We start from the raw sequence: 57,671 nt of genomic DNA, 5'->3' as shown, positions 1-57,671 counted from the left end.
GGCCTTCGTAGCGCACGATCACCACGTCACCGGCCTTGACCTTGTCGGCCAGGATGTGCTCCACCGCTTCGTCTTGCGACTCCACCACGTGGGCGGGGCCTTCAAATACCAGCAGGCTGTCGTCCACGCCGGCCGTCTTGACGACGCAACCATTCAGGGCGATGTTGCCCACCAACACGGCCAGGCCGCCTTCCTTGCTGAAGGCATGCTCAAACGAGCGAATGCAGCCTTCGGCGCGGTCGGCGTCCAGACTGGGCCAACGGGCGTTCTGGCTGAAGGCCACCTGCGTAGGAACGCCACCGGGGCCAGCCATGTAGAAGGTCTTGACCACATCCGACGGATTGCGGGCAATGTCCCACTGGTCCAGCGCGTCCTTCATGGTCTTGGCGTGTACGGTGGGCACGTCGGTGTGCAAGCGGCCAGCGCGGTCGAGTTCGCCCAAAATGCCCATGATGCCGCCGGCGCGGTGCACATCTTCAATGTGGTACTTGTTGGTGTTGGGCGCGACCTTGCACAGCTGCGGCACGATCTTGGACATGCGATCGATGTCGGCCATGGTGAAGTTGATTTCCGCTTCTTGCGCTATCGCCAGAATGTGCAGGATGGTGTTGGTGGAACCGCCCATGGCGATGTCCAGCGCAATCGCGTTCTCGAACGCCTTGAAGCCCATGGAGCGCGGCAGGATGCTGCTGTCGTCCTCTTCGTAATAACGCTTGCACAACTCCACGGCCAGATGCCCAGCGCGTTTGAACAGTTGTTCGCGGTCGGCATGGGTGGCCACCACGGTGCCGTTGCCGGGCAAGGACAAGCCCAGCGCTTCGGTCAGGCAATTCATGGAGTTGGCGGTGAACATGCCCGAGCAAGAGCCGCAGGTGGGGCAGGCCGAGCGCTCCACTTCGGCCACGTCGGCATCACTCACCTTGTCATCGGCGGCCATCACCATGGCGTCGATCAGGTCAAGTTTCTTGAACTCCATCTTGTGGGTGGTCGGGTTGGCCAACTGCACCTTGCCGGCTTCCATCGGGCCGCCGGACACAAACACCACGGGAATGTTCAACCGCATGGCAGCCATCAGCATGCCGGGGGTGATCTTGTCGCAATTGGAAATGCAGACCATGGCATCCGCGCAGTGGGCGTTGACCATGTACTCCACCGAGTCGGCAATGATGTCGCGGCTGGGCAGCGAATACAGCATGCCGTCGTGGCCCATGGCGATACCGTCGTCCACGGCGATGGTGTTGAACTCCTTGGCCACACCCCCCGCCGCCTCAATCTCGCGTGCCACCAGCTGACCCAGATCCTTCAGGTGCACGTGACCCGGCACAAACTGCGTGAAGGAATTGACCACCGCAATGATGGGCTTGCTGAAATCGCCATCCTTCATACCAGTGGCACGCCACAGTGAACGGGCACCTGCCATGTTGCGGCCGGCGGTGGAAGTTTTGGAACGGTAAGCGGGCATGGTGATTCTTGGGGATACGGGGTTAGGGGACTGGAAAAAGCAGCTGCAATTATGTCCCAGCGCCTGTTAGCGGCGCTTCTTGCTGCCCAGAGTACCTATGGCTTTGCGGTTTTTGTCGATACGTTCTTGTTTGCGTGCGTTTTCACGCTCCATGGCCTTGCGTTTGGTGTAGCCAGTGGAGTCTGCCCAAGCCCACCACGCCACGGCCAAACCAAATGGCGCAAGCACCACCAACCACGACCAAGCGGCAACAGGGCCCACCTCCAGGTACTTCAGCAACAAGAGCACCAAACCGATTCCCAAAAAATACATGACCGTCTCCTACTGGATTGCGACAACGCAAGGGTGGCGTCAACCTCTGTTACTACAATGGCGTTGAAGCACTGTAAACCAACCCACGAGGCCTTCATGAAAAAATCCCTGATCACCTTGGCACTGGGCGCAAGCGCCCTTTTGTCCACTGCGCCCGCCTTTGCAGACCTGGCACTGGCCACATCCAAGAACTGCATGGCTTGCCATGCAGTGGATAAGAAGCTGGTGGGCCCCGCCTACAAGGACGTGGCCGCCAAGTACAAAGGCGACAAGACCGCCGTGGACAAGCTGGCTACCAAAATCATGAAGGGTGGCAGTGGTGTGTGGGGCGCCGTACCCATGCCCGCGAACGCGCAGGTCAACGAAGCCGATGCCAAAAAATTGGCAGCCTGGGTTCTGTCCACCAAGTAAGCCAGCGGCGGCCCGCACCACAAGGCCGGCCGCCCCAACAAAAAAGCCGCAACACGCAAGTGCTGCGGCTTTTTTGTTGGAGGCGACACCTGTCGCCCCCAAACCTTTTAGTAGGCCTGACCGAGTTGGTCAAGAATCGCCGGATTCTCCAGCGTGGAGGTGTCTTGGGTAACGGCCTCTCCCTTGGCCAGCGAACGCAGCAGGCGGCGCATGATTTTGCCGCTGCGGGTCTTGGGCAGGTTTTCGCCAAAACGGATGTCCTTGGGCTTGGCGATCGGGCCAATCTCCTTGGCCACCCAGTCGCGCAATTCCTTGGCAATCGCCTTGGCTTCGTCGCCCTTGGGCATGGGGCGTTTGAGCACCACAAAGGCGCAAATCGCCTCGCCGGTCAGATCGTCCGGACGACCCACCACGGCAGCTTCCGCCACCAGGTCCGTCTTGGACACCAACGCCGATTCGATTTCCATGGTGCCCATGCGGTGACCCGACACGTTGAGCACATCGTCAATACGACCCGTGATGCGGAAGTAGCCGCGGTCGGCACTGCGCACGGCGCCGTCACCGGCGAGGTAGAGCTTGCCGCCCATTTCTTCGGGGAAGTAACTCTTCTTGAAACGCTCGGGGTCGTTCCAGATGGTGCGGATCATGGACGGCCAAGGGCGTTTGACGACCAGGATGCCGCCGGTGCCGTTAGGGATGTCATTGCCCACCTCGTCCACGATAGCCGCCAGGATGCCGGGCAGCGGTAGCGTGCAGCTACCGGGTACCAGCGGTGTGGCTCCGGGCAGCGGGGTCATCATGTGGCCACCGGTTTCGGTTTGCCAGAAGGTATCGACGATGGGGCACTTCTCGTGGCCCACGTTCTTGTAGTACCACATCCAGGCTTCGGGGTTGATAGGCTCGCCCACCGAGCCCAGGATGCGCAGGCTGCTGAGGTCAGAGCGGTCGGGGTGCACCGCGGCATCGCCTTCTGCCGCCTTGATCAGCGAGCGGATGGCCGTGGGTGCCGTGTAGAAGATGGAGCACTTGTGGCGCTCAATCATTTGCCAGAAGCGGCCCGCGTTCGGGAAGGTGGGGATGCCTTCAAAAATGATTTGCGTGGCGCCTGCAGCCAGCGGGCCGTAGGCCACGTAGGTGTGGCCAGTGATCCAGCCAATGTCGGCCGTGCACCAGAACACATCGGCAGGCTTCAGATCAAACGTCCAGTCCATCGTCAGCTTGGCCCACAGCAGGTAGCCGCCAGTGGAGTGCTGCACGCCCTTGGGCTTGCCGGTGGAGCCGGAGGTGTAAAGGATAAACAGAGGGTGCTCTGCGCCCACGGGCACGGGTGCGCATTCGGTGCTCTGGCCAGCCAGGGCTTCGTCAAACGTCTTGTCGCGGCCCGCCTCCATGTTGCAGGCAGTCTTGGTGCGCTGGAACACGTACACGGTCTTGATGGTGTCGCAGCCACCCATGCCCAAGCCTTCGTCCACAATGGCTTTGAGCGGCAACTCTTTGCCGCCACGCATCTGGTAGTTGCTGGTGATCACTGCCACGGCGCCCGCGTCGATGATGCGCTCTTGCAAGGCTTTCGCCGAGAAGCCGCCAAACACCACACTGTGCGTGGCGCCAATACGCGCGCAGGCCTGCATCGCAATCACGCCTTCCAGCGTCATGGGCATATAGACCAGCACGCGGTCACCCTTTTTCACGCCATCGGCCTTGAGCGCGTTGGCAAACTGGCTCACGCGGGCCAGCAGTTCCTTGTAGGTGGTCTTGGTGACCGTGCCGTCGTCGGCTTCAAAGATCACGGCGACTTTGTTCTCCGTCGGCGTGCCCATGTGTTTGTCCAGGCAGTTGGCGGAGGCGTTCAGCTCGCCATCGTCAAACCACTGGTAGAACGGCGCGTTGGATTCATCCAGCGTGCGGGTAAAGGGCTTGTTCCAGACCACGTTTTCACGCGCCAGGCGGGCCCAAAAGCCCTCAAAGTCTTTGTCCGCTTCGGCGCACAGGGCGTTGTAGCCCTCCATGCCGGACACACGGGCGGCCTTGACCATGGCTTCGCTGGGGGGAAACACGCGGTTTTCAACCAGCAGAGATTCCATGGCCGATGTTGATGTACTCATATTTTTGTCTCCTCGAACGTATCAAAACTGCCCGGACTGTCGTAGCCTGCACTTACAAGCCACTGACTGGCGGCAAGCTTACAAATTTGCGCAAAACCCGGGGTAACTGCCTTTAGCCGCCAAATACAAGCCGAATCGACCCCTAGCCCCCGTAGATACTGCGCTAACAGCTATTAATTCAATAGCAATTTACCCACCCCCACTCAACGCCCCGTCATGTTCGCGGGCACCACCCACTGGTCAAACTGCGCCGCCGTCAGGTACCCGCTGGCCACTGCCGCGTCACGCAGGCTGCTGCCTTCCTGGTGGGCCTTTTTGGCAATGGCGGCCGCCTTGTCGTAGCCGATGTGCGGGTTCAGCGCGGTGACCAGCATCAGCGAACGGCCTACCAGCTCGGCAATACGCTCGCGGTTCGGTGTGATGCCCACGGCGCAATGGTCGTTGAAGCTGACCATGCCGTCCGCCAGCAGGCGCACGCTTTGCAAAAAGTTGTGCGCCACCAGGGGGCGGAACACATTGAGCTCGAAGTTGCCCGACGCGCCGCCAATGTTGATCGCGACATCGTTGCCCATCACCTGCGCCGCCAGCATGGTCAGCGCCTCGCTCTGGGTGGGGTTGACCTTGCCCGGCATGATGCTGGAGCCGGGCTCGTTCTCGGGAATGCTCAACTCGCCGATGCCGCTGCGCGGGCCGCTGGCCAGCCAGCGCACGTCGTTGGCGATTTTCATGAGACTGGCCGCCAGCGTCTTGAGTGCGCCATGCGCATGCACCAGCGCATCCATGCTGGCCAGCGCCTCAAACTTGTTGGGTGCAGTGACAAACGGCAAGCCGGTGAGTGTGGCCAACTCCACAGCCACCTGCTCCGCATAGCCCTGGGGAGCATTCAAGCCCGTCCCCACAGCCGTGCCACCCAGCGCCAGCTCGCACAGGTGCGGCAGCGCGGCGCGCACGTGGGCCTCGCCATGGGTGAGCTGGGCCACATAGCCCGAGAATTCCTGGCCCAAGGTCAGCGGCGTGGCGTCCTGCAAGTGGGTGCGGCCAATCTTGACGATGCCATCGAACTCGGCCGACTTCTGCGCCAGCGTGGCACGCAGCGTGGCGATGGCGGGCAGCAGCTGGTGCGTGATGGCCTCCACCGCCGCCACATGCATGGCCGTGGGGTACACATCGTTGCTGGACTGGCTGCGGTTCACATCGTCATTCGGGTGCACCAGCCGCCCGTCCCCACGCGCGCCGCCCAGCAGCTCACTGGCGCGGTTGGCCAACACCTCGTTCACATTCATATTGGTTTGCGTACCGGAGCCGGTTTGCCAGACCACCAACGGAAATTCATCCGGGTGCTGACCGGCAATCACCTCATCCGCCGCGGCCACGATGGCCTGGGTCTTTTTGGCGTCCTGCAGACCCAGCGCATGGTTGACCCGCGCCGCACTGCGTTTGGTCTGCGCCAGCGCGCGGATGATCTCGACAGGCTGGTGCTCGCCCGAAATGTCGAAGTTCTGCAACGAGCGCTGGGTTTGCGCGCCCCACAGCCGGTCGGCGGGCACTTCAATCGGCCCAAAGGTGTCCCGCTCGGTGCGGGTGGTGCTTGTAAGGCGCATGGAAGGCTCGGCAGGGGCTGACCTGTCAAAATAGCGGTTGGAAGATTTTCAGCATAGCCCTCAATCAAAGCAATACCCCGCCCAAGGGGATTGCCCTCACCGCCCAACGCCATGACGACCTCCATCCGCCAAGCCGACCTGATCGAATCCATCTCTGCCGCGCTGCAGTACATCAGCTACTACCACCCCGCCGACTACATCGCCCACCTGGCCCGCGCCTACGAGCGTGAGCAAAGCGCTGCCGCCAAGGACGCCATCGCGCAGATCCTGACCAACAGCAAGATGAGCGCCACCGGCCATCGCCCGATCTGCCAGGACACCGGCATCGTCAACGTGTTCCTGAAGGTGGGCATGGACGTGCGCTGGGAAGGCTTCACCGGCAGCCTGGACGACGCCATCAACGAAGGTGTGCGCCAGGGCTACAACCACCCCGACAACACGCTGCGCGCCTCGGTCGTCGCTGACCCCGAATTCCTGCGCAAGAACACCAAGGACAACACGCCCGCGGTCATCTTCACCGAAATCGTGCCCGGCAACACCGTGGAGGTGACCGTGGCTGCCAAGGGCGGCGGTTCCGAGAACAAGAGCAAGATGTACATGCTCAACCCCGGCGACTCGGTGGTGGACTGGGTGCTGAAAACAGTGCCCACCATGGGCGCGGGCTGGTGCCCGCCCGGCATGCTGGGCATCGGCATTGGCGGCACGGCCGAGAAAGCCGTGCTGATGGCCAAGGAAAGCCTGATGGACGACCTGGACATGTACGAGCTACAGGCCAAGCAAGCGTCTGGCGCCGCGCTGGACAAGGTCGAAGAATTGCGCCTGGAACTGTTTGAAAAGGTCAACGCCCTGGGCATTGGTGCCCAAGGCCTGGGCGGCCTGACCACGGTACTGGACGTGAAGATCAAGATGTACCCCACCCATGCAGCCAGCAAACCCATTGCCATGATCCCCAACTGCGCGGCCACCCGCCACGCCCACTTTGTGATGGACGGCAGCGGCCCGGTTTACCTGACCCCACCGTCGCTGGACCTGTGGCCCAACGTCAACTGGACCCCCAACACCGAACTGAGCAAACGCGTGGACCTGAACACGCTGACCAAGGACGAAGTGGCGAGCTGGAAACCCGGCCAGACCCTGCTCTTGAACGGCAAGATGCTGACCGGCCGCGATGCGGCGCACAAGCGCATCCAGCAAATGCTGGCCAAGGGCGAGAAGCTGCCGGTAGACTTCACCAACCGTGTCATCTACTACGTGGGCCCGGTCGACCCGATCAAGGGCGAGGCAGTAGGCCCCGCCGGCCCCACCACGGCCACCCGCATGGACGGCTTTACCGAAATGATGTTGGCCCAGACCGGCCTGATTTCCATGGTCGGCAAGGCCGAGCGCGGCCCGGTGGCCATCGAAGCCATCAAGAAACACAAGAGTGCTTACCTGATGGCCGTGGGCGGAGCCGCCTACCTCGTCTCCAAAGCCATCAAGGCCGCCAAGGTCGTAGGCTTTGAAGACCTGGGCATGGAAGCAATCTACGAATTCGATGTGGTCGACATGCCCGTCACCGTGGCCGTGGATTCGGGCGGCACCAGCGCCCACATCACCGGCCCGGCCGAATGGCAAAAGAAGATCGCCACGGGCGAATTCAAGAGCATTCCCGTTACTTCGCGCTAAGCCCTTGGTGCCAACTACGGCAATGCCCGCTGCCTCGCGCCCCATTGGGGTGTTTGACAGCGGCGTGGGCGGCTTGAGCGTGCTGCGCGCACTGCGCGCCGAGCTGCCGCACGAGCGCTTTGTTTATGTGGCCGATAGCGGCCACGCCCCCTATGGCGAGCGGGATGACGACCACGTCACCACCCGCTCACACGCCATCACCAACTACCTGCTGAGTGAGCACCGTATCAAGGCGCTGGTAGTGGCCTGCAACACGGCCACAGCCGCCGCTATCAAAAGCCTGCGCGCCGCCTACCCGGCCATTCCCCTGGTGGGCATCGAACCCGCGCTCAAGCCCGCGGCAGCGGCCAGCCTGAGCAAGACCGTAGGCGTGATGGCCACACGTGGCACCTTGCAGAGCGAGAAATTTCAGGCCCTGCTGGCCTCCCTGCACGGACAAGCCACCTTTGTGCTGCAGCCCTGCGACGGCCTGGCGATTGCCATCGAACGCAACGACGCTACAAAAATAGAAGCACTCTGCGCAGAGTACACGGGGGCTATGGGCCAATTTGGCTTAAATTCCGAGGCCATAGATACATTGGTACTGGGCTGCACACACTACCCCTTTGTGGAAGGCGTGTTGCGTAACTCCATTGGCGGGCAGGTCACCCTGCTGGAGGGTGGCACCCCGGTGGCCCGCCAAACCCGGCGCCTGCTGGAAGCCGCCAGTCTGCTGGCGCCCGCAACAGCAGACCAGCCAGCCACCCAATTCCTCAGCACCGGCCAGCCAGACGACCTGCGCAACGCCGCCCTGCGCTGGCTGCAGTTAGACGCCTCCGTCAGCGCACTGACAACGCCCTAGTGACGCCGGGATGTGTTCGGGCCCCCAATGGGGGCGAGGCGCAAATTGCGGGGGGGGGGGGGGTGAGTGTCGCTGGAACCATATCCGTGCCGCTTAGGGCAGCATAACTGTGCCGCGTAGAGTACAGCGCTAGGTATTCAATGCTTGCGAGTAGCTCCAATGAGCGAATCGAAGGTGAGATTTTTAGCCGCTTACGAAATATGTTGAAGCCTATAAAACTTCAACAAGGGGACAAAATCCCTGATCAGCTGTAAATCGAGCTTGAGAAATCAAGTTCTTTTTCATTTCAACCCGCTGGGGACCATTGTCCCCTCGGGGCAATGCCGTCTCCAAATACCTCAAATTCTTGGAGATGACATGCAAATTGAAATAGATGGAACCACGAGACAGTTGCTGTTGAACTTGTTGGCAATGCGAATTGCTCAACAACTTGATGGAACAGAAGCAAAAATTAGCAACTGCTTTGGTAAAGATGCGGCCGAAGATCTTTTTCGACGGCTACAGCCCGATGGAGTTCCAACCGGAGCAGATGTCGGCGATTTCGTTGAACTGCAGGCCAATGGCCAACAGTTTGAATTGGTACTTCCGATTGACGACGGACTTTTGGACATAGTGCCTGCATTCCCACCAAACGGGAATCCAAGCAACGATGAGTACGAAGGTCCCTGGCCAAGGAGTGCCGATGAACTTCGTTGGCCAAAGCCAATCACGGTGGAGGAGGCAATTGCAGCCCCCTTCTGGCGAGTAAATCCAGCTTATGAGTGCCCTCAACTACGTTCATAGATTTTTGACACTTCCCTTTTGGTCTCGGCCAAGGGGAGTTCTTGAAAATAAAAAGTAGTGGTATTTTATTTTCTTGGATCGATGCTGATCGATGTCCGCATCTGAAAAGTACTTCCTAGTCATTTGTGAACAGCACATGCCCTCGCGTACCTAGCGGTCGCGGGGGTTTTGTGTTTTTGGTGCACATTCCGTGCCTTGTGTTGATTTCCGCCGAAATCTGACCCACGGGGGTTCAGCGCAATTCAACAGTATCGCTATTGGAGTGAGACCACGCGACATAACTCCGAAGCGCGATAGGGGCAGATGGTGGGGCAGCGTCCGGCCCCAAACCAATCAACCACCGCGAGCGGGCATCAAATACGCATGAGCAACAGAATCGCAGCCGTTCCTCGTCTGTCTCAAGATTGGACAATAGCGCCCCCATCCGGATAGACACTTTTTCTGACGCAGACAAGCAAAGCCAGCGATGGGCGCTGCTACTGGATAAATCCGACTCCAATTTGTCTCGCTGCGCCCACAATGGATCATCCGCAGGCAAAAGACGTCCAGGATCCATTGCAGCAGGAAACTGCGGTTGCGAACTGGCTTTCAGTGCTGCCTTTTCTCGCAGCGCATAGGCCTCTTCGGAGGTGTGCTCGCCATGCACCAAGGCTTCTACGACATCAATTGGAACGTGTACAGAAACGCCAAATAGTTGGTTGGACTGAGATACCAAATCAGCTAGATCAATCGTACTTTTCAAATACGCTCCAGCCAGATCGCGCCACATGGCAGTCGTCGTCCCGTCAATCTTGCTCAAACTGGAATTGTGCAAAACATTCAGTTGTGACTTACCGAGAGGTGTCAATCGGAATTGATCACCTTCCAATCTTGCCCAGCCAGCTATAACAAGTTCATCCAATAGATCTGCGACTCGTCCAGTAGACGCAACTTCCAGCTTGTCAATCCATTCGATCAACGCAGCCGCATCTGTATTGCACCCAGGAGCTGATACAAACGACGGAGTGGCCGACGCGACCACAAGGTCCCCAGCAGGGACCTCGACGACCGAGCCTATCGGTAAGGGAGATTTTGCGACGCGTCGCGCGTCGAGTTCTTTGAGTTGCGTGGACAGGACAGGATCGGTTGTAGACAACCACCTCACGCTAATGGAGTGACTCCCCAACTGATAGTTGTTGAGCCCTTCAATTGCACTCTGAGGCATACGCAAGTGACCCAGCGTGTTGGTCCAAATCAGCGCGTATGCCGCCGCCGCGTCCGTCGGATAGCCCTGAGTAACCATAGCCGGTGGTTGCAAAGGCAACAGCGGCGTGATCATCGGATGTGCATGCATGGTCATACTTGTTAGTCCAGCGCCCGTTCCAACATAAACTCAACCATAGCCTCTGCACTCCCAAAACTCTCCCATTCAGCCAGTCCGTTGAGCTCAAGCGCTAAAAACCGTCCGGTCGAAAGCTCCATCACAAACGCAGAATCATCCCGCAAACCGAAATAAAGAAAATCCTCTGATACGTTTTCGCGCAATTCACGGTTTGCAGATACCACTGACTCACTGAACTTCCAATGGGGTGAGCATGGCCAAATCGTAAGACCGTTTTCCATCAAGCCGTCAGTGAGCCGCAATAGGACTTGGTAAGCATCAGGCAAGGGCTGTTCAAACTCACGTTCAAAATCCTGGGCACCCCGTTCTACCGCTTGAGTGGAGGCTGGTGCGGGATTGAACAAATCGTACTTGTTTCGATTTTTTTGAATTTCCTGCACTAACGTTTCAATGCTCATCGAACATCTCCATGAAACTTGAAAATCCAACAGAATTTGACACATACCCCTTGGACGGGTCGGGGTAAACGATGGTGTCTTTGGGGGGGACAGCTAGGGCCACGGTAGCCGTGTCGCCTGGTGCAAGTTGCCGAATCCGCAGCTCTGCAGGGTTGTAGTAGCCATGCAGTGCACGATGCTCAACGTCATCCTTGATCAAGATGAAGTTGTCCGGACTATTGCCTCCCCCATCATCAAGCGGCAGGCGATGGTGTACCTGATATCCATCTGGAGGTTTGCCGCTTTCAACCATCCTGTCAATTTCATGTTGAGCGATCCCTACGGAACGCAATGCATTCGCGTGCGTCACGCCGATGTCTCTTAACCAAAGAGCACGCTCCTTTCTGTCGAAGTCGTATCGTTCGCGCTTATAAAGTGTTCGATCCAGTTTTTTGGTGTAAGGCACTGCCTGGTAGCTAAACCCGTTGAGAATCCGAGCACCACTGTGGTGATAAACCGTTACGGTGGCAGGCTTCCCATCCGCAGTAGCTGCAACTTGTTTTTGCAAAATGCCAGCGTTGATCTTGTCTAAAAATGCCACGTCCGCGCGGCGGTCTTTGAGTAGAACCTGAACGACTTCCTTGATCAACTCCCGACCAGAGTCGACTGTCTCCGAGAGAGATTCGTTGTAGCCTTGAACGTCTTCCTCAGAAATATAGCCCTGTGCCAGAAGTGCCCGAATGACTTCTGGCGATACATAGGTGCCACGAGTACGTGGGTAGCTGGAAACCCCGCTCATGGCTGTTCACCTTCGGCGGCTTTTTTGGTATTACTTCCGATCCCAATGGCCTTGGATAGGCTATGCCCCAAATAAAGCGCCTTGAGTGCATCCATTGTCTTCTTCGGAGCCCAGCCATATCGCCGGTACGCTGCGATAAGGACCTGTGCAGTTGTGCTGGCCGGATATCGAGGAAGCTTGACGGACTTGCTTGTGGACTCCACAAGGGATGCTACTGAACCCTGAGGTATGTGTTCTGCATCCGTTTGAGCGGTTCTTTCACTGGCAAAAACCAGCGGCCTTGCAACACCATGAACTGTGATTCTGGTTACAAATCCAGTTACGTTCTTATCAGAGATATGCCCGTCTATTTTAAGTTGCCATGATCCCGGGACACTGGAGCGCTGATCGATTTCGCGCAGCAACGCGATCTGCGGGCGGGTAGCTTGTATGCCTGCCAAGGAAAGCTGTTGGTGCAACCCGGCGTCAAATAGACTGCGGACCAGATTGGCACGAACGCGTCGAGCATCGATGCCGGACAATGCCAGTTCACGTGCCTGACGAATGTCGTCAGGTGCCAGTGAGTAAAACCTCATGCGCCGAATGCGGCCAGGGTCATTAATTTTCTCTTTCATAACCTCCTGGACATGCCAAGCGATTTCTTCCCCGTCGTCATCATCGTCAGTTGCCAGGAAAAAACGGTCGATATGCCTCAAGTCGTCAGTCACAGCCATCAGATCAGTCAAGGTCTGCTTGTTAGTGATTTCCGCGGCTAACGTATTTCCCTTGGCTATCATCCGACGGAAGTGCCCACCAGTTGAGATCACCTGCGCTGACAAGCCCAATGCCTCTTCAACACGTTGCGCCTTGCCTGGCGCTTCAATGATGACTACTTCTCGGGGATAAAGGCGTTTGCCTTTTTCATTCAAATATCCAACCAGTACATCGAGTGGGGTTGAGCCATCGGATTTTCGAGCGGCGTATGCCTGCTTGGGCGAAAGGGCCGGTTGCAAGACAGATGGCGCTGCAAAGAGAATGAAGCAGTCCTTGGCGCGACTGACGGCAACATTCATGAGATTTCTACCGTCACGATTCACAAAAAAGTTGCCTTCATCCTGAGTCAACGAGAAGGCCACGATAGGCTTTTCCGCTCCCTGAAGGGCATGGACGGTATTAATCACCATTGATTTGGCCTCCTCCTCTCCCCATTCGGAGGAAATGGCCTCTTGCATGAGGCGTGCTTGTGCACGGAAGGGCGCAATCAGAGCAACAACATCCGACAGTTTCGTCTTGCCGTAGTGGGCCAAAATTCGTGATTTATCGTAACGTAGCCATCGAAGGATCTCGTTGACTTGGTCTTGATTGACCCAGGATCCATTACGTTTCTGAGCCGATGCCTTTGGGGTCACAGCGACCCATGCCATCGGTGGGTAAAGAAAATCAGATTGTCCGTTAGGTGGGCGCTCCTGCCGACGAGGAGTTAAACCATCTCCGTAAATCAGCCGTCGACAATATTCAATGATGTCCGCACGACACCGATAATGCGCAACCAGTCCGATACCTGATCCCAATTCACTATTTGTTTGCGTCGTGAAAGCGGTCACTCTTTGAGCGGTTCGCATGATGGAACCCACCGCCGCACTTTGAGCCTCTGGAATTTCGGCAATATTGAGGTCCGAACAGATACGCCTGCTGGCTTGGTCCCCAACATTCCAAACAGGCTTGAGCTGGTGAATGTCCCCTACAACGATGGCACGCTTGGCAAAAGCAAAACTCGCCGCGCCGACTTCAGGGGCGGCCTGTCCAGACTCGTCAAATATTAGTAGATCGGCAGAGCTAAATTCTTTGTAGATTTTGGGAATGGTGTAAACGGTGGCCACGATGACCGGAGCCAACATCGACGCACGCTGCAACCATAACAAGTCATTTCCATCATCTTTTGGTGCTGGGACGCTTGCAAGCCAACGCGCCTCCCAATACCGCGCAGACATATGAAAGTGGCGAAAGCGAAAAACTTGATCCAGTGCTTCTTCAAAGCCTAAGTGCAGATCAGATGCATCCCCGAATCCTGCCGCAATCCATTGGGCAAACAGTTCTTTCACTGAACTTCCGAACGTTTCAAGCGGTTCGACTATTTGCTGCACCTCCCTACGCCAATCACCCCAGTCCGCAAGCAACGACTGGATGGAATCAAACTCCAATTGCAGTTCATGGAGTCGTTGAACATGCTCAGGAATCCGGCGTGCAGCCCGGAGTTGGCGACGTTCCACTGCTTGCAAAAGCACATCCCCATAGACGGTGAACTCTGGATCAAAACTGGCGATTCTGATCAAGGCCGAATTCTCGAGACTCAGCGCCTGAATCTCGAGCTTGTCACCGAAAAAAAGTTTTTTGATTGCGTAAATAATGCCCGCCCGGGCATTGCGCAATCGTGCCGCTTCTCGAAGTTGTTCAAGGCATACATTCCATGACTGTAGGTCGGATTGTGCTGTCTCAAGTTGGGTCTTGCTGAGCTGAGTGGCACGTTCAAGATCGGCTAATTTACTTGCCAAGATATTTTCTGAAACTTGGAAGGCAGGCTTCACTGACGGAGTGTGCAGGCAACTACGCAATCGCTTCTGCAAGTCATGCATACGATTGACGGAGAGTGACAGTTGTTCGTTAATCAGTGTTGCTGCGGTAGTGGCATCACGCGCACATTCAGACAACCCCAGCACTTGGCGGTGTAGTTCCAGAAACTTGTCCAGCAGCCAAGAACGTTTTTGGAGTTGTGCATCAAAAAAGGCCGTGGCAGCCGCAGTCATCGCCTGTTTTGGCGTTTCGCCCTTGGCACCCCAAATTTTGCGCAACACCATAAACGAACTGATGTCTTTGTCGGGCTTGGAAGCGGCAGGATAAAACCAACCATAGGATGGCAAGTCGGGTAACCAGCGACTCTCCCAAGAGGGCTGCATTTCCGGCCCGGCCACCTCGGAAAAGGACTCGATGATGTTGGTCACCGCCTTATTGGTTGCAGCAGTTGCGAGTATCAGAGGCGGATCTTTGGCATCCAACGCCGTCTGTACACAAACCGTGCCAATCACTGCACGAAGAAAGCTCGTTTTACCCGTGCCGGGGGGGCCGTTAACAGTCAATACCTGCCCATCAATAACCTTGGTGATTGCTGTAGCCGCCACACGCTGGCTCTGCTCGAGACCAAAGCCAACACGGGCTTTCTTCTTGGGCTCATAGGTATCAATATGCCCCAACAACGCATCTGCGGCTTTCAATGCACCTGGAACATCAAACGTACCTGGTTGAACAGGCTTCTCGCAAAGCGCACTTAATAGCGGTGCTGATTCACCGTCAAGTGCCCTCTGGTACGTTTTGAATATCCCCTTGCTAGCTTTCCCAGCGTCCCAGGGAACCACTTTCCAGGCGGTATCACCTCGACCCACAATGGATGCCAAATGCGGAAATGGGTTGGCTTGTTCGGTGACATCTCTTACAAAAGACTCAGCATATTTCCAGTAGTCTGGCCAGCCCATATTAGCTGGCGGTGGATTCTCACGGGCAAAATCGTCGCAATCCAATACGGTCCCAAAGTACAAGTCCTTTTGCGCATCCAGGTCTGGCGGTTCCAGCCACTCCCTGTTAAAAAAAGGTAGCGCTCCGTCGGTGGGAGGCATCAGAGTTCGGGTGGACGAGTCACATGCAAGTGGTATGCCCAGCAAGGCAGACTTAAATTCGCCGTCTCTATCAACCGAAAAAGCAATCAGGATGGCAGTGGCACTGCCTGGCTCCGCGGTCTTTGATGGCTCATATTCATTTGATAACACGGGTAAAGCGAGATGCAGTTGCTCGAGATCCGGGGCATTTGCAATTGCATCTACTTTTGCGAAGGCATTCAGGTTTCGATACAGCAAGGACTTCTGCCAGTACTGAAGGACCTTGTCGGACACGGGTACTTCAACGGCACGGGTGAGTGCAAATAGCCAATCACGAAGTGTTGCCTGGCCAAAATCAAGCGGTATCTCAAACTCCATCGCCGCAGCCAAGTCTCGGACCCTATTTGGGAAATCTGCAGTGTTTCCGCGATCAGGCCGGTTTACAAGAGCGAGATACTCAGCGTCAGTCAAACTCTTCAGGGCGACCGATATCCATGAGCTAGCAAGTTGGGAGGTAGAAAGGACTTTCTTGGGTGCTAGAAAGCCTGCCGCGTTTTCTAAGGTCTCGATCCGCCAACGTTGCGATTTAGATGCGATAGCCTGCACAGTCCCCATGCGTTTTTATGCCTTCCCATTCGTTGAGTCATATTACATGACAGGCAGACATCTATTCCGTTTCGCAAGGGGAGTCCTACAGCGTGTAGCAGTGATGTCAGTTTCCCCAGGTACTTTCACTAGCGCCGCTTTCGCAAGAAGCTGCGCATCTTTGTGTACGAAGGACGCGGTGGGTTCCGCGCCACATGTTGGACATCACGGATAGTGACCGGCACTCGTCGAACTGCATATACCTGCCCGTTGACTCGCACAATGCAGTCCATGAAATGTCTACCCACATAAGAAGTGTGCTCATCCACCGACAGTAATCGCATTCCCATCTGTCTGTGCCCCAAATCGCTGCGCAGGTCCGCATCAGCACCCTCATTGCGAACCGTCCACTCCACTGTTGCAAACTCAGGCACCACATGGGCGTTAACTATAGTGAAAACAAGATCGCAATCTTTGGCGACTCCTGGAACCTCGTTGCGGTACTTGGCAATAAACGACTTGGGGTGTCTGGCATACACCTGAATATCAATTTCAGGCAGTTGCATCACGGCGCCTCCAGAGCCTTCGTCAACGATCTCAACCTGATCAGTCTCGGGAAGCGGCATTAAAAATGAAAATGCCTCCGACCAAATGAGCGCCGCTGACGCCTCATCTGCCGCGTCAGCGGCCCGCTCTGAAACATCCAATAGCCCAGAAAGTCGCGGCAAAAATCCATGCCAGGCATCGTTATCCATGCGATTCAGATCTTCATCGCTGTCTCGCGGATTCAGAACTTCTCGATCTTGGAAGAATCTATCGTGCAACTTCTTGACGATGGCGACAAGGGCATCGTCATCGTCCATACCCAAGACGCGATCTAACCAAAGCGTTTGGTAAGCCTCTGTCACAGCAACTGTCAGAAAAATGGACGTGGGTCGTGAAGCCGGGGCGTCGTCGAATGACACTGCGGCCCAAGCTTTGAGATATCGGACAAGTCGCCGGAGCTGTTCCCGGTCACCGCCATCGACCGCATTCTTGAACCACGTGTATATCACCTTGGGATCACTGCTTTCCCACTTATCTGACAGACAGGCGAGCCGACGCTTTTCTGTCTCTGGGTCTAGGTGATAGACGGGCGTATCAATATGGAATTGTTTAATGTAGGTGGCCCGCGAACAACGCTCCTTTGGAGGAACTTCGACTTTTTTCAACTCCGCACATTGAGACTCATAGTTCAGAAGCTCTGTCTGAACCCAATCTCGAAGCTGCTTTGGCGCGGGCTCAGCAGCAGCATCGCCGTCCCATTCAAAGTACACACCTACGTCGACATCGTACGCGTCGCCGAGACGAACAGGCTTTATCAATGTTCCGTATTTATAGGATCCTTGAAGCCATGTAGAAATCGGATATCCATGTCGAACCAAGGTGGACTTCAGATGTTCCGCTAGTAGATTCCACTGTTCCTGCAAGAACCCCCTTTGCTCTGCGGTCGGCGTCACGCGTCCAATCAGTGTCTGTTCAACATTCCCATTGAAAAGCTTGGAAATCTTTCCCATTTTCTGCCCCCCCTGTCCCACTGTGGCTTTGGCGAATTGCAGAGTACCCACAGCAGCTGGTGGCCAATGTACTCCAGGCCCGTGAGGCGAGAACGACCTGCTGCTCAGCATTTCAAGAAAAAACTTTACATGTGCCCAACTACTGTTTATATTGACAGTAGTTATCTGACTCCAAGGTTTATCCAGCAACTGGTGAGTAGCCGACCTTGAAATCAAATTGATTGGCCACATTTCGGGCAAATGCCCGCATAAAAATCGCAGAAAAAATATCCAGGAGGAATATGGTTGTCGCTAACTCGAAACGCTTTCAAATCTTGGCACTGTCAGGCGGCGGGTTTCGCGGCCTCTACACCGCAAAGATCCTGGCGGACATTGAAGAGGAAATCAAAGCTCCCATCGCTACCCGATTTGATCTCATTGCGGGCACCTCAATTGGTGGCATCTTGGCATTAGCAATTGCAATGGAAATCCCCGCCAAGAAAATGGTGGAGCTTTTCACCGAGCACGGCGGAGAGATTTTCAAGCGCAGGTTCTCACTCAAAGGAATGCTACGTGCACCCTATTCCTCAGAACCATTGAAGAAGTTGCTGGGAAATGCTGAGCTTTTAGGGGACCGAAATTTGGGCACATGCAAGCACCCACTGATCGTGCCAGCCATCAACTATTCCAGCGGACAGCCACAGATTTTTAAAACGCCCCACAACACCGCCTTCAGACGTGATCACCTATTTGGGGCCGTCGACATTGCTTTGGCCACCAGTGCCGCACCGGCTTATTTTCCACGGCATACGTTTAACAGCAATCAGTATGTGGATGGCGGGCTGTACGCCAATGCCCCAGGACTTCTCGCGGTTCACGAAGCGCAAACCTTTTTCGGCCAACAGTTGGAAGATATTTATCTCTTTTCCATAGGGACGATGTCATCGAAATTTACCGCCGATCCCCGACGCAACCGCAGCGGTGGAACTTATGACTGGGGCGGAGTGAATCCTGCGAATATGCCTAAGCGGTTGTTCGGTTTGTCAATCTCCGTACAAGAGTCCCTCAGCGATTTCATGCTCAAGCATCGCTTGCCTGATCGTTATGTCCACCTTGACGACGATTTAACTGATGAACGAGCTGGGGCAGTGGCCATTGACCGGGCAGATGCTCCTGCACAAGAGGTCCTATTGGGTGCAGCCTCGGAACGTTCGAAGGTCTGTATTGGTCGTTCAGATTGCCAAGCATTTTTTGTACATCAACCATCACCTCCACTGTTTTATTACGGCGCTAACGCCAATCAAGGAGCTTTGTAATGCTGAAACTTAATAAGCTTCTTTATAAAAGTGGCTCGGATAGCGATGTGTTCCTGAACCGAATTTCCCCGCACCCGACTAAGCGTGCATATCTAGTCGGTTGTAAAAACAAAATTCGTGATCATTTGAAGCCCCAAATCCGACAGGCAACGAAAGAGATATTGGGCATGGAGCGTGTCGTAGAGCCACGTTTTCGCACTCAGGGCTCATGGTCATATGACACTTGCAATGAACCCGCATTTACTCCCCCGCAGGAAATGGATTGGGACTACGGGGTGTATTTGCCAGTGACGGTATGGGAAGAGAATGGCCCGCCGCATCTGATGGCCAAAGCCTATTTTGAATTGGTCGAACGGCTATTGAAAAGTCTTTGCCAAAAAGAAGGGTGGACGCTTTTGTCAGGTAAGGACACCTGTATCCGCATCCAGGTTGCATCTTGGGCACACATAGACCTCCCGTTGTATGCAGCTCCGGAGGCTGAATTCATCAAAATCCGTGAGCGGATTACGGCGGCAAATGCGTCTCTTAAAAGAGCGCTCGATTCCGCCGATTTTTCGGAATCCTATGGGGACGAACAACAACAAGCTTGGGCTGATCTTGATCGCGTCGTGATGGCCACCCGGAAGGGAGAATGGAAACCCTCGGACCCCGAAGTCATTGCGAGATGGTTTGGAGATCGTGTTGATGAAACCGATGAGCAGTTGCGTCGCGTGTGCCGATACTTGAAGGCTTGGCGCGATGTGCAATGGCAGCACGGGGGGCCAAGCTCAGTGTCGCTCATGATCGCAGCAGTGCAGAATTTCACAGAAAATCCAGGACGTGATGATCTTGCGCTCGAATCTGTTGCGACGCACCTAGCGAATGTCTTCTTACTTGATCTGCGAGAGTTTGGGATCGACAACGGAGCCGAAGATTTCAACCGGCTTACAGAAGTTGAGCGTGAAGACGCATCCCAACGCTTTCAAAAATTGGCCGATTCTCTGAAGCACTCAAGAATGCTTGGTACTCACTTGAAGGACCAGGCAATACGACAACTAGCTCAGCAGCTTGGCCATCGCGTACCGGACGACGTCAATTTAGTTGAACCCGACACGGGCGCCGCAGGCATCCGCACAATTTCGCCTACTCGCGTTCCACCACCGGTCATACCATCGACCTCGGCAGGGTAACCGGAAGGAATGACAAAAGTCGGCGAAACGCTACGCCTACTAAAAGATCGAGGATTTGTACCAATCGCGGCTCGCGTTGGTCAGCGATCTTTTCAGGGATCACTACCGTGTCAAAAGGGACCGGTGCGCGTCCGAGTAACAATTGAAGATTGGAATTTTCTCGAATATCCAACGATCCATTTGGAGGAACGGGCATCATTTTTGCCGACGTTGATGCCGCATGTCGATGTTTTGGGCAATCTCTGCTACTTTGCACACGGGTCCATAACACTGGATCGATACGATCCGGCCACTGCAATTGCACAATGTTTGAATCAAGCAACCGCGCTATTGGATCGGATTGCCATGGATCCGGACTATCGGGATACCGATATTCAAAACGAATTCCTTGCCCATTGGGAATACGGCCAGACAACGCTTCCATGGGAAGTTTTACTTGGTGACATAGCTCCAGGGGAAAAATCCACCAACTTCTATATTATTAAGTTGGACAGCAAAGAGCACGCGCTCATTGCGACAGACGCACGCGAGGCCGATCGACTGGCAAAAACGCTCGGCGCAAAGGAAATTTTGCGCGGCAATCGTTGTTGGCTGCTCCACAGCAAGGTGCTGCCAGTCGTACCCGAAAAAATGCCAAAAACGGTCAAGGAACTTTTCATATGGCTTGCGCAATGGGACAAAGACCTTGCGTCTAGCCTGCAACAGTTGCTCGCTACCCCGGACTACCTTGGATCTAGTTTCTTTTTCTGCGCAGTAGAAACGCCCATAGGTTGGCTAGGTTTTGGATTTGATCTTGTCCAGACTCAGCGCCAAATTTACAAAAACAAACCTAAGCACTACAGGAATTACTTGCACAACAAGGGCGGCGGGCAGCTGCTTTTCAGATTGAGCATTAACGAAGTAGGCAGTCGGTTCGTGCACAGTAGGAACCTTACTTTTCCAGACCTCCACAACAAGCGTATTACTGTAGTTGGTTGCGGTGCAATTGGTTCTTTTGTGGCGCAATCGCTGATTCGCCTTGGAGCAGGCACCGGAAATTTGGGGCTTCTCAAACTTATTGATCCAGACATTTTGAACTCTGGAAACCTGGGGCGCCATGTGCTTGGCTATCCATCTTTGCTACGTCAAAAATCCACTGCATTAAAGGAAGAGCTGGTACGAACATTTCCACATAGCAACGTAGAGGCCGTTACGTCCAGTGTCGTGGAGCACAAAGCATTGTTCGCCGCAGAACTGATTGTTGATGCCACTGGTGAGGAAACGGTGAGCGAGTTTCTAAATGGACTTCGTCTGCAACGAGCCAGTCGAGTTCCAATTTTGCATGTTTGGGTGAAAGGTAATGGGGAGGCTGTCCAAGCGCTATGGGCAGATCTTGACGGGGGGGGCTGCTATAGATGCCTACTTGTACCCGATGACGCAAATCATAGAAAAGAACGATTTAGACTTCTGAAAACGAAGCCGGCGCGACAACAGATTGGCTGTCACGCCGCTACACCGTATGCCGTTTCTGCCCCTATGCACGCAGCTGCATTGGCCACAGATATGGTCTGCGCATGGATGCAAGGGAGTCCATCACCCCGCTTCCGCACACGTTGCGTTGAAACTGCGGACCTATTTTCCGTGAAGAATCAAAATGTTTCGAAGATGAATGGATGCCCCGCATGCGGCCACCTCTGATCTGGAAAAATCCATGGGCAGCCGACAGCAATATCTTGTTCGAGCCTGAGCCACTCGAATCCATAGACCAATATCGTCAAGACACTAAAGAGAAATCGGAGGCCGGGGGTATATTGCTTGGCTATCGCCGTGCGTCTCATCTGCACATAACGATAGCAACGCTTCCCCAGCCGACGGACCTGCGACAACGCCATGGGTTTAAGCGATCCCCATCGCATCATCAGCAAGTGGCGCTTCGTCAGTGGTGCACTAGTCGAATGACAATGGACTATCTGGGTGAATGGCATACCCATCCTGAATCAAAACCCTGCCCGTCTTCAATTGATCTAACCGAATGGAAAAAGCTCTACAAGGTTCGATCGCACTCTATGGTGTTCGCGATTCTTGGCTGGTCTGGTGAAATTTGGCTCGGCCTTTCCCATGGGGATTCAATAGCACAATGTGAGATAGCCCACCAGTAGGCTTCAGACGTGAAGATTGGCAATTGTGATGACTGCAATGTTCTATGTGAGCACTCGCGTGAATATCATCACACCCTCGCATGGCAAAACCACCACGCAATCGCATTTCAAAACCGCCAGCATGTATATGGGGGCGAATTCCTATGAAACCGAACGTGGAGTTTCGGCGCCTGCCTATCTTTCCGCGTATGCCGCCTCTGGCACTGGGTTCAGACACCTTAATTGAGTTCGGACCATAGCTTCCCCATACTTTCTTTTGAATTTGGAACTTGGTATCTATTGCCGAGCGAATCCTCAACCCACAAGCAAACGAGTGAAATGTCGTCTTTGAGGACATCAAAATTTACGGTGTCCTCTTTCTTGATCGTATGCTCGTAGCGTTCATGTTCGCCGAGACGAAGACCACCTTTATCCTGTTCGGGGAACGTCACGGACCACTTTCCCAGTTTCCCTGTTCCACCTAGTCGCATTAGGATCACGGGCCTTCGACCCACATTGATCAACGTGAGCACAACTCTGCTCGGGTCATGTCTCGATGCCCGAAAGAATTGACCAGAAACTTTCAGCCGAGGACGATCACGAAATGCGACATAAGCTGAAACGCCAAGGCCCCCAAGTGAAACGACTATAGCGATAGAAGACAGGACATCCGAATAACTAGACATAGGATATCGATGATGTGTCTAAACACACTAGTTGCCAGCTAGCGGAGCACGATGTGCGGAAGATGAGGACGTAGGCCATGAGGATGCCGAAAAAATGGCCCATGTTGGGGCCCGCGTTGAATGTCCAGTTCGGCTGGTTGCAAATTGGTTACGCTGCACGGAGGTGTGCTATGAGTGAAGTCGCGAGCTCAATGTAAGTTCGCGCCTCTTCTTCGCTGAGATTTAGGTCTATGGCGTGTGCAGCCTTGTTGCGAAGTTCCCGCAATTTTTTGAAGACAACCAGTTGCTTTTCATCAATCACTTTGCATTGCAGAAGATATTCACCAAGCTGCGAGTAATTCCCAAATGTGTCGCTTGATCGTTGAGACCAAAACGAGCTGGCAACTGCCACAGATGCCGATTCAAGTTCAGACCAAGCTTCCAGTATGGCAGCGCTTGTTGAGATAGATGCAATATTGAGCAAACGGTTGCTGGATGCAGTCGATAACAAAGGCACAGACTTTGGGTTTACCTTTGGTTCGCTTGCTGCGACCTCAGACTTGAGTTGCGCAAGCTCCTTGGAGAACTCCAGCTCAATTTCTTTGTACTTGAGTCGACGAAGAAATGGAAGCAACTCAATCACTGGCTTGCGAAGCATGAGTGCAACGAGTACCGATGCTGTTGGCCAAGCTAGGGCTTTAATAGCCTCTGCGGTAAATGTGAGTACATCCATATTTTGTTCTTGAGAGCCTATCGTACTTGAAGCTTGGCGAAGTGAGTCAATTTAGAAGTCGAAACTCTTTTCTCAAGAAAGCCGCATCCACTCGAGCGCCTTAAAAAGATCTGGCCGGATTAGGGTGACACCATGCTTTCTCAACTCCGGCTCCACCTGCCAGCGACTGAGATTGATTTTTTGAGCGCGCAGATTTTGCACCACTGAACGCAGCGCCTCATGATCTTTCCGATATTTCAGAAGCATGCGACGGTCTTCTGCAGCACGCCTCTTCAAAACCAATTCACGGCACTCATCCCAAAACCAGTACTTCAAAGCCGTCGGCTCGATACCAGCCTGCCCCGCTATGTCAATCAAGCGACGTGCATCATCCTTGTCTGCGATGATCACATCCAACAGATTTTTGATTCTCTCCCGCTCCTTGTGCCCCAACATCGGACGGCTTTTGCGTTGACTGCCTGCAGGCTGCGATGGAGGTGAATAGTCCGCCAGCGCGATTGGTTCCTGCAGGAACATGGCGGCCGGCATAACTTTGATACCGTAGCAAAGACGCAGGAGCACTGACATAGAAGGACGCTCCCCCTTGTTTAACCAGCCGTTGAGCGCGAAAGGCTGCAGGCCTATTTCCCTGCAAAAGCGCTTTCTTCCACCATGGGCTAGTTGGGAACAAATCAGTTCCACGTTGGATCGGAACGCTTGCATGCATCCGTCCGCTTGAAGCACAGCAAGCCGCTTCACTAGATCGGCCAACGCCTGAGCGCACCATATGGCGAATGCGGTCACCTCTGTCTCTTCCAACCGAAATCCGTCAGGAAGCTGCGCCAACATCGATTCGCCACATTGGTTGCAGTGCACCAGGCTCGGGTAGCTTGGTAAAAACGGCTGCGCATTGCCGCAGGCCGGGCATTGGTCACTTAAAGGTACGTGGTGCGTGTGGCAAACCCTGTAGTGCTCCAGTGTCCACACTAACGGGAAATGCAGCCGTCCCCCCTGCCTCGCCTGCTCACATAGACACACATGACACCATTTCGGCTTTCTTGCCAAAAGTCCCTCCCCATTCCAGGGAAACAACTTTGACAGAGAAAGCAGCGTCATTTGGCCAGCATTGGCGGGTTGACCCGCCCCTATCAGTTCCACCATCATTTGGGCGTAGCGCCCATGTCCATTGATGGTGCCACTGTCACGGTCAAAGAACGTTGCGACACCCCAGAGACTTCTGTATTTTTGCGAATTGGAGAGAAGGTGCCGCAGGAGCACACGGGGCCCCACGCAATGCGCCTGGGCCAGCCCGACCACCCAAGAAAGCAGGCCTTCCGGTGCCTCTCGACTGCCCTCCATCTCGAGCGGATAGAGGGCAGCCGATACGCTGGGTTCGAAGTCTCCCGCGAACGGATCTGCAATGCTATTTGCCATTGCGCACTCCCACTGGATCACGGCTGGACTTACGCTCACCGATGCGACGGTGGCCAAAACCAGTTTTTCCGCCAGTCGGCGTTTTCGAGCGCGGCTTGCCGGATGCGATAGCACTGCCGTTTTCTGCATCAAGTGGGCCATTGAGAACCTGCTCAACTTCTGCGGCCGTCACGTCCAGAAGCAGATGTTCACCCAGGCGAGCCTCCTTGGCGATCTCCAGGGCCACAACGTTGTGTAGGACAAACTGTAGGATGAAATCCTCCGTCATCTTCTCGCCCGTGCGCAGCGCGTGCTGCAATGCCAACAGCAGCACCCGTTTCATGGAACCGATGCAACCCACCGTGCTGATGTAGAGGCGCATAACCCATTCGTCACGGATCTTCTCCAATCGCTGCGTAGTCGGCATGTGCGCCAAGAGATCGATCAACACGGAGCGGAAATGGGCATATTCCGCAGCATCATTGCGGTCATAGCGCCGGAAATGCACCGTGTGCTGGCGCCGCAGCCAATTGTTGCGAGCACAGGAAGAACGGACCAATTGATAGCCGCCGATGAGCACGAACCGTGCGTGGGTCTGTGCCGCCAAATCCATGAGAATCTGCTGACTGCGGTTGCAGCCGGCCGGATCCGTTTCCGGGAACAGCCGGTCCGCATGGTTGATCAGCACCACTTTCGTGCGGCGATGTTGCAGCATGTTGACCGTGGCGTGCATCAGCGTGTCTATGCTCTTCAGCATAGGATCTGCATGGGGAATCGGATGGGTCAGCATGAACTGGCTAGGCGGCACGTAGATCTTTCGATCTAACAGGATGTCCCCGCCGCAACGCAGCATCTCCGTCATCACGCGCTTCCAATAGTCCTTGTCTATGCGATCCCCCGCGTTTGGCGCTTCCAATCCAATGGCACCGACCAGAGGGATTGCACTACCGCCCTCGTCAAAAGTGGGCGTTGTGTCGTTGAAGTTGCGATACAGCTTCCTGCCAAGTTCGGTCGTGCCAACGCCGGTGGGACCGATGATGGGCACGATCTCGCCCTTGCCGCTGAAATCAATGCAATCTAAAGCGAGTTTGTAGGCTTGCGTGAGGTGTGGGTGACCGAGCTTTTTTTTCTCGAAGTACGCCAGCTTTTCTTCAGAGGTTGCGTTCAACAGGTCTTGGGGGAATTTGGGTTCGATGTGTTGCATGATTAGAAGTCCTCGTATGTTTCTTGAGATATGTGTTCAAAAGTGCTTTCAGCCGTTTCCAGGCTGTGCACCAGCTGTTGTTCGATAGTCAGGGCGTCACCGGAATTGGCAGGAGCGGTCCCGAGCAGGCCGATGCCCTCGTCTGCGGCCCGCAGTTCCCGATCCCGTGCCTGTTGCACCTCGATGCGCAGAACGGCCTCGCGTCCGCGCACGGTCCGCAAATAGGCACCCAGTGCGAGGGCCCGTTCTTTTTGCCGGATGCCTGTGCGGGCATTGATGGCATTGATCTCCTGGGAGATGGCCTCGACTTCTTTTTCCGTGCGTCCGGCCAGCTCATGGGCATGCAGTCCGCGGGCCTCGATCCAACCCGAGCGCCCCATCACAAATGCCCTGGACAAGTCGAAAGGGTCGTAACGCACCGGCAGGTTTTGCCCCACGTATTCGACCAGGCTGGCCGCAAAGTAATCTTCCCGGTTAGCCTTGAAGGAACCGTCCCGCTGCACCTTGGAAGTGCCTTTGTCGGTGGTCGGCATGGTGGCGATCAGGAAATTGCTGTCGTAGGCGATAAGGGTATGCGCCCGTGCACCCGACTGCAGCAATCCGATTTCCATGGCCTTGGAAGGACTGATGCCAAGCGTTGGGTGCTCTACCGCGTGGTAGTACTCCGTCAGGAAGCCTTCGAACGCCTCCCGGAACGCACGCAAATTCCAGACCGCCAACTCGCGTGGATCGTGGGTTTTCGACATGCGCCGCGGATTCTGCAGAGCCTTGTTGTTGCCTTCCAAAGCATGGGTGAACGCTGTGTTCTGCAAGCCGAAGAAGCGTTCCACGATGTTGCCGAAGCGCGGGTGGCTGGCCGGACGCATCCGCTTGTTCACTCCCAGGTAGGCCAGGAGCTGTTCAAAGTAAATTCCTTTGAACTCCGCCCCCTGATCGACCACTATTGTTTTGGGCATTCGGCCGTACCGGCGGACGCAATCGCGGATCACCAACATGCAGGAGCGGTAGCTGGGGTCGTTAAAAGTTATCACCCAGGCCAGGATTTTTCGGGTAAACGCATCAATCATGACCGTCAGACAGGCTTTACCCATCGACGTGCCCGTGCCTTCCGTGACGAACTGAAGATCCAGGATCGTGTGATCGATGTGAGCAATAGCGAAAGGACGCGTACCGTGCTTGGGTGTCTCCCGATTCAAACTGATGAAAGGAAGCTCCAGGTCGTAACCCGCCTTCTCACCTTCGCGGGCCTTCTTCAGCTCCTCCGGAGTTTTCAGCTTCTTGATCTCGGCGACAAACGATTTGTAGCTTGGGAAAACCAACCCATCTTGATTACAGGCATCGCAGACTAGTGCCCAGCAGGCGAACAGACCGGGTGCCGCTTCGGACATAACCTCTTTCTCAATAATTCGGTGCATGATCTCCAGCGTAGGGGCCTTCAGTTTGCGGTTGCGATTGCCCCGCTTGCGAATGGCTGGCAGCAGGCCGATGAATTCGTTCCCGTACTCAACGTAGCCCTTACGCGCCATGGCCTTCCATTTACGGACAGCTCTGTCACAGCTCTTGTGAACCTCATCCGATGGACACAGCTCGGGATGGATGCAGTAGTACCTGCGCATCGCCGACTTGACGTCCTCGGCTGAAGACTGCCGCAAAACTTCAGCAGCGGCCAACGCGCGGGGATTGACCACAGTTCGGGTTCCGACGATTACGCCGCTGCAAACCAGCCGCTCAAAATCCGTCAACTGCAGGTTTTGCATTGCGCCGCCCCCCATGCGCAGAAAGATTTCCGTGTTGCCGACATTGAGCACCTCACAGGCATTCCCATCCCAGAGCAAGGCCTCACCCGCAATGGGTTCGACCTGCTGAATGGCTATGTCTGGTGCCGTCAATAGGGCCGGCAGCCAAAGTTCACTGGAGTCCATCAGCGCCCGAGTGGCATACACACGCACCCGATGCGGCTCCTTCATCAGCGGAAAGGCTTGCAAATCGACATGCAGCTCCTCATCCGCGATCAGCTTATAGAGCGTGTCGGCACTCAGCCCCTGATCGTTGGCCAGCAGATTGCGCAGCCAGCACCATCCTTGCGCACCCATGAACTGCCGGGCCAGCGCAAGCTGCCCCTTACTAGGAACGGGACAGTCTTCGCGGTAGTAGTCAGACAAGTCCGCGATGTTCTGTATGGTGATGGGATCGGATTCAACCGATGAGCGGACGGCAAACCCCAAACCCACGCTATGCGCATAGCGCTCCGCCGACGGACAGCGCCAACGTCCCTGGGAATCTCGAACATAGTGCGCAGACGGCAGAGCCTCCTGCTTCCTCAACCAGTCTTCGGCCTTGCATTCCACCCAGCCTATGAAATCGACAGCCAGGCGAAAGAAGTCCGGAGTGTAGAGATGGGAAGTGGTTTTGCCGTTGTCACGAACATGGATCTTTTTGATCGCCGGCGGCTGGTCGTAGAACTCGTAGGTGGGCTTATCGTGGTCCCAGTCGTAGATGGCCGCCAACTCCGTACTCGTGGCCTCGGCCTTAATGACACAGCCCATTTTTCGGCTGGCGTAATGGGTCACGATGTTGTGCGTACCACTGCGCACAATCCGCGAGGGGAGACTTTCTCGCACCCGGCGGATGGTGGCGATGGCAAAGTCGCTCAGTTTGCGTTCACGGCACAGTTCGGCCAATTCACTTTCGTTCAGCATTTCAGACTCCTGAAAATGCCGATCGGGCAAGCATCAACGATTCACAAAACAACAGCCAATAGTTGTCCCCAGCCCACTTGACGTGGAGCTTTTGCGCCATATACTTTGAGTACTCCTACCCAAGCAATGACTGCTTTGGACTAAGCCCAGGCCCTGCAAGGCCCGGGCTTTTTTATTTCCGGTTTGCTTTGGCGAACATCTGCACTTTCCTTCTCGGCGTTGGTAAAAGCTGGTGCGGCATGCACCAGCGCGCCGGCTCATGCCTGCGCAAAAACCAAGCTACCGGTCAATCACGGTTCGTCAATTCGTCAAGACTAAAATTGCAACAAATTTCGATTAAATTGCAATTTCATGACATCTGAGCGCAAACGCCCCCGAGGACGACCAGCAACGACCCCACGCGAGCGCATGCGAGTGGCCACCTGGAGCATGCATGTGCAAGATCGAAGTGAATTGGACACGTCCGAAGAGTTCGAACAATTTCTGAACCGCAGGAGTAAGCGCGTTGTGCTTTCCAAAGGCCAATGGTCCAGGCACTTGCGCGGGGACGTTTCACCGCAGGGGGCCAAGGTTGGTGCAACCAACTCCCTGGTCGATCGCATTGAACCTTTGTTTCCCGGTACAAGACGCACTTTTTGCCACTCGGTGTGGCAGTTACTGGATTTCGAGGTTCTGCTTGGTCCCAAGCAATTGCAAGATATCTACTTGGCCATGGACAGTGATGTTTGGCAGTACTTCCATTTCGACGAATCCGTCTGCGGAGAAGGAACGCAACCTCAGGACTTTTGGTTTTGGCGCGCCCTCACGTCTGACCAAGAGTTGAGGATAGATGTTTTGAAAGGTATCAAAGGATTTGACGGGGTCGCAGTCGGCCTCATTGAGGCGCGTATGTCTTACCTTGCGCAAGACCCAATCGAGTTTGTCTTTTTCATGAAATATGCGATCAACCGAATACAAATTTGCCCGTCCACAATGCCATTCCTGGCAGGGACTAAGGGACGGAGCATTCTTCTGACCATGGAAGGCATCTGCGTGCTTCACACAGTGCGATTGCTCACCCATGAGCCCCAGTTGCCAAAGGAGAAGTCGGATGACCAGACGGATGACAGCACCACTAAATCACCCACGATGCACGCTGCACTGATGTACACCTCCTGGGCGGATCGATGCCTAGATCACTTCAAAAAACTATCCCCAAAGGCATTGAAAACGTTTCAGATGTGGAATGAGGAGGCCATTCAATTCCAAGGCTTGTTCAGTTGGCCAGAACTGGACGTTGCAGATTGAGTAGCGCACCGCAAAATCTTAGTTGCAGCGTGAAGTTGGCACTTGACCCAAGTGCGCTAAAATCAATGACAACATAACCGCCACGCCTCTGCTGTCAGCACGCGCAACCTTGGCGGTTTTTTTATGGCGTTTCCGCTTTCGTGTTGCACCGCTAATAGTAGGTGTTGACGAAGGATTCGGTTTACGCCAGTCTTGTTGCTGTCACAAGGTCAAGGGCAAAACCACCAAGGCTCAGAATGGAAAATAGACGGCGCAACAGGCTGCAATCTGATGAAGACAAGGCTTGGGAAACCATGGCTCCCGTCGGACGCGAATTCGGAAGTCCTGACTACGAGCGACTGGCGCAACAGGATGCGCTGGAATTTCGGCTCCGGCTTGCGGAGCTAGTCGCTGTCGCGCGAATTGCAGCCTCTGCTCAGTGTGAACCCGAAGATCCCGGCGAAAGATCAAGTGCGCACAATGTCCAGGTCGCTCTGCGAGAGTGGGGTCAAGACGTAAGCTTGCTTGTGGCCGCCTCTGTGTGGCGGTCGTATTCCAATTCGGTAAGAGCCGAATCGTTGAGCGGTGCGGAGACAGTTCATTCAGCAAAGTCGGCCCTTTTCTATTTCTGCGCGTCTCTCAATCGAAATACGGCTGACTGAGCTACAAGGCAGTTCGGTATGAACTGAAACCGTCGGCGACAAGAATTTCAAGCTAAAGCACACTTCAAAGAGAAGCGGAGCAACGGTTGAACTTTTCAGTCAAGCATTAACTGTCATTTGCTAACTGATCACCAAAATCGGATCAAGGCTGATTGCTGAAGTTCACCAACAACTCCTTTGCGGCATCTCGGCTCCCTGTTCGATGTAGGCAGTTTCAAGGTGAAGCCCCCTCGAATTCCTGAGCCAGTCAGAAGTAGAGGTTAGGGAATTTTGTCACACGGTACTCGACTGGCGGAATGAAGCCAAGTGCTTCATGGGGGCGATGGTAGTTGTAGCGGTGCAGCCAATCTGCCGTCATGTCCCGGACCTCCTGCAGGCTATCGAATACGTAGCAGTCCAGTACCTCCGTGCGGTAGGTCCGGTTGAATCGTTCTACATAGGCTTTCTGGGTGGGCTTTCCGGGTTGGATGTGGTTCAAGGCAATGCCCTTGGATTTGGCCCATTCAGCCAGTGCATGCGCAATGAATTCCGGCCCGTTATCCATGCGGATGGACAGCGGGGCACCCCGCACCTCGACCAACTCGTTCAACGCCCGTATGACTCTCGCAGCCGGCAGGCTGGTATCAATCTCAATGCGTAGCGCCTCACGGTTGAATTCGTCAATGACGTTGAAGGTGCGGAACTTGCGTCCCGACCACAGTGCATCGGACATGAAGTCACAGCTCCAACCCAGGTTGGGTTGATGGCCTGCTTCAAGGGGCTGCCGGATACGTGCAGGCAGGCGCTTCTTGCCGCGTCTGGGCAGGTTCAGCTTGAGCTGGCAGTACACGCGCCAGAGCACCGTCTTGCCCCAGGGCTGACTCTGGTGACGGGCGCTGGCGTACAGCAGGCCAAAGCCGTGCCTTGGGTTGGTGGCCATGTAGGTCTGCATGAACTGGATGACCCCGGAGTCGTCAGCAGGTTTGTGGCAGTAGCGCAGTGTGGAGCGGGCGATGCCGCTGGCCACACAGGCTTTGCGCTGGCTCATGCCGTGCTCAGCCATGAGCGTTTGAACCACATCGGACCGACGCTGCGGGGTCAGAGCTTTCGGTCTACAACGTCCTTGAGAGCATGGTGCATGAGGGCCAGGTCGGCATACATGCGTTTGAGCTTGGCGTTCTCGTCTTGTAGTTCACGTAGCTGTGACAGGTGCGACACCGTCATGCCGCTGTACTGGGTTTTCCACTTGTAGTAGGTGGGCTCGCTGATGCCGTACTTTCTGCACGTCTCGCCAACCTTGGCACCGAGTTCGACCTCTTTCAATATGCCGACTATCTGACTTTCGCTGAATTTTGATTTCTTCATGTAGAGACTCCGTTGGGGAATTTTCTCTACTTCACGTTGGATCAAGATTTCAAGGAGGCTTCAAAGGCACCAAAAGAAAGCTGCGGATCGAGCAAGAACCTGCGAATGGCTGCCGATTCGGCCCCGGAACTTGACTGACGACGTCGTGCGTTTTTGACATTCGGCGAGGCGACTAAGGCCTCAACGAGACAACTTGCTCGGGCGAGTGATGTTCCCCTGGATGACGAGCGTGATGACCGCCACGTTGGCTGGCGGTGCTGACACCAAAACGTCGATGCCGTCGGCCGCCGACCAAGGCGCAGAATTTTTGGCGCTGGTATCCAGAATGCACAACAGAGCTACGCGCTTGCCTTTGGCCACCGCGTAGCTGGCAGCTTGCTCGACATATTTGCGGCAGTCTTCCATCTGTTTGATCCGCGTGCCCGTCTCCTTGAGCTCGATCGTGATTCCGCGAAGGCTCAAGTCAGTGAAGCCCCCAGCAGCTGCGGCGTGCTCCTCCAGATCCGACCCGATGCGGGGCGACCGGCGAAGGTCCTTTCGAACCTGGGCTTGGAATTCCTTCTCGCCCCACGCGCCATCGAACACGGCGTCTTGAACTGCTCTCCCAGCAAGATTGCCCAGACTGGTCAGTAGCTCAAGAATGTCCGACAACTCCTCGGCATTTGCCCAGCCTTCCCGTCTTAGCAGATCGCGGATCAACAGGATCTTTTCGTCGACAGCCTGATAGCCGGTAATCGAGTTGGCCCGTATGTCAAAGCCCTCCACCAAAAGCGTACGGTGGCCGACGACAGCAACGGGCTGCTCTGCGCTGGTGGGTTGAAATGCCGCTGCGTACTTGAACTCGAAAGGCCTCGATTTCAAACCCTGTGCGATCTGGAGAGCCGCACGCCCCGTCTGGATGAGCGTGTACGGCGGCTCCGTGGACGGCTTCGTGAACGTGAACTCGGAGAGCTCGTAGGTGCTCTTGGGCTCTGCCGAGATCGGCGTCAGCACTAGGTGCGTGGCGCCCTCTGGCCATCGAGAGACTCTGACCTCGATCTCCATGTCGTGCAATTCGCGCGGAACCAGGTGGTGGATGTTGGCCGCTGGTTGGCCATCAAGCTGAAACTTCACGAAGGCCACAGAGAGCTCCGTTGGCCGTGGGCGCTCTTCGACTTGCTTCTGACCGGCTGGAATACGCGGCCGCTCCTCAGAGAACACACCAATGGGCAACGGAATGCCAGCCAGCGTTTTGCAGATGGACTCAAACTCGGCAATGGTGGCGACCGACTGCAATGAGACAGACGCATCCACGAGGCTCCTGGCGGCGTCTTTCGCACAAAACTCCTTGAGCCACAGACGATGGCGCTCCACTGCACTGCGTAGGAACCGGTCACCGTCTGGAACTGCGTCCAGAACTGCTTGCCGCCACTCCGCCAGAGAAAGGACGATGCGCAGGAGCGCCGCAAACGCGCCGTAGATCGTTGCGGTCGAAGCCCGTCCATACCTGAGAGAGGCGTCATCCAACTCGGCGCAGATTTGGCGTAGAAGCTCCGCGCTGACGACCTCGCCATCGCCGAGTTTGCGGAGCGCGTCAACTGCCTGAATTCGCGCGAAAAACACCTGGGAAAGGATTGCGTCTCTCTGCATATTCCTCTTGGTCTTCCTTCAACAATTGATAGAGGCCTTCCCACTCCGCCTTCAGCGCGTCCTGCCGAGACAGATCTCCCGCGGCAACGGCGGCCTCGAACTGAACCGCAACAACATGGAGCCGCCTGGACCACTTCATACGCCTCATGGGGATGGTATCGGGGATCGCCTCCCAAGACGATTCAATGGCCTCGACGGCTTCATCCCATGCCCCGACGCGCGTGAGGACTTCAACGACGGCGCCCGCGTACCAGCCGCGATCCGCTCGGCACACCGATAGCTTACTGAGATCCGCGGATCGCTTGCTTGCCTCGGCATCAGGTATAGAGTACAGCAATCGGATGACGTCATCCTGGCCATGGTCGCTGACCTCGGGATCTTCCAAAGCCCTGATTACCAGGTCAACAAAGGTCGGCTGCTCCTTCAGATACGTGGAGATCAAAGTGAGGTCCCTGAGGTGCATGTGGACCGAGACACCCGTCAAGACTTTCAGGCACCACCGAGCCAGACTTGCACGGGATGCATCGTCAGTGGCGTACCGGCGGAAGTACAGCTGCATCCAATCCAACAGGAAACTCTCAACCTTGCCTTCATTGCCATAGACGCTCAGGAGCGTCAGCAGTGCTCTGCCGGCTCTCTGCTCCAAGGCACCAGTGAGAGAGATGCTCTCAAGCGCCCTCGCTGCTGCTTTGTGGACGATCACGTATTTGTCTTCCAAAAGCAGAATGAATGCCTCAAGAACCAGCTCCGGGAGATCGTTGGAGCGCTTCCTTCCAGCGCGTCCCAACGTCTCCGCAGCACTTGCACGCACCAGCGTTGAGGTGCCCACCATGGCCGTGTAGAGCTCAGGCAAGACGAGACGCAAACCTTCTGGTGTAGCTATGAGCTTGCTCGACTCCTCCAACAGGACAGCGATCAAGGTGTGACGGCTGCCGTCAATCCTTGACAAGAAGTCGACGTATGACTCGGCTGCAGCCGGACTCTTGCTGGCAGTTGCGGCCGCAATCGCTGCGAACACTTCTCGCGAGTAGTAGAGCGCCGATCGAAAGTTCTGCGTGTCCAGCACCTCTAGAAAGTTTTCCGGTTTGCTGAGCGATCGCTCGGCGTCAAACGCCTCGCGACGGGCATCCATGACGGCTGCTGCACCCAGTGCGATGTCCAACACACCATCAACAGACTCAGCGAGCTCCTCGCCGTATGGCCTCAGCGTTTGGGTGATTTCGGTCAGTACAGTGAGATTCTTCGAAGTGCTAGACCACGCCACGAACCGCATCAGAGCGATGGCAGCGACCTTGCCATCCAGCGCTTCTTCTTCGGTGCGACTGGTCCTGAATATCTCGCCGTAAGCCCTCACAAGACGAGCTTCACCCTCTGCTGTCGCACCTTCGAAATACGTGGCGATCAATTTGTCTGTCTCAGAAGGCGCATGGCGGAGGGCTGCAGCAACCGCACGTTGCAGGTCGCTGCACACCATCCGCCTTTCTCGGTCGGCGTCGGTATCGTCGATCAATATGTGCGCACGCGTCAGTTTGGTCACAAGCGACCGTGAGAACCGGTCTAGGATATTCGGTGCCTGCACTGAGAGAACCTTGAGCCCGGCGGTTCCCATCCTGATGGCATAAGAACTCCGTGAATCAAGCAGGCGCTGAATTGCACGGCAAACGGCCTCTGGCCATATTGCAAAAACGGCCTTCAAGGGATCGGGATGGAAGACCCGCGTGCCATTGCCAAACTCGGAGCGAGGGGCTCGGGCGAGGTGAATCAACGCTGGAGCCGCTGCCTCCACTGTCTGTTCATCTGCTAGCGTAGGCTTCTCCATCACGATGTACGCAGCAGTTTGAACTGCGGCGCGTTTCGCTAGGCACCGCAGCGCTGCTTCCGCAAGGCGGGTCGGATCAGCTTTTGCATACTTAAGAGCCTGTAGCGCCACGTCTTGGCACCCGGCCTCAGGGGATGCGGTCAACTCGAAAAAGTAGTCAGTGAGAGATGGCGTTAGGATTTCGGGAGCGAGCCGCACCGTCTCGACGACTCGTGTCTTAGCGTCGTCAGCATGGGTGGCGTCAAGGGTATCCAGGTCGTCAAGCAGCGCTCGAACTGCTGCGTTCTGACCGACGCGTAGTGCCTCCCGTTGTTTTTTTCGTGTCTCAAGAGCCGCTTGTAGTTCCGCCTCAGCACGAACAGCCTCTTCCTGGTGGCGGATTACATCGCGGTCTCGCTGACCCACCAGGATGGAGAGATTCGGCATGCGTACCGCTTGGCGCTTGTCGCAATGCGCGCAGTTGCGGTCGTGAAAATCGAGGGCACAAGATTCCAGGTACCAGCCGGCGAAGCCGCTGGCCGGGGCGAAGTCACACTCCATGGCGAAGTGACCAATGGGCAATCCAGTTTGCTGAGCAATCAAGCCAACTCCACCCTGGTTGCTCACTCGCGCGTGGGAGCACCAGTTGTGGATGAGTTCCGCAACCTCTTTGTTCCGCTCGCCGTCCCTGATTATCTGACCATATCTAGCTTCGTCCATGCCGTCCGAACTCCTGATCGCTGCGCTACCACCCGTCGAGCGAACCTCCGCATGCGCGGAACCTCGCTGTTTCAATTCTTTGGTTTGAAGACGAGCTTACCGCCGCCATCGCGACCGTGATCCTCGGTTCAAACCCAAATTGCGAGCCACGAAGGGCATCGGCGACGCATGCCGACATCGGCTCGGCCAGCAATGCTCCTGCTGTGATTGTCACTCACGATGACGGGCGCGCGACACCCAGCGGCCGGCTTATCCATCCGCTGAACTCAGGCGTCGAACGACCGCTTGTGGACGCCGAGTTCCGCACAGGTGAAGCCAGCTACCGCTGCGAAGTAGTTATTCAGGATATGCTTGCCAAAGGCCGCCTTGACCCGCTGGCTCCAGTGACACCTCGGCACGTCGTCAGCACATTCTTGATTTACTGCGCATTCCGTAAATCGCTGACCATGGTTCCGGAAATCACTGACCAATGGGCTTGAAGGTACCAGTCAGCTAGCGCTGCTAATAATTGAGATCAACTATGCGAACTGCTGTTCGGTCGTCCTGAGTTCTTCCGCTTGGCATTCGAAAAATGCCACTTCATTCCAATCGAGCGCATTACTCGGTCAGATAGCTGGAATCGAACTCGGAACTTACCTCGAAGGGTTCCACCAGGTATCGGATCTCTCCGACCTCGCGTGGTACCTTTGCAAGGTGCGCGAGCTGCGCATTGAGATGCTCGCATTGCATGGCGTCTAAATAGAACCGCCGCTTGTCCAGCCAGTTCATCGATGCGTTATAGCTGTCAACGTCCGATTCTGCAAATTCCTTGATATGGCTTTCAACCTGCTTGCGACTCACACGAAGGCGCAGGGGCGGAAAGATGTCAATAGTTTTGTCGTCGGAAACGACTATGGCAAGTCTCCGTGCAGCACCGGAACTGACATAGCGCACCGCAGAATTGAAGCGGGACCCTCTGGACGGCGTGCACTGATCACTGGCCGCTCCGTCCAGGATGACCCCGATGGCGTGGCAGTTGGCGTGCGGATCGAGGAGGATGGTGCCGTCGATGGAACTCACCTGCCGCAGGAGATCTAAAGTCAACTTTACCGGCATGATCCCTGTTCCCTGGCGCGCCAATCGATCTGCCTCCGCCCTGGCGTCTTCCGCCACAACAATCATGCTTCCCAGATCTTGGCGCGCAGCGGCAATGAAAAGCTGCCATATCTGCTCCCGGTCGGCCACCGTCGACTCTGGGAATAAACGCTCAAGGCTGCTAGTTAACGTATCTTTTTCCACGGCCTCCCGGGGAAGAGATGGCGAACCAAAATCACATCTGAGCAGAGGCAGATCACCACAGCGGAGCTCCCATGTGTAGTGGTCGAGGAACTCAACCGTGAATGCATCTTGATCGCTGGCGTTGTGCGAAGACTGCAGACGGCCCAAACCATATACGTACTCAGAATCGGCAATGAGAAAGACGTCTGGGGATGCCAGTTGCAGAACTTTGCGTGTCCAGCGCGGTTCGCGAAACGGGACTCGATCACGAAAACGCAGCAGATAGTCGATGTTGGGGTTCTCGGGATTTACCAGAAGCATGCGACCTATGCCCGTGCCCCCTTCATAGAGAAGAGACGAAATGAGATTCAATCGAGTGAATAAATCCGTAGAGACGTAACGACGCGAAATCGCCAACCCTGGCGTATCAAGGAAGCGGTTAGCCGCAATTCGCACGATTTCGTCCGCGTGGCGGACTGCATTGAACATGAATCGACCTGGCTCAGGACGTTCCAGCTCGCCGCTCGCCTCTTTCAGCACATTGGTTAGCGCAGCATCAATCACGCTTCGGTATCCAGTCGGCTCTCGCTCGTATCTTGGTGGTCTCTCCTCCAGCCGCGGAAACTGACGAAATAGTGATTCGGGCACTTGAACGATAGGCACAACGTAGTACTCACCTACCAATCGGGAAGCGCCACAGAAGGATCTGACACCGTGTGCAACGTCGTAAGAGCGAATTGCATTGAGTGCAGCAGTTGCCGCCGAATCCTGTCGCATCCATTCCGGCTTGTCGCGGTTACTGGCGTCATCTCCGTAGCAGATATCCTGCAGAGGATGCTTTGCATAGATTTCGTCTGCGGCTTCAAGCAGACCGTCGAACAATGACAGATTCCATCGTCCCTTCTCGGGTTCCACGCAAACCGGATGTGCTTTATTGCTGTTTGGTCGACGAACGCCTACCAAGAGCACTTTGGCTTCGGCTGCGGCGCCCAACTCTTTCAAGACGTTGCATGCAAGAACTTCGATGCTCGTCCTAAAGCTCTGCTGGTAGGAGAACATGAACAAGTCAATTACATACCGACTCATAGGATCAATCTCGCCCCGCTTCGAATCACCATCCCCTCCAAAGAGCTGCTATTCCATTGAGGAAGGTTGTGCAATGTACGCTCCTCCACGTCACATCTGGATTGCCGTCAAGCAAGAGATACTGCTCGTTAGCGCACAGAAAGTTCGAGCGATCTGCTTCGTGAAGCCAATTGATGCAGGCAACCATCGTATCTACATAGCTCGTGCCGAAACAGTAGTTCGGGACGTTGTATAGCAATCCTTCAAGGTAGTACGAAGGTGCTATGTCCGCCTGTATGTAGCCGTCCTCGACCATCTTCTGGCGGGCATTCTTGAAAATCCGTGCTATGTGTTTGAACCACTCATTCGTCTGCTGGTTCTTGGTGGTCAGGTTCGAGCGGTGCTGCTGCGGATAGTTGATGACTCGAGTCCCGTCAGTTTTGTGGAAACTTATACCTGAAACATAGCTATTTTGATCAGCCTGATTGGAAAAGTACCAGAGGTATCGCCGGTGCTGAATTGCGATCAGTACGTCGGTCTTGCGCCGGTTATGCAAGGCAGCGATCTCGATCACTTTGTTGCCCTGCACCACGGCGTTGCCGAATCGACTTCTCAGTGCTGCCAACACGTCGGCCTGAAAGTGGACATGCGTATATTCCGCGGCGCTATGGGCTGCAGTGAAAGCCGCCTGTTGTTCGGCCGGCAAGGCCGTCAGGTCGTAGGTGAAGATGGAATCCAGACGGATCACGACATCCACATCACTCTCCCGGAAGATGTTGGTGTCGTTGCCGTATGACCCTTGCAGAAAAATCTCGTAGCGCTTCCCATGGAATCCAGTGTCCAGAGCTTCGAGCGCCAATCGCACCGTGCTATATGTGTCCCTTGAAGTGACTTGGGCGCCAATGTTGGCCATGGTGGCCAGGTCATTCTCCGGAATAGGCATGATTTCCTTAAGAAAGGAGGTGCTTTAACTGCTGCTCATGCGTTCCAAAGGACTCGATCCCTCGCCGATAGAGCAGTTTCAACTTGCCGAGGTTGTGCTCCATTAGGTCGGCAGCCATGTCCGGCGAGGTGAAGCTATCGTTGATCCGGACCATTGGCACGTCCTTGCACAATAGTGTTGCCAACTGTTCGAGGGAGCGGGTATTGATTCCGAGCGTCTTGTGCAGAAGCCGAACCAAAAAGAAGCGCTCGATAGCCCAGTTGTGCCAGTAGCGCTGCGGCTCCGGATAGTTGCCTACGCCCACACTCACCACTCGAAGGGCTGCATTGGCGTAACCCAGCGCCTTCGTCGCGTCCACTATGGCGTACAGGGTCGGATTATTGGCGCAGTAGCCACCGTCGATGAGTTCGACTGGGCCATCGGTAGTCTGGACGATCTTCCGGTTGAAGATTGGATAGGCAGAACAAGAGGCAACCACAGCTTCCGCCACTGAGGCACCGAAGCCAGGCTCGAAGGTACCCTTGCTGCCATGGGCTTGACCCACATACGCTTTGAAGATCATCGGCTTCTCTTCCAGCCAGCGGGCTGCCACGATACCGATCCCGGTCTTCATGTCCGAAAATGTCACATCCTTGAACACTCTATCTGAAAGGGCTTGTAGCGCAGCAGACCGCTTCGCCTTACCACCCATGCTCATCAGCGGTGGAACCTCCATCTCGTAGAGCGCGCGGATATTATCTATAGGGTAGCCCAGCGCTAGTAGCGTAGCAATGATCGAACCGGTGCTGGTACCGAAGATTAGGTCGAAATGCTCGCATAAGGGGCGATTGCCAAGCATTCCTTCGAGCTGCTTCAAGACCCCTAAGGTGTAGAACCCCTTGGCACCGCCCCCATCCAAACTGAGAATCCGGATTGGCTTGCTGTCGGTAATGTTATCTGCCATGAAAGCAAAATATAGCAACATTCATCAGCCACTGCCTTCAATGGCGTCTGCATTCGCAGAACTTGTCTCTGATCAGCACAAGAAACTCTGCTGAAGGTGGTCAGCATTTCCCGGAACGGATGGTCAGATCAGCCGGAATACGCAATTTCCAGTTTCGCAGAGCTTAAAGCTCAGGTTGCATCTGAATTCAGGAAGCATATCCGTACCCCACGGAACCATAAGCGTACCGTTTTGAATATCGCTTTGAGATGAGTCTGCGTCAGCAACGCGCTTTGGTGCGAAAAACTGCCGTAATCACGCCTGAAATTGGAAGATTTTGAAGTTGGAGCGCGGAAGCATATGTGTTCCGCCCTCGAATGGAAGCATAAGTGGGCCGAAGCGGCCCAGATATGGTTCCAGTGACAGTGAGTGGGATGAATGCCGAACGCCGAATGGCCTGTCCGGAGGGGATCGAACCCCCGACCCACAGCTTAGAAGGCTGTTGCTCTATCCAACTGAGCTACGGACAGAAAAAACAAAGGCCCCTCAGTCACAACACTACGGGGCCTTTGTTCTTGAATGGTGGTCGGCGTACAAGGATTCGAACCTTGGACCCCCTGCTCCCAAAGCAGGTGCGCTACCAGGCTGCGCTACACGCCGACAGCTGGTATTCTAACCTGTGAAGCTGCACTGCTTCGGCCCAAGCCCCAATTAATTGCTATTTTCTGCACCGTGCTCCACCGTACGCCCCCCCTACCCTGGTTAGACCCTGGCATGCCCTTCCCCGATACACGCACCGCGTGGGGCCCGGGCAGCGACGCGCCTGGCCTGCTGGCCGCAGGCGCCGATCTCTCTCCCGCTACGCTGCAAGCAGCCTATAGCCAGGCGGTATTTCCCTGGTTCAGTGACGGGCAACCCATTCTTTGGTGGAGCCCCGACCCACGCATGGTGCTGCGCGTGCAGGACTTTCGCCTGCACCGCTCCTTGCGCAAGACCTTGCATACTTTTTTGCGGACCCCCGGCTGTGAGGTACGCATGGACACGGCTTTCGGCCAGGTGATCCGTGCCTGCGCGGAATCGTCACGCCGTGGACAGGCCGGAACCTGGATCGTGGACAAGATGGTGGCCGCCTACAGCCAACTGCACGCGCTGGGCATGGCGCACAGTGTGGAAACCTGGTGCGACGGCGTCCTGGTGGGAGGGCTGTATTGCGTCAACCTGGGGCAAGCGGTATTCGGTGAATCCATGTTCATGCGCCAGACTGATGCTTCCAAAATTGCGCTGGCGGCACTCATCGCGTTTTGCAGGCATACGGGTATCCAGATGGTGGACTGCCAGCAAAATACACCACACCTCGCGTCACTGGGGGCCCGTGAAATGCCACGCGCCGATTTTGTGGAGCATGTGCGCCAGACCCGAGATGCCAGCGCCCCCGACTGGGCATTCAGGCCTCTATACTGGCATGAACTTTTGTCTGCCTGATGCCCTGCCTCCATGACAGACCTGACCGACCTCCCTCTCCAGGCCCTGCAGTTTTATGCCACGGCGCCGTATGACTGCAGCTACCTGCCTGAGCGCCAGGCACGCTCACAGGTTGCCACACCCAGCCATCTGATCGACAACACGGTGTACTCCGGGTTGGTCGCCAAGGGCTTCCGCCGCAGTGGCATGTTCACCTACCGCCCGTATTGCGACGGCTGCCAGGCGTGCACTCCCTTGCGTGTGAAGGCCGAGGGGTTTACCCCCACACGCAGCCAGCGCAGGGCCTGGAAGCAGCATGCCGGGCTGGAAGCTCGGGTTTTGAAACTGGGTTTTGTGGCAGAGCACTACGCGCTGTACTTGCGCTACCAAACCAGCCGCCATGCTGGCGGCGGCATGGATGAAGATAGCGTGGATCAGTATGTCCAGTTTTTGCTGCAAAGTCGGGTGAACTCGCGCCTGGTCGAGTTTCGGGAGCCCTCCATGACGGAGGCCCCCGGGGAACTCAAGATGGTGTCCATCCTCGATGTGCTGGACGATGGCATCTCTGCGGTCTACACCTTTTTCTCACCCGATGTTCAGGCCAGCTACGGCACTTTCAACGTACTGTGGCAGTTGGCCCAGGCCAAGCGCCTGGGCTTGCCCTATGTCTACTTGGGCTACTGGATCGAGCAAAGCAACAAGATGCGTTACAAATCGCTGTTCCGCCCCTATGAGCTGCTGCAAAACGGCCGATGGCTGCCCGGCCCGGGTGAGTCAGAACGCACCAATGCGTCTGCCGGGCACCACACGCCAATCTCTGCCGGGCCGGCAGGGGGTTAACATCGGGTGACTGACCGACTATGACAAAAAAAGACCTCGACCCGCCCAATACCCCCACGGTGCAAGTGATTGAACGGATGTTCACTCTGATTGATGTGCTGGCCTCACGCGAGGACGCCATTCCCCTGAAGGAAATCAGCGAGAAGGCGGGTTTGCACCCATCGACCACGCACCGAATTCTCAATGACTTGGTGGCTGGGCGCTTTGTGGACCGCCCACAGTCAGGCAGCTACCGGCTTGGGATGCGTTTGCTGGAGTTGGGCAATTTGGTCAAGGCACGCTTGAATGTCCGTGATGCCGCCCTGATCCCCATGCGCGAGTTGCACAAATTGACCCAGCAACCGGTGAATTTGAGCATGCGCCAAGGGGATGAAATCATTTATGTCGAGCGCGCCTACAGCGAGCGCTCAGGCATGCAGGTGGTACGAGCCATCGGTGGCCGGGCACCACTGCACCTGACCTCGGTGGGCAAGCTGTTTCTGGCTGCAGATGACCCCCAGCGCACACGTGCCTACGCGACGCGTACAGGCCTGCAAGGCCACACCAAAAACAGTATTACCGATCTGGACACGCTGGAGCGCGAGCTCTCGAAGGTACGCCAATATGGCCAGGCCAGCGACAACGAGGAGTTGGAGTTGGGTGTGCGTTGCATGGCAGCCGGCATTTATGACGACCAGGCCAAGCTGGTTGCAGGCCTGTCAATTTCCGCTCCATCCGGCCGACTGGAAGAGGACTGGCTGCCTAAACTGCAGGACACAGCCCGCCAGATATCAGAAACGCTGGGGTACCGCGGCCACAAAAAGTAAGGCCAGGCGCCAAGTCGGCGCCCAAACGGCAAGACTTTGCTTAACCCCGGCGTGCGTGTTCGCGGCTCGCCAAGGGCGCCGCGCGTACCGCAGGGGTATGGTTGGACTCCACCCACTTGCGCACTCGCTCTGCATCACCGATTCGGCTGAGTTTGCCTGCCGAATCCAAAAACACCATGATGAGCTTGCGCCCAGCCACCTTGGCCTGCATAACCAGGCACTGACCCGCTTCGGTGATGTAACCGGTTTTTTGCAAACCAATGTCCCACGAAGGATTTTTGACCAAGCGGTTGGTGTTGTTGTACTGCAATGTGCGGTTGCCAACCGCTACCTGGTAACCGGTGGACGTGGAGAGTTCACGCAAAACCGGGTCACTGTGGGCGTAGTTGACCAGGGTGGCCAAATCTTTGGCACTGGACTGGTTTTTGCTAGACAGGCCGGTGGGTTCTACATAGCGGGTGTCTTGCATGCCCATCAATTTGGCCTTGATGTTCATCTGGTTGACGAATAGCTGCAAGCCACCGGGAAACGTACGACCCAAGGCATGGGCGGCACGGTTCTCACTCGCCATCAGCGCCAAATGCAGAAGTTCTCCACGGCTCAGTTCAGTGCCCACGCGCAGCCGCGAGGAACTGCCCTTCTCCATATCCACGTCTGCCTGCGTGATGGTGATCACTTCATCCATGGGCAACTGGGCTTCACTGATCAACACACCAGTCATCAACTTGGTAATGGAGGCAATCGGCAACACGGCCGATTCGTTCTTGCTGAACAAGACCTCGTTGGTGTCCTGGTCCACCACCAATGCCACGCTGGACCGGAGATCCAGCTCGTCCTGCATGCCATGCAAACCAGCCAACTGCCCGTAGGACGGACGAGCCGGCGCTGCAGCTACCACTTTGCGAATGATCTTGGGACGTGCAGTTTTTTTGACTGTTGCTTTTTTTGCCAAGGATTTTTTGGCAACGGTTTGGCTGGCACTCGTCTTTTTGCGCTGGGCGGCCGACCCATCTTGGGGCAAAAACATGCAAGCAGCCACCAAGCCACCGACACAAAGCTGCATAAGTCCGCGTTTCAACATAAGTCCTTCCAGAAGCAGGGAAACCAGGATTTCCCTACACACCCAACAGTTATGGACACAGTTTAAACAGAAAACTTATGTTAGATCAACAACTTGCAGGGCAAACCTCAAGAATATTTTGAATCAGGCCTTCATCCTTGGGCCGCGACCCGGTCTGACTTGCTTTGCAGCTTGTTCAAGGCACTCAAATACGCCTTGGCCGAGGCCACCACGATGTCTGGGTCCGAACCCACACCATTGACAACACGGCCACTGTTTTGCAGACGCACGGTCACCTCTCCCTGGCTCTCCGTGGAGCCGCTGATGGCATTCACCGAGTACAGCACCATCTCCGCCCCACTCTGCACATGGGCCTCAATGGCCTTCAGGGATGCATCGACCGGGCCGTTGCCGTCCGAGTCACTCTTCACCTCCTTGCCGGCCACCGTGAACACCACCGCAGCATGCGGGCGTTCGCCCGTTTCGCTGTGCTGCGACAGGGACACAAAGCTGTACTGCTCCTTGTCCGGGGTCACACTATCGTCACTGACCAGCGCGAGGATGTCCTCGTCAAAGATGTCGCTCTTGCGATCTGCCAGCTCCTTGAAGCGGGCAAAAGCCGCATTGATTTCGGCCTCACTCTCCAACTGCACCCCCAACTCCTGCAGGCGTTGCTTGAAGGCATTGCGACCACTGAGCTTGCCCAGCACGATTTTGTTGGCAGTCCAGCCCACATCCTCGGCGCGCATGATTTCGTAGGTGTCGCGCGCCTTGAGCACGCCATCCTGGTGAATGCCTGAGGCATGGGCAAATGCATTCGCTCCCACCACCGCTTTGTTGGGTTGCACGACGAACCCTGTGGTCTGGCTGACCATGCGGCTGGCAGCAAGGATATGTGTCGCATCGATTCCCAGGTCCAGGCCAAAGTAGTCGCGGCGTGTCTTCACCGCCATCACAATTTCCTCGAGGCTGCAATTGCCTGCACGCTCCCCCAGGCCGTTGATGGTGCACTCCACCTGGCGCGCACCGCCAATCTTCACGCCAGCCAACGAATTGGCCACGGCCATGCCCAAATCGTTGTGGCAGTGCACTGACCAAATAGCCTTGTCAGAATTTGGAATGCGTTCACGCAGCGTTTTGATGAAATTGCCATACAGCTCGGGAATGGCGTAGCCCACGGTGTCGGGTACGTTGATGGTGGTGGCGCCCTCCGCAATGACAACTTCCAACACGCGGCACAAAAAGTCCACGTCGCTGCGATAGCCGTCCTCAGGACTGAACTCTACGTCCGCCACCAGATTGCGGGCAAAACGCACCGACTGCTTGGCCTGCTCAAACACCTGGTCGGGTGTCATGCGCAGCTTCTTCTCCATATGCAGGGGTGACGTTGCAATGAAGGTATGGATACGCGCGCTGTTGGCTCCCTTGAGTGCCTCCGCAGCACGGGAAATGTCACGGTCATTGGCTCGCGACAGGGAGCAGATGGTCGAATCCTTGATGGTGTTCGCGATCAACTGCACCGCCTCAAAATCCCCGTTTGAGCTGGCCGCAAAACCGGCCTCGATCACGTCCACCTTCAGACGCTCCAGCTGGCGCGCAATACGCAGCTTTTCATCACGGGTCATAGAGGCGCCGGGAGACTGCTCTCCATCGCGCAAAGTGGTGTCAAAAATGATCAGTTTGTCTGCCATACCCAGTCTCCTTGTTCTTCCAATTACATGTGCAAGCCGCGCTCTTCGGGTTCGTCAGTCGAAGTGCTGATCACGCTGGTGCGCACACCACGAGCCCGACGCACGGCGTAGACCACATAGCCGCTCAGTCCGTACACCACAAACACGCCAAACATCACGGTGGGCGGATCAATGTTGATGACGGCAATGCCCAGGGCAATCAACACGATCACCGCAAAAGGCACGCTCTTCTTCATGCTGACGTCCTTGAAGCTATAGAAAGGCACATTGGTCACCATGGTGAGCCCTGCGTACAGCGCCAGCGCAAAGGTCAGCCATGGAATGGAGATGCCCCACAAGGTTTCGGTGCCCTTAACGCCAGATTCGGTCATCAGCCAAATAAACCCGGCCACCAGCGCTGCTGCCGCTGGTGAAGGCAGCCCCTGAAAGTAGCGCTTGTCCACCACGGTCGTGTTGACGTTGAAACGTGCCAAACGCAAGGCTGCACATGCGCAGTACACAAATGCGGCAAACCAGCCCCAGCGCCCCAAACCACGCAAGGCCCACTCATACGCAATCAGGGCGGGGGCGGCACCAAAAGACACCATGTCGGACAAGGAGTCCATCTGTTCGCCAAACGCACTTTGCGTGTTGGTCATGCGGGCCACACGGCCATCCAGACTGTCCAGCACCATGGCGCAAAAAATGCCCACGGCAGCCAAATCGTAACGGTCGTTCATCGCCATCACAATGGCATAAAACCCGCCAAACAAAGCAGCCAGCGTGAACAAATTGGGCAGTACATAAATGCCCTTGCGCCGCTTGCGAATGACAACACCCTCTGTGCCGTTGTCTTTTAAATCAGAACCGTCATGCATAGTTTCTCCTCGATCAGCGCAAGGCGCTCCTGATCCCATTGACCCAGGAAGGCCCAACACCACCAACACACGCCAGTGTAAGCCAGCCCAAGCAAGCAAAAAAACACAAGTCCCATAAAAGGAAAAGGCCACCGAGGTGGCCTTTTCACATCTCACGCAAACATTAGTTGCGAGTCTGGTCCACCAGCTTGTTCTTCGCAATCCAGGGCATCATGGCGCGCAGCTGGGCGCCCACAACTTCGATGGAGTGCTCGGAAGTCAGACGACGACGCGCAGTCATGCTGGGGTAGCCAGTGCGGCCTTCCAGAATGAACATCTTCGCGTATTCGCCGGTCTGGATCCGCTTCAAGGCGTTGCGCATGGCCACGCGGGATTCAGCATTGATCACTTCAGGGCCAGTCACGTACTCGCCGTACTCGGCATTGTTCGAGATCGAGTAATTCATGTTGCCGATGCCACCTTCGTAGATCAGGTCGACGATGAGCTTCAACTCGTGCAAGCACTCAAAGTAGGCCATTTCAGGGGCGTAGCCAGCTTCCACCAGGGTTTCGTAACCCATCTTGATCAGCTCAACCGCACCACCGCACAACACGGCCTGCTCGCCGAACAAGTCGGTCTCGGTTTCTTCCTTGAAGTTGGTCTCAATGATGCCGGCCTTGCCGCCACCGTTGGCCATGGCGTAGCTCAGAGCCAGGTCACGGGCCTTGCCGGTCTTGTCCTGGTGAACGGCAACCAGGTGAGGCACACCGCCACCTTGGGTGTAGGTGTTGCGCACAGTGTGGCCAGGGGCCTTGGGAGCGACCATCCACACGTCCAAGTCGGCACGGGGCACGACTTGGTTGTAGTGCACGTTGAAACCGTGGGCAAAGGCCAACGAAGCGCCTTGCTTGATGTTGGGTTCCACGTTGTTCTTGTAGACGGAAGCGATGTCTTCGTCAGGCAACAGGATCATGACCACGTCAGCGGCCTTGACCGCGTCGTTGACTTCCAGCACGTTCAAGCCGGCCTTGCCAACCTTGTCCCAGGAAGCGCCGCCCTTGCGCAGACCGACCACAACCTTCACGCCGCTGTCGTTCAGGTTCTGGGCGTGTGCGTGGCCTTGGCTGCCGTAACCGATGATGGCCACGGTCTTGCCCTTGATCAGGCTCAAATCACAATCTTTGTCGTAAAAAACTTTCATTTCTCTCTCCGAATGGTTGTTGGCGAAAGTGCCCTTCGACAGGCTCAGGGCGAACGGTCACCGCATATCGCCACTCTGAAGTCCGTTCGCGTTGAGCCTGTCGAAACGCGCGCACGGACTGAACTGTCAAACCCGCAGGATTCTCTCACCACGGCCGATGCCGCTGGAGCCCGTACGCACGGTCTCCAAAATCGCCGCACGCTCGATGGCTTCGAGAAATGCATCGTTCTTGGATTGGTCGCCTGTGAGTTCAATCGTGTAACTCTTCTCGGTGACATCAATGATGCGACCACGGAAGATGTCCGCCATACGTTTCATCTCTTCGCGCTCCTTGCCGACCGCACGCACCTTGACCATCATGAGCTCGCGCTCGATGTAGGCTCCCTCGGTCAGGTCCACCACCTTCACGACTTCAATCAAACGGTTCAGGTGCTTGGTGATTTGCTCAATCACGTCGTCCGAGCCGGTGGTCTGGATGGTCATGCGCGACAGGCTTGGATCTTCCGTGGGTGCCACGGTCAAAGACTCAATGTTGTAACCGCGGGCCGAAAACAGGCCCACCACACGGGACAGAGCGCCAGGCTCGTTTTCCAGCAAAACTGCAATGATGTGTTTCATAGATACCGATTCCTCTTTTCGTTGCCCTCCCCGTGTGGCGGTAACCACACAGCTTGGCAGACAATAGATTCATTCAAAAATGATAGCTGCTCGCGCATATTCCATGCGGGCTAGGCCATCAAACGGCTGTAAAGCGCCTTAGAGATCCTCCGCACCCAGCAGCATCTCGGTGATGCCTTTGCCGGCCTGCACCATGGGGAACACGTTCTCCGTGGGGTCGGTGCGGAAGTCCATAAAGACCGTGCGGTCCTTGAGCTTGCGGGCTTCGCGCAGCGCGGGCTCCACATCACCCGGTTTTTCGATCAGCATGCCAACGTGGCCATAGGCCTCCGCCAGCTTGACGAAATTGGGCAATGCATCCATGTAGCTGTGGCTGTAACGGCCTTCGTACTCCACCTCTTGCCACTGGCGCACCATGCCCAGATAGCGGTTGTTCAAGGAGCAAATCTTGATGGGCGTGTTGTACTGCAGGCAGGTCGACAGTTCCTGGATGTTCATCTGCACCGAGCCTTCGCCGGTGATACAGAACACTTCGCTGTCGGGCTTGGCCAGCTTGATGCCCATGGCATAGGGAATGCCCACGCCCATGGTGCCCAGGCCGCCGGAGTTGATCCAGCGGCGTGGCTCGTCAAACTTGTAGTACTGCGCCGCCCACATCTGGTGCTGGCCCACGTCGGACGTGATGTAGGTATCCGCGTCCTTGGTCATGTTCCACAGTGTTTCCACCACGTACTGGGGCTTGATGACATCGCCATTGCCCAGGCTGTACTTCATGCAGTCGCGTTTGCGCCAACCTTCGATCGTGTCCCACCAGGCGCCCAGGGCATTCGCATCGGGCTTGACGCTGCCTTCACGGATCATGGCGATCATTTCACTGAGCACGTCTTTCACGTCGCCCACGATCGGGATATCCACTTTCACGCGCTTGGAGATGCTGGATGGGTCGATGTCGATGTGGATGATCTTGCGTTCGTTCTGCGCGAAGTGCTTGGGATTGCCAATCACGCGGTCATCGAAGCGAGCACCCACGGCCAGCAACACATCGCAGTGCTGCATCGCGTTATTGGCTTCCACCGTGCCGTGCATGCCCAGCATGCCCAGGAACCGGGAAGAACTGGCGGGGTAGGCGCCCAGGCCCATCAGGGTGTTGGTGCAGGGGTAGCCCAGCATGTCGACCAGCGTACGCAACTCGTTGGAGGCATTGCTCAACAACACGCCACCGCCGGTGTAGATATAGGGGCGCTTGGCTGCCAGCAGCAGTTGCAAGGCCTTGCGGATCTGACCGCCGTGGCCTTTGCGCACCGGGTTGTAAGAACGCATTTCCACGGTTTCGGGGTAGCCGTGGTAAGGAACCTTCTTGAAGGACACATCCTTGGGGATATCCACCACCACCGGGCCGGGGCGGCCGCTGCGCGCAATGTGGAAGGCCTTTTTCATGACCTCGGCCATGTCCTTGGCGTCCTTGACCAGGAAGTTGTGCTTCACGATGGGGCGGGTGATGCCCACGGTGTCGCATTCCTGAAACGCGTCCAGGCCAATGGCGTGCGTGGGGACTTGCCCACTGATGATCACCATCGGAATACTGTCCATATAGGCCGTGGCAATGCCGGTCACGGCATTGGTCAGACCGGGACCGGAGGTGACCAGGGCCACGCCAACATCGCCAGTGGCACGGGCATAACCGTCAGCAGCATGCACCGCCGCCTGCTCATGGCGCACCAATACGTGCTGGATAGTGTCTTGTTTGTAAAACGCGTCGTAAATGTGCAGAACCGCGCCACCTGGGTAACCCCAGATGTACTTGACGTTCTCGGCCTGCAGGGATTTGACCAAGATCTCGGCACCACGCAGTTCGGGCGCAACGGGACTGGCAACAGAAGATTTGGACGCAGAGGATGCCGAAGCGATTTCAGCTTTTGTAATTTCCATGATGAACCTTTGTGAATTTCTCTAACGAAAAACCTTGGGTGCCCCTTCACAAACTCTTGTGGAGTCGCGTCGGAACTTGAGATCCAAGCCATGGACGCATCGAATATTGCGCCGGACCAGGACCCGTTTGCCTTTTAATTTGCATGCCCATTATCGCACTGCTTTGGCACCTGCCCCAAAGCCTTCTGGAATCGCAACCGGCGAATGCCATAATCCGGGCGCGCTTCGCCTTGTTGGCAGCGGCAAACCTGTACTCAAAGGCCCCTACCGCTTGGCTACCGAACAAGAGCTGTCCGATTTTCTGAAAAGCGTCGAAGGGCGGGCCTTCAAACGCTCGGTCTACCACGTGCGCAATGAGCAGGCGGCGCTGGACATCGTGCAAGACAGCATGATGAAGCTGGCTGAACACTACGGACACAAGCCCATCAACGAGCTCCCCATGCTGTTCCAGCGCATTCTGTCGAACTGCACCCTGGACTGGTTCCGTCGCCAAAAAACCTACAACGCCCTGTTTTCGACCATGGGCGACTTCGAGTCTTCGAGTGAAGATGGAGATTTCGACCTGCTGGAAACCCTGCATTCTGCGAGCGTTCCGGAACAAAACGAAAGTTCCGAGAGCCAGCTGGAACGGGCACAAACCTTGCGGGCGATTGAAACCGAGATTTTGGAACTCCCCGCACGTCAACGCGAAGCCTTTTTGATGCGTTACTGGGAGGACATGGACGTTGCGGAGACGGCCGCCGCCATGGGATGCTCCCAGGGAAGTGTAAAAACACACTGCTCTCGGGCGGTACATGCCTTGGGCGCAGCCCTCAAGGCCAAGGGAATTCGACTATGACAGCCAGACACCACGCCAACCACCGTATCGCCAGCCAGGATGACTTGGGCCGCGCCATCACGTCGCGCCTCCATGATGCGTCCCAGCAACTGCCCCATGACGTGAGCGAACGCCTCAAGGCGGCCCGCATGCTGGCCCTGGAAAAGCGCCGCCAGGCCCAGGTACGGCTGGCGTCGGCTGTCGTGACCTCGGGGTCTTCTGCCGCGCTGCAAATGGGTGACGGCTTGCGTGGCAAGTGGCGCTTGCTTGGCGCCTGGCTGCCTTTGTTGGCGCTGGTTGCGGGCCTGGTCACCATCGATTTTGTGCAAGACGACTTCCGAGCCCAGGAAATTGCCGATGTTGACGTGGAGCTGCTCACCGACGACCTGCCCCCCGACGCCTTCACGGACCCCGGCTTCGCGCAGTACCTGCGACTGAACCGTTCCGAGTAACTCCACGCCCCAGCCCGATTGACTTGCCATGCGCCCGATTGACACACGCCCATTCCCCCTGAAGCCACTGGCATGCGGGGTGATCGTGTGCCTCTTCGCAAGCGTCGCGCCCTTGCCGCTGCTCGCTCAGACCACGGCTGTGCCCCCCAAACCCCTGAGCACGCCCCTGATGGCGCTGGGCTGGCAGGACCTGAGTGCCGTACAACGCCAGTCACTCAAACCCCTGGAAGCCACCTGGAGCACCCTCAATGACGGCCACAAACGCAAATGGATTGCGCTGGCCCATAACTACCCCCAGCTGGCCCCCACAGAGCAGGCCAAAATGCACAGCCGCATGGCCGAGTGGGCAGCGCTGAAGCCGCGCGCGCGGGAAATAGCGCGCCTGAACTTTGCAGAAACCAAAAAAGTGACCCCGGCAGAGCGGGCCTCCAACTGGGAAGCCTACCAGGCGCTCAGCCCCGAAGAGAAAAAGCGCCTGGCCAAAAAGACCCCCACCAAGCCCACTGGTGCAGCCATCTCCACCAAACCCCTGCCAGCCAACAAACTCACGCCTGTCCCCGTGACCCGCCTGTCACCTGAGACAGACCGCGCCAAGTTCACCGCACAACAGGCGATTGACCCCAACACCCTGTTGCCCTTGGTGCAGCCCAAATAACGGGGGGCTGAGCCGAGAGCCCAGGCGGCCGCTCTCTACAATCGCAGGCATGTCGTTCCCCGAACCCTTGCCAAGCCCGTCCTCACCGATCCCCTCTTTGGAAGCCCCCAGCCTGCGCCGCCGCTTGGCCTGCTGGCTGTACGAAGGTATTTTGTTGTTTGGCGTGGTCTTTTTGGCTGGCTACTTATTCAGCACCCTGAGCCAAAGCCGCCATGCCCTGGACAACCGCAACGCCTTGCAGGCCTTCGTCTTCATCATCTTTGGCATTTACTTTGTCTGGTTCTGGGCACACGGCCAGACGTTGGCCATGAAAACGTGGAATATCCGCCTGGTAGATCGCCACGGGCAAGCCGTCACCCAGTTGCGCGCCCTGGGGCGCTACGTGTTGAGCTGGCTGTGGTTTCTGCCGCCCTTGGCTGCCGTCGCCCCCTTTCACCTGAGCGTGCCTGAAATCTCCGTGATCGTGCTCGGCTGGATTGCGGTCTGGGCTTTGCTGAGCCGCTTCCATCCCCAAGGCCAGTTCTGGCACGACGCGTTTGCAGGCACCCGCCTCGTCACCTCCCTGCCTCTGAGCCGCTGAGCGGCCCCCGCCATGCCCCCATCTGTCCAACGCGCGGACGTATCCGCGAACCCCCAAAAAGAACGCACCGGCTTGAATCGCGTGTGGCATGCCTTCGGCTACTCGCTGGCGGGCCTGCGCGCCGGCTGGGGCGAGACGGCCTTTCGCCAAGAGTGCATCGCGGCCTTGGTACTGGTGCCGCTGGCCTTCTGGCTGGGTCGCAACTGGGTGGAGGTTGCCCTGCTGGCAGGTAGCGTGCTGCTGCTGATGGTGGTGGAGTTGCTCAACACCGCGATTGAAACCGCCATCGACCGCGTGGGGCCCGAGTGGCACGACCTGTCCAAGCGTGCCAAGGACATGGGCAGCGCAGCCGTGTTGATCAGCCTGCTGGTGTGTGCGGGCATCTGGCTGGCCGCGCTGGGCCAGCGTTTTCTGTAACCGGAGCATTCAACGCCGGGCCGCCCCAAGCTGAACACGCCCCCTTGGGGGGCCGCGACCCGCTCAGCGGTGGAGCGCGGGGGCCTTGCTAGACTGCGGACTCGTCCTGCTCTCCCGTGCGGATGCGGATCACGCGCTCCACGCTGGTGACAAAAATCTTGCCGTCGCCGATCTTGCCGGTATGTGCGGCCTTGACGATGGCGTCCACGCAGCGGTCCACGTCTTCGGTCTTCACGACCACTTCCACCTTTACCTTGGGCAGAAAGTCCACCACGTACTCGGCGCCGCGGTAGAGCTCGGTGTGGCCCTTCTGGCGGCCAAAACCCTTCACCTCGGTCACGGTCAGGCCGGTCACACCGCAATCGGCCAGGGCTTCACGCACTTCTTCGAGTTTGAAAGGTTTAACAACGGCGGTGATTTGTTTCATGGTCTTGTCTCGGTGAAAGAATGAGCGGGCGGGCTGTGCAGCTCAGGCCCGGAATTTACTGGTAATAGGATAACGCCAATCCTTGCCAAAGCTGCGGTGGGTGACGCGAATGCCCACGGGTGCCTGGCGGCGTTTGTACTCGTTGATCTTGATAAGGCGCGTCACCTTTTCCACATCGGCCCGCGCAAACCCGGCAGCGATGATGGATTCGATGCTCTCGTCGTTTTCCATGTAGCGCTCCAGAATGCCATCCAGCACCTCGTAGGGGGGCAGGCTGTCCTGGTCCTTCTGGTCGGGGCGCAGCTCAGCGCTGGGCGGGCGCGTAATGATGCGTTCGGGAATGGGGCTGGTGCCCGTGCCGTACGGGTCGTGCAGATTGCGCCAGCGACAGAGCTTGAACACCGTGGTCTTGGCCAGGTCCTTGATGACGGCAAAGCCGCCAGCCATGTCGCCATACAACGTGCAGTAGCCGGTGGCCATCTCGCTCTTGTTGCCCGTGGTCAGCACAATGCTGCCGAACTTGTTGGACAGCGCCATGAGCAGCGTGCCGCGGATACGGGCCTGGATGTTCTCTTCGGTCGTGTCTTCGGCACGGCCCACAAAGTGCGACGCCAGCGAAGCCTTGAAGGCTTCGAACTCGGGCACGATGGAAATCTCGTCGTAGCGCACCCCCATGCGGGCCGCCATGTCGCGGGCGTCGATCCAACTGATGTCGGCCGTGTAGGGCGAAGGCATCATCACGGCGCGGACCTTGTCGGCACCCAGCGCATCTACCGCCACCGCCAGCACCAGAGCGGAGTCGATGCCGCCGGACAAGCCCAGCAGCGCCCCGGGGAAGCCGTTTTTGCCGATGTAGTCGCGCACGCCCAGCACCAGTGCGTCCCACAGATCGGCTTCGGGGCTGCGTTCGGGCTCCACGGACGCTACTATTTTTATAGCTACTGGCGCACGATCCACGCGGGCGGAGAACAGTTTTTCCTTGAAACTGGGGGCACGGCCGGCCACCGCACCATCGGCGTTCAGCGCAAACGAGTGCCCCTCAAACACCACCTCGTCCTGCCCGCCCACCAGGTGGGCGTAGACCAGTGGCCGACCCGTGGCCTGGCAGCGCTTTGCCATCATGGCCTCGCGCTCGTAGCCCTTGCCGACGTGGAAGGGCGAGGCGTTGATGACGGCCAGCAGCTCGGCCCCGGCCTCCTTCGCCAAACGCGCGGGTTCTTCAAACCAGGCGTCTTCGCAGATCAACAGTCCCACCTTCACGGCGTCGGCCCCCTCACCCGCCGTGAACACGCAGACGCCGTTGCCGGGCGTGAAGTAGCGGCGTTCGTCAAACACCTGGTAGTTGGGCAGCTCGCGCTTGGCATAGGTAGCCACCACCTGGCCCTCGCGCAGCACACTGGCGGCATTCAAGCGCTGCTGCACCGCCACCGAGCGCGTGCGGCTGTCGCCGCCCGTGGGGTGGCCCACCACCACGCAAAGGCCTTTTAACCCGGCAAGCTGCTGGGCCACGGCTTTCACGGCATCATCGCAAGCGGCGATAAAGGCGGGGCGCAGAAACAGGTCTTCGGCCGCGTAGCCGCAAATGGAGAGTTCGGGGGTCAGCAGCAGGCGCGCGCCGTCAGCGTAGGCCTGGGTCGCTGCATCGACGATTTTTTTGACGTTACCGTCCAGGTCGCCAACGATGAAATTGAGTTGTGCCACGCACAGTGAAAGAGTCATGAACCAGCCAATAGTTGTTCGGGGCGGCGCAGTGGGCGCCGCGATGGCGCAGGGTGCGCTCCATGGGTGAAGTCAATTATGTCATTGGGGTCCATGCCTCGGTGCATGGTGTGGACGCTGCCACTTGGGACGACCTGCTGGCCGCGCAGGCCCAGCCCAGCCCCTTCATGCGCCACGCCTACCTGGCGGCGATGGAGGAAAGCGGTAGCGCCACCGCCGACACGGGCTGGACGCCACACTGCATCACCCTGCACGCGAGCGGCGTGCTGCAAGCGGCCTGCATGGTCTACCTCAAGCACCACTCCTACGGCGAATACGTGTTTGACTGGGCCTGGGCCAGTGCCTACCAGCAGCATGGTGTGCCCTACTACCCCAAGGCGGTGATCGCCGTGCCGTTCACGCCGGTACCGGGGGCGCGTCTGCTGGCCCGCCATGCGCACGCGCGGGCCGCGCTGCTGCGGGCCGTGGTGGACTGGTGCGAGGAAGTGGGCGCCTCGTCCCTGCACACGCTGTTTGCCAGCGATGACGATGTCGTGGCGAGCAATGACGCCGGCTTGATGCTGCGCCACACCGTGCAGTTCCACTGGAAAAATGAGGCCCCTGCGCTCGGCAATGGCGTGTCATCGCTGCCTCCCGGCGGTGAAACCACGCACTTCCAAGACTTCGACGCTTTCCTCGCCAGCCTGGCGCAGGACAAACGCAAAAAAATACGCCAGGAGCGGCGCAAGGTGGCCGAGGCCGGCGTGGGTTTCCGCCATGCGCAAGGCCGTGCGATTTCAGAGGCCGATTGGGATTTCTTCTACCGCTGCTACGAGCGCACCTACCTGGAACACGGCAACCCGCCCTACCTGAACCGTGACTTCTTCACGCGGATGGCCCGCACCATGCCGGAGAACTGGCTGCTGTTTGTGGCGGAGCGTGAAGGCCACCCCATTGCTAGCAGTTTGATAGCTATTGGCGCATATTCCACGGGGGCTGGAGGCCTAAATGGCACTAAAACAACGACCCGCGTGGCTTACGGCCGCTACTGGGGTGCGCTGGAGCCGGTGGACTGCCTGCACTTCGAGGCCTGCTACTACCAGCCGCTGACCTGGTGCATTGCAAACGGCTACCAGCGCTTTGAAGGCGGCGCCCAGGGCGAGCACAAGATGGCGCGGGCACTCTTGCCGGTCAAAACCACCAGCACGCACTGGCTGGCGCACCCGGCCTTTGCCGACGCCGTGGCCCGCTTTCTGGAGCGCGAGGGCCAAGGCGTTGGCAACTACCTGGATGACCTGGGCCAGCGCTCACCGTTCAAGCGCCCCACCTGACCCGCCGCCACGGGCTTAAAAAGTCTCCCAATCGTCGTCCCCGCCCGCCGGGGTAACCTTGGTGCTGGTCTTGGGCACCACGGTGGTCGGGGCATGGGCCGCCGCAGCAGGCTGCGCCTTGGGCTTGGCTGCAGGCGCTCTGGCGGCAGCGGGCTTGGCGGGGGCAGCCGCTTGGGCATCACCCCGGCGCTCCGGCCCCTTGAATGCCGGAAGCTTGGGGGCGCTGGACCGCACCTGGGCTGGGGGCAGATGCGCTACGGCATGGTGACTCGCGGGCTCGTTGCCCAGCTTGAACACCGCCACCACCTGCACCAGGTCGCTGGCCTGGCTCTTCAGGCTGCTGGCGGCCGCTGCCATCTCTTCCACCAATGCCGCGTTCTGCTGTGTGGCCTGGTCCATCTGTGTCACCGCTTCACCCACTTGCGCCACGCCGCTGCTTTGTTCGCTGCTGGCCGCGCTGATCTCTCC

The 57,671-nt window shown here is 56.8% G+C and carries 46 protein-coding genes, 2 tRNA genes and 1 pseudogene (1 of these 49 running past the window's edge); 19 read left to right on the top strand and 30 right to left on the bottom strand.

From position 1 onward, the window contains the following. Together ilvD and AC3WS7_RS00240 are read right to left on the bottom strand one after the other, a co-directional pair. On the bottom strand, positions 1-1,462 hold the 5' portion of the coding sequence (ilvD, locus tag AC3WS7_RS00245) for a dihydroxy-acid dehydratase (RefSeq protein ID WP_492654971.1). Its footprint begins 398 nt before the window's first position; 1,462 of the gene's 1,860 nt are visible here — the first part of the coding sequence; it begins with the start codon at positions 1,460-1,462; the stop codon falls past the left edge of the window. Between the two features lie 66 nt (positions 1,463-1,528). Next, positions 1,529-1,774: a TIGR04438 family Trp-rich protein gene (locus AC3WS7_RS00240; RefSeq protein ID WP_492654970.1), complete on the bottom strand. Its 246-nt coding sequence runs from the start codon at positions 1,772-1,774 to the stop codon at positions 1,529-1,531. 96 nt (positions 1,775-1,870) lie between these two features. Between AC3WS7_RS00240 and AC3WS7_RS00235 the strand changes: the two genes are divergently transcribed. Further along, positions 1,871-2,185, top strand: coding sequence for a c-type cytochrome (locus AC3WS7_RS00235; protein WP_492654969.1), 315 nt, complete (start codon positions 1,871-1,873; stop codon positions 2,183-2,185). Positions 2,186-2,292: 107 nt separating this feature from the next. On the opposite strand, the gene acs is transcribed toward AC3WS7_RS00235, so the two are convergent. After that, entirely contained in the window at positions 2,293-4,290 is a 1,998-nt protein-coding gene (gene acs / locus AC3WS7_RS00230; RefSeq protein WP_492654968.1) for an acetate--CoA ligase, read from the bottom strand. Between the two features lie 203 nt (positions 4,291-4,493). Beyond that, entirely contained in the window at positions 4,494-5,891 is a 1,398-nt protein-coding gene (fumC, locus tag AC3WS7_RS00225) for a class II fumarate hydratase (protein WP_492654967.1), read from the bottom strand. Positions 5,892-6,002: 111 nt separating this feature from the next. Here fumC and AC3WS7_RS00220 point away from each other — a divergent pair, with 111 nt between their 5' ends. The 3 genes from AC3WS7_RS00220 to AC3WS7_RS00210 all read left to right on the top strand — a co-directional run bounded on the left by AC3WS7_RS00220 (position 6,003) and on the right by AC3WS7_RS00210 (position 9,180). Continuing rightward, positions 6,003-7,556: a fumarate hydratase gene (locus AC3WS7_RS00220; RefSeq protein WP_296471191.1), complete on the top strand. Its 1,554-nt coding sequence runs from the start codon at positions 6,003-6,005 to the stop codon at positions 7,554-7,556. A gap of 22 nt (positions 7,557-7,578) precedes the next feature. Beyond that, positions 7,579-8,397: a glutamate racemase gene (gene murI, locus AC3WS7_RS00215; RefSeq protein WP_492654966.1), complete on the top strand. Its 819-nt coding sequence runs from the start codon at positions 7,579-7,581 to the stop codon at positions 8,395-8,397. A gap of 357 nt (positions 8,398-8,754) precedes the next feature. Next, a complete protein-coding gene (locus AC3WS7_RS00210; RefSeq protein WP_492654965.1) occupies positions 8,755-9,180 on the top strand; it encodes a hypothetical protein in 426 nt (141 codons plus the stop codon). 232 nt (positions 9,181-9,412) lie between these two features. Here AC3WS7_RS00210 and AC3WS7_RS00205 read toward each other — a convergent pair whose 3' ends face one another. The 5 genes from AC3WS7_RS00205 to AC3WS7_RS00185 form a co-directional block, all read right to left on the bottom strand. Continuing rightward, positions 9,413-10,519, bottom strand: coding sequence for a hypothetical protein (locus AC3WS7_RS00205; RefSeq protein WP_492654964.1), 1,107 nt, complete (start codon positions 10,517-10,519; stop codon positions 9,413-9,415). A 5-nt stretch (positions 10,520-10,524) separates the two neighbouring features. Beyond that, positions 10,525-10,959, bottom strand: a complete 435-nt coding sequence (locus tag AC3WS7_RS00200; protein ID WP_492654963.1) for a YrhA family protein — start codon at positions 10,957-10,959, stop codon at positions 10,525-10,527. After that, a complete protein-coding gene (locus tag AC3WS7_RS00195) occupies positions 10,949-11,737 on the bottom strand; it encodes an HNH endonuclease signature motif containing protein (RefSeq protein ID WP_492654962.1) in 789 nt (262 codons plus the stop codon). Before AC3WS7_RS00195 ends, AC3WS7_RS00200 begins: the two co-directional genes overlap by 11 nt. Next, the gene (locus AC3WS7_RS00190; protein WP_492654961.1) at positions 11,734-15,978 is read right to left on the bottom strand and encodes an AAA domain-containing protein; all 4,245 of its coding nucleotides are present in this window, start codon (positions 15,976-15,978) and stop codon (positions 11,734-11,736) included. The genes AC3WS7_RS00195 and AC3WS7_RS00190 overlap by 4 nt, the downstream gene beginning before the upstream one ends. 119 nt (positions 15,979-16,097) lie before the next feature. Next, positions 16,098-17,504 (bottom strand): CBASS cGAMP synthase, encoded by a 1,407-nt coding sequence (locus AC3WS7_RS00185; RefSeq protein ID WP_492654960.1) that lies wholly within the window; start codon positions 17,502-17,504, stop codon positions 16,098-16,100. Between the two features lie 281 nt (positions 17,505-17,785). On the opposite strand from AC3WS7_RS00185, the gene AC3WS7_RS00180 reads away from it, so the two are divergent. Genes AC3WS7_RS00180 through AC3WS7_RS00165 form a run of 4 tightly spaced genes read left to right on the top strand, consistent with a single transcriptional unit; the run spans position 17,786 to position 22,106 of the window. Next, positions 17,786-18,799, top strand: a complete 1,014-nt coding sequence (locus AC3WS7_RS00180; RefSeq protein ID WP_492654959.1) for a CBASS cGAMP-activated phospholipase — start codon at positions 17,786-17,788, stop codon at positions 18,797-18,799. Continuing rightward, positions 18,799-19,968: a CBASS cGAMP synthase gene (locus tag AC3WS7_RS00175; protein ID WP_492654958.1), complete on the top strand. Its 1,170-nt coding sequence runs from the start codon at positions 18,799-18,801 to the stop codon at positions 19,966-19,968. Before AC3WS7_RS00180 ends, AC3WS7_RS00175 begins: the two co-directional genes overlap by 1 nt. A gap of 9 nt (positions 19,969-19,977) precedes the next feature. Continuing rightward, complete coding sequence (locus AC3WS7_RS00170) at positions 19,978-21,645, top strand: ThiF family adenylyltransferase (protein ID WP_492654957.1); 1,668 nt, start codon at positions 19,978-19,980, stop codon at positions 21,643-21,645. After that, positions 21,621-22,106, top strand: coding sequence for a Mov34/MPN/PAD-1 family protein (locus AC3WS7_RS00165; RefSeq protein ID WP_492654956.1), 486 nt, complete (start codon positions 21,621-21,623; stop codon positions 22,104-22,106). Before AC3WS7_RS00170 ends, AC3WS7_RS00165 begins: the two co-directional genes overlap by 25 nt. An 813-nt stretch (positions 22,107-22,919) precedes the next feature. On the opposite strand, the gene AC3WS7_RS00160 is transcribed toward AC3WS7_RS00165, so the two are convergent. The 4 genes from AC3WS7_RS00160 to AC3WS7_RS00145 all read right to left on the bottom strand — a co-directional run bounded on the left by AC3WS7_RS00160 (position 22,920) and on the right by AC3WS7_RS00145 (position 28,778). Next, entirely contained in the window at positions 22,920-23,483 is a 564-nt protein-coding gene (locus AC3WS7_RS00160) for a hypothetical protein (protein WP_492654955.1), read from the bottom strand. Positions 23,484-23,555: 72 nt separating this feature from the next. Beyond that, positions 23,556-24,896 (bottom strand): TniQ family protein, encoded by a 1,341-nt coding sequence (locus AC3WS7_RS00155; RefSeq protein WP_492654954.1) that lies wholly within the window; start codon positions 24,894-24,896, stop codon positions 23,556-23,558. Next, positions 24,886-26,079, bottom strand: coding sequence for a hypothetical protein (locus tag AC3WS7_RS00150; RefSeq protein ID WP_492654953.1), 1,194 nt, complete (start codon positions 26,077-26,079; stop codon positions 24,886-24,888). The genes AC3WS7_RS00155 and AC3WS7_RS00150 overlap by 11 nt, the downstream gene beginning before the upstream one ends. Before the next feature lie 2 nt (positions 26,080-26,081). Further along, positions 26,082-28,778: a TnsB C-terminal domain-containing protein gene (locus tag AC3WS7_RS00145; RefSeq protein WP_492654952.1), complete on the bottom strand. Its 2,697-nt coding sequence runs from the start codon at positions 28,776-28,778 to the stop codon at positions 26,082-26,084. A 435-nt stretch (positions 28,779-29,213) separates the two neighbouring features. On the opposite strand from AC3WS7_RS00145, the gene AC3WS7_RS00140 reads away from it, so the two are divergent. Beyond that, positions 29,214-30,065 carry a hypothetical protein gene (locus AC3WS7_RS00140; RefSeq protein ID WP_492654951.1) on the top strand — a complete coding sequence of 284 codons (852 nt, stop codon included), beginning with the start codon at positions 29,214-29,216 and terminating at the stop codon, positions 30,063-30,065. Positions 30,066-30,953: 888 nt separating this feature from the next. On the opposite strand, the gene AC3WS7_RS00135 is transcribed toward AC3WS7_RS00140, so the two are convergent. The 3 genes from AC3WS7_RS00135 to AC3WS7_RS00125 form a co-directional block, all read right to left on the bottom strand. Beyond that, positions 30,954-32,050 (bottom strand): IS3 family transposase gene (locus tag AC3WS7_RS00135; RefSeq protein WP_492654950.1). Its coding sequence is split into 2 segments (ribosomal slippage): positions 30,954-31,798 and positions 31,798-32,050, totalling 1,098 coding nucleotides; the frame shifts between segments, so codons are not numbered across the junction. 180 nt (positions 32,051-32,230) lie between these two features. Continuing rightward, positions 32,231-33,679 carry a hypothetical protein gene (locus tag AC3WS7_RS00130; protein ID WP_492654949.1) on the bottom strand — a complete coding sequence of 483 codons (1,449 nt, stop codon included), beginning with the start codon at positions 33,677-33,679 and terminating at the stop codon, positions 32,231-32,233. After that, positions 33,624-36,197, bottom strand: a complete 2,574-nt coding sequence (locus AC3WS7_RS00125; RefSeq protein WP_492654948.1) for a hypothetical protein — start codon at positions 36,195-36,197, stop codon at positions 33,624-33,626. The genes AC3WS7_RS00130 and AC3WS7_RS00125 overlap by 56 nt, the downstream gene beginning before the upstream one ends. A gap of 116 nt (positions 36,198-36,313) precedes the next feature. Here AC3WS7_RS00125 and AC3WS7_RS00120 point away from each other — a divergent pair, with 116 nt between their 5' ends. Then, positions 36,314-36,676 (top strand): hypothetical protein, encoded by a 363-nt coding sequence (locus tag AC3WS7_RS00120; protein ID WP_492654947.1) that lies wholly within the window; start codon positions 36,314-36,316, stop codon positions 36,674-36,676. Between the two features lie 118 nt (positions 36,677-36,794). Here AC3WS7_RS00120 and AC3WS7_RS00115 read toward each other — a convergent pair whose 3' ends face one another. From AC3WS7_RS00115 to AC3WS7_RS00095, 5 genes are all read right to left on the bottom strand, one after another. Next, complete coding sequence (locus tag AC3WS7_RS00115; protein ID WP_492654946.1) at positions 36,795-38,513, bottom strand: anti-phage protein; 1,719 nt, start codon at positions 38,511-38,513, stop codon at positions 36,795-36,797. A gap of 52 nt (positions 38,514-38,565) precedes the next feature. Further along, positions 38,566-39,462, bottom strand: coding sequence for an anti-phage nucleotidyltransferase (locus tag AC3WS7_RS00110; protein WP_492654945.1), 897 nt, complete (start codon positions 39,460-39,462; stop codon positions 38,566-38,568). A 7-nt stretch (positions 39,463-39,469) separates the two neighbouring features. Continuing rightward, positions 39,470-40,405: an anti-phage phospholipase gene (locus AC3WS7_RS00105; RefSeq protein ID WP_492654944.1), complete on the bottom strand. Its 936-nt coding sequence runs from the start codon at positions 40,403-40,405 to the stop codon at positions 39,470-39,472. A gap of 432 nt (positions 40,406-40,837) precedes the next feature. Continuing rightward, positions 40,838-40,914: transfer RNA gene (locus tag AC3WS7_RS00100), tRNA-Arg, on the bottom strand. A 53-nt stretch (positions 40,915-40,967) separates the two neighbouring features. Then, positions 40,968-41,044: transfer RNA gene (locus AC3WS7_RS00095), tRNA-Pro, on the bottom strand. Positions 41,045-41,158: 114 nt separating this feature from the next. On the opposite strand from AC3WS7_RS00095, the gene aat reads away from it, so the two are divergent. The 3 genes from aat to AC3WS7_RS00080 are packed head-to-tail and all read left to right on the top strand — an operon-like array spanning position 41,159 to position 43,491. Further along, positions 41,159-41,866 (top strand): leucyl/phenylalanyl-tRNA--protein transferase, encoded by a 708-nt coding sequence (gene aat, locus AC3WS7_RS00090; protein ID WP_492654943.1) that lies wholly within the window; start codon positions 41,159-41,161, stop codon positions 41,864-41,866. Positions 41,867-41,878: 12 nt separating this feature from the next. Then, entirely contained in the window at positions 41,879-42,685 is an 807-nt protein-coding gene (locus tag AC3WS7_RS00085; protein WP_492654942.1) for an arginyltransferase, read from the top strand. A 20-nt stretch (positions 42,686-42,705) separates the two neighbouring features. Further along, positions 42,706-43,491, top strand: a complete 786-nt coding sequence (locus tag AC3WS7_RS00080) for an IclR family transcriptional regulator (RefSeq protein WP_296471272.1) — start codon at positions 42,706-42,708, stop codon at positions 43,489-43,491. A 40-nt stretch (positions 43,492-43,531) separates the two neighbouring features. Here AC3WS7_RS00080 and AC3WS7_RS00075 read toward each other — a convergent pair whose 3' ends face one another. From AC3WS7_RS00075 to AC3WS7_RS00050, 6 genes are all read right to left on the bottom strand, one after another. Beyond that, the gene (locus AC3WS7_RS00075) at positions 43,532-44,518 is read right to left on the bottom strand and encodes a serine hydrolase (RefSeq protein ID WP_296471274.1); all 987 of its coding nucleotides are present in this window, start codon (positions 44,516-44,518) and stop codon (positions 43,532-43,534) included. Positions 44,519-44,703: 185 nt separating this feature from the next. After that, the gene (locus AC3WS7_RS00070) at positions 44,704-46,242 is read right to left on the bottom strand and encodes a 2-isopropylmalate synthase (RefSeq protein ID WP_296471276.1); all 1,539 of its coding nucleotides are present in this window, start codon (positions 46,240-46,242) and stop codon (positions 44,704-44,706) included. A gap of 23 nt (positions 46,243-46,265) precedes the next feature. Further along, entirely contained in the window at positions 46,266-47,099 is an 834-nt protein-coding gene (gene pssA, locus AC3WS7_RS00065; protein WP_296471278.1) for a CDP-diacylglycerol--serine O-phosphatidyltransferase, read from the bottom strand. A gap of 163 nt (positions 47,100-47,262) precedes the next feature. Continuing rightward, the gene (ilvC, locus tag AC3WS7_RS00060) at positions 47,263-48,321 is read right to left on the bottom strand and encodes a ketol-acid reductoisomerase (protein ID WP_296471330.1); all 1,059 of its coding nucleotides are present in this window, start codon (positions 48,319-48,321) and stop codon (positions 47,263-47,265) included. A gap of 84 nt (positions 48,322-48,405) precedes the next feature. Beyond that, entirely contained in the window at positions 48,406-48,897 is a 492-nt protein-coding gene (gene ilvN / locus AC3WS7_RS00055) for an acetolactate synthase small subunit (RefSeq protein WP_294768691.1), read from the bottom strand. A gap of 138 nt (positions 48,898-49,035) precedes the next feature. Continuing rightward, positions 49,036-50,826: an acetolactate synthase 3 catalytic subunit gene (locus AC3WS7_RS00050; RefSeq protein WP_296471282.1), complete on the bottom strand. Its 1,791-nt coding sequence runs from the start codon at positions 50,824-50,826 to the stop codon at positions 49,036-49,038. 271 nt (positions 50,827-51,097) lie between these two features. Here AC3WS7_RS00050 and AC3WS7_RS00045 point away from each other — a divergent pair, with 271 nt between their 5' ends. The 5 genes from AC3WS7_RS00045 (at position 51,098) to AC3WS7_RS00025 (ending at position 53,747) form a co-directional block, all read left to right on the top strand. After that, complete coding sequence (locus AC3WS7_RS00045) at positions 51,098-51,664, top strand: RNA polymerase sigma factor (RefSeq protein ID WP_296471333.1); 567 nt, start codon at positions 51,098-51,100, stop codon at positions 51,662-51,664. Continuing rightward, positions 51,661-52,095, top strand: a complete 435-nt coding sequence (locus AC3WS7_RS00040) for a DUF3619 family protein (RefSeq protein WP_296471285.1) — start codon at positions 51,661-51,663, stop codon at positions 52,093-52,095. Before AC3WS7_RS00045 ends, AC3WS7_RS00040 begins: the two co-directional genes overlap by 4 nt. Positions 52,096-52,207: 112 nt before the next feature. After that, a complete protein-coding gene (locus tag AC3WS7_RS00035; protein ID WP_296471288.1) occupies positions 52,208-52,750 on the top strand; it encodes a DUF3106 domain-containing protein in 543 nt (180 codons plus the stop codon). 49 nt (positions 52,751-52,799) lie between these two features. Beyond that, positions 52,800-53,330, top strand: a complete 531-nt coding sequence (locus tag AC3WS7_RS00030) for an RDD family protein (protein WP_492654941.1) — start codon at positions 52,800-52,802, stop codon at positions 53,328-53,330. 12 nt (positions 53,331-53,342) lie between these two features. Then, positions 53,343-53,747 carry a diacylglycerol kinase gene (locus AC3WS7_RS00025; RefSeq protein ID WP_296471294.1) on the top strand — a complete coding sequence of 135 codons (405 nt, stop codon included), beginning with the start codon at positions 53,343-53,345 and terminating at the stop codon, positions 53,745-53,747. Positions 53,748-53,835: 88 nt separating this feature from the next. Here the strand turns inward: AC3WS7_RS00025 and AC3WS7_RS00020 are convergent, their stop codons facing one another. Both AC3WS7_RS00020 and AC3WS7_RS00015 read right to left on the bottom strand, forming a co-directional pair. Continuing rightward, on the bottom strand, positions 53,836-54,174 hold the full coding sequence (locus tag AC3WS7_RS00020; protein WP_094478505.1) for a P-II family nitrogen regulator: 339 nt from the start codon (positions 54,172-54,174) through the stop codon (positions 53,836-53,838). Between the two features lie 42 nt (positions 54,175-54,216). Then, complete coding sequence (locus tag AC3WS7_RS00015; protein WP_492654940.1) at positions 54,217-55,893, bottom strand: NAD+ synthase; 1,677 nt, start codon at positions 55,891-55,893, stop codon at positions 54,217-54,219. 62 nt (positions 55,894-55,955) lie between these two features. On the opposite strand from AC3WS7_RS00015, the gene AC3WS7_RS00010 reads away from it, so the two are divergent. Next, positions 55,956-57,203, top strand: coding sequence for a GNAT family N-acetyltransferase (locus tag AC3WS7_RS00010; RefSeq protein ID WP_492654939.1), 1,248 nt, complete (start codon positions 55,956-55,958; stop codon positions 57,201-57,203). Between the two features lie 15 nt (positions 57,204-57,218). Here AC3WS7_RS00010 and AC3WS7_RS00005 read toward each other — a convergent pair. Continuing rightward, positions 57,219-57,671: pseudogene (locus AC3WS7_RS00005) on the bottom strand (methyl-accepting chemotaxis protein); the annotation flags it as partial.

The sequence above is a fragment of the Rhodoferax sp. EU05-FHT12H12 genome (assembly GCF_058791215.1).
Note: the sequence above shows the minus strand (reverse complement) of the source record. Positions and strands in the feature narration are given on the sequence as shown.

Coding starts and splice junctions, on each gene's coding strand:
- AC3WS7_RS00240 (WP_492654970.1), bottom strand. CDS start 1,774: ATGTATTTTTTGGGAATCGGTTTGGTGCTCTTGTTGCTGAAGTACCTG.
- AC3WS7_RS00235 (WP_492654969.1), top strand. CDS start 1,871: ATGAAAAAATCCCTGATCACCTTGGCACTGGGCGCAAGCGCCCTTTTG.
- acs (WP_492654968.1), bottom strand. CDS start 4,290: ATGAGTACATCAACATCGGCCATGGAATCTCTGCTGGTTGAAAACCGC.
- fumC (WP_492654967.1), bottom strand. CDS start 5,891: ATGCGCCTTACAAGCACCACCCGCACCGAGCGGGACACCTTTGGGCCG.
- AC3WS7_RS00220 (WP_296471191.1), top strand. CDS start 6,003: ATGACGACCTCCATCCGCCAAGCCGACCTGATCGAATCCATCTCTGCC.
- murI (WP_492654966.1), top strand. CDS start 7,579: ATGCCCGCTGCCTCGCGCCCCATTGGGGTGTTTGACAGCGGCGTGGGC.
- AC3WS7_RS00210 (WP_492654965.1), top strand. CDS start 8,755: ATGCAAATTGAAATAGATGGAACCACGAGACAGTTGCTGTTGAACTTG.
- AC3WS7_RS00205 (WP_492654964.1), bottom strand. CDS start 10,519: ATGACCATGCATGCACATCCGATGATCACGCCGCTGTTGCCTTTGCAA.
- AC3WS7_RS00200 (WP_492654963.1), bottom strand. CDS start 10,959: ATGAGCATTGAAACGTTAGTGCAGGAAATTCAAAAAAATCGAAACAAG.
- AC3WS7_RS00195 (WP_492654962.1), bottom strand. CDS start 11,737: ATGAGCGGGGTTTCCAGCTACCCACGTACTCGTGGCACCTATGTATCG.
- AC3WS7_RS00190 (WP_492654961.1), bottom strand. CDS start 15,978: ATGGGGACTGTGCAGGCTATCGCATCTAAATCGCAACGTTGGCGGATC.
- AC3WS7_RS00185 (WP_492654960.1), bottom strand. CDS start 17,504: ATGGGAAAGATTTCCAAGCTTTTCAATGGGAATGTTGAACAGACACTG.
- AC3WS7_RS00180 (WP_492654959.1), top strand. CDS start 17,786: ATGGTTGTCGCTAACTCGAAACGCTTTCAAATCTTGGCACTGTCAGGC.
- AC3WS7_RS00175 (WP_492654958.1), top strand. CDS start 18,799: ATGCTGAAACTTAATAAGCTTCTTTATAAAAGTGGCTCGGATAGCGAT.
- AC3WS7_RS00170 (WP_492654957.1), top strand. CDS start 19,978: ATGACAAAAGTCGGCGAAACGCTACGCCTACTAAAAGATCGAGGATTT.
- AC3WS7_RS00165 (WP_492654956.1), top strand. CDS start 21,621: ATGCCCCGCATGCGGCCACCTCTGATCTGGAAAAATCCATGGGCAGCC.
- AC3WS7_RS00160 (WP_492654955.1), bottom strand. CDS start 23,483: ATGGATGTACTCACATTTACCGCAGAGGCTATTAAAGCCCTAGCTTGG.
- AC3WS7_RS00155 (WP_492654954.1), bottom strand. CDS start 24,896: ATGGCAAATAGCATTGCAGATCCGTTCGCGGGAGACTTCGAACCCAGC.
- AC3WS7_RS00150 (WP_492654953.1), bottom strand. CDS start 26,079: ATGCAACACATCGAACCCAAATTCCCCCAAGACCTGTTGAACGCAACC.
- AC3WS7_RS00145 (WP_492654952.1), bottom strand. CDS start 28,778: ATGCTGAACGAAAGTGAATTGGCCGAACTGTGCCGTGAACGCAAACTG.
- AC3WS7_RS00130 (WP_492654949.1), bottom strand. CDS start 33,679: ATGCAGAGAGACGCAATCCTTTCCCAGGTGTTTTTCGCGCGAATTCAG.
- AC3WS7_RS00125 (WP_492654948.1), bottom strand. CDS start 36,197: ATGGACGAAGCTAGATATGGTCAGATAATCAGGGACGGCGAGCGGAAC.
- AC3WS7_RS00115 (WP_492654946.1), bottom strand. CDS start 38,513: ATGTTCTCCTACCAGCAGAGCTTTAGGACGAGCATCGAAGTTCTTGCA.
- AC3WS7_RS00110 (WP_492654945.1), bottom strand. CDS start 39,462: ATGCCTATTCCGGAGAATGACCTGGCCACCATGGCCAACATTGGCGCC.
- AC3WS7_RS00105 (WP_492654944.1), bottom strand. CDS start 40,405: ATGGCAGATAACATTACCGACAGCAAGCCAATCCGGATTCTCAGTTTG.
- aat (WP_492654943.1), top strand. CDS start 41,159: ATGCCCTTCCCCGATACACGCACCGCGTGGGGCCCGGGCAGCGACGCG.
- AC3WS7_RS00085 (WP_492654942.1), top strand. CDS start 41,879: ATGACAGACCTGACCGACCTCCCTCTCCAGGCCCTGCAGTTTTATGCC.
- AC3WS7_RS00080 (WP_296471272.1), top strand. CDS start 42,706: ATGACAAAAAAAGACCTCGACCCGCCCAATACCCCCACGGTGCAAGTG.
- AC3WS7_RS00075 (WP_296471274.1), bottom strand. CDS start 44,518: ATGTTTTTGCCCCAAGATGGGTCGGCCGCCCAGCGCAAAAAGACGAGT.
- AC3WS7_RS00070 (WP_296471276.1), bottom strand. CDS start 46,242: ATGGCAGACAAACTGATCATTTTTGACACCACTTTGCGCGATGGAGAG.
- pssA (WP_296471278.1), bottom strand. CDS start 47,099: ATGCATGACGGTTCTGATTTAAAAGACAACGGCACAGAGGGTGTTGTC.
- ilvN (WP_294768691.1), bottom strand. CDS start 48,897: ATGAAACACATCATTGCAGTTTTGCTGGAAAACGAGCCTGGCGCTCTG.
- AC3WS7_RS00050 (WP_296471282.1), bottom strand. CDS start 50,826: ATGGAAATTACAAAAGCTGAAATCGCTTCGGCATCCTCTGCGTCCAAA.
- AC3WS7_RS00040 (WP_296471285.1), top strand. CDS start 51,661: ATGACAGCCAGACACCACGCCAACCACCGTATCGCCAGCCAGGATGAC.
- AC3WS7_RS00030 (WP_492654941.1), top strand. CDS start 52,800: ATGTCGTTCCCCGAACCCTTGCCAAGCCCGTCCTCACCGATCCCCTCT.
- AC3WS7_RS00025 (WP_296471294.1), top strand. CDS start 53,343: ATGCCCCCATCTGTCCAACGCGCGGACGTATCCGCGAACCCCCAAAAA.
- AC3WS7_RS00020 (WP_094478505.1), bottom strand. CDS start 54,174: ATGAAACAAATCACCGCCGTTGTTAAACCTTTCAAACTCGAAGAAGTG.
- AC3WS7_RS00015 (WP_492654940.1), bottom strand. CDS start 55,893: ATGACTCTTTCACTGTGCGTGGCACAACTCAATTTCATCGTTGGCGAC.
- AC3WS7_RS00010 (WP_492654939.1), top strand. CDS start 55,956: ATGGGTGAAGTCAATTATGTCATTGGGGTCCATGCCTCGGTGCATGGT.